This window comes from Rothia sp. HSID18067, from assembly GCF_003989445.1.
In the GTDB taxonomy this organism is placed as follows: Bacteria; Actinomycetota; Actinomycetes; order Actinomycetales; family Micrococcaceae; genus Rothia; species Rothia aeria.
This window is the reverse complement of record NZ_RBMF01000001.1, coordinates 862,878-920,133: the sequence shown is the minus strand read 5'-3', so window position 1 is coordinate 920,133 and position 57,256 is coordinate 862,878. Positions and strand designations below refer to the sequence as shown.

The window sequence follows — 57,256 nt, the reverse complement described above, 5'->3', positions numbered from 1 at the left end:
CCGGAGTTTCGGCTGCTAATGCTGCCGGTGCTAGGGCGGCACCGAGCGGCAGAGCGAGAGCCCCGGCGAGAGTCAGAGCGCATGCGCGCTTGGGCAGGTTGTGCGGTGAGAATGAATTACCCATCAGATTACTCCACTCGTAAAGTAATTTATTGATACCTTCACGGTAGCAAAACGCCTAGTGGGAGTCGAGGAAAACCGCAAAATTACCCCGAAAAGCATTAACTGTAAAGTAAAGGTGTAGAAAAACTATTCATAGATTAATATTCATTAAATGGCTTATTCGCACTTTAGTGTCATTAAAAATAGATATGTATGTTTATATGCTTTAATTCTCTGTATATATATGTTTCATGTGTAAAGTATCTGGTGTGGTCTTAGTATCGTGCAGCACAGTCAAAGACCTATGACCCCCTACACATGCCCCATGGGCCACATTATTGGTATACAAACAGGGGAGTGGGGCACAGAGGAGAAAATGTTGAATCCGCAGACGCCCCAGAAAACACGGCGCACAATCACAATGCATTAATACAGTGCAGAAAAGAACCCCCGCGCCGCACAATCAGAGGAGATGATGACTGTGCGTCACGGGGGAGACTCAAGAGCTTGAACCGTTGATTACTTCTTACCGTAAATACGGTGGTAACGGTACAGGAAGGCCGCCATTGCGTCACGGGTAATGGCCTGGCCCGGGCGGTAAGTACGGTCGTCCCAGCCACGGCTAATACCGCGATCGGCCAGCCAGCTGATCTCGGTGTAGAACAGGTTATCCCCGTTCACATCAACAAATGACGTGTGCCGCGGAGCGTAGAACCGGTAGTCCCTCGCCTGACGGTAGAAGAACGCCGCCATGGCCTCACGGCTGACCGAATCATTCGGGCGGAACGTACCGTCCGGGTAACCGGTGGTAATACCCTGCTGGTACATCCACACGATTTCCTTGTAGAACGGGTACGAGGCGTCCACATCCTTAAACGGAGACCGGTATGGCATCATCACACGGGGGCTGCCCGCCATGCGGTAGAAGAACGCCGCCATTGCACCGCGCTCAATATTATTCTGCGGGCGATAGGTATTATCAGGCCAACCGGTGGTGATCCCCGTGGAAGCAAGCCACTCAATCTCAGTGTAGAACTGATCCGTGGGGTACACATCCTTAAACCGCTGAGCTGGTTTGGGCGGCTCAGGCGCCGGAGGCTGCGGTTTTGGCTTCTCCGGTGTGGGCTTAGGGCTCGGCTTGGGCTGTTCCGGGGTAGGTGTCGGGTCCGGTGTGGGCTTTTCCGGCGTAGGCGTTGGACTCGGCTTAGGCTGTTCCGGAGTGGGAGTTGGCTGCGGAGTCGGCTTTTCCGGTGTGGGCGTTGGACTTGGCTTGGGCTGCTCCGGGGTAGGTGTCGGGTCCGGTGTGGGCTTTTCAGGCGTAGGCGTTGGACTCGGCTTAGGCTGCTCCGGAGTGGGAATAGGCTGCGGAGTCGGCTTTTCCGGTGAGGGTGTCGGACTCGGCGAAGGCTCAGGGGCCTTGGGAGACGGTTCCGGGGTAGGAGCCGGTGTCGGGCTTGGGCTCGGCTTAGGCTGCTCCGGAGTAGGTGTTGGGCTGGGCTCAGGCGTCGGACTTGGTTTAGGCGACTCGGGCACCTTGAGCGTAATCTCGGCTGTAGTGTCCAATGAACGGTCGCTCTTATTGAGCTCCGGCGACGCGAAAGAAACAATCAGGTACTTCTTCGAAGCATCCAATGTACCTGCGGCAATGTTGAGGGTCGCACGGAACTGCCCATCATGCACATCCTCAGCTGCAATACGAGTCATCGCAGCAACAGAATGCGTATCCGGGGTGTTGCCTTCCTGCCATTTCTCAGCCTCCACCACGGCAACGTACACGCCGTTCTGGGCGGCAGTACCCACATAGCCGGAACCCGAAACGGTCATAGCATTATCCTGAGTGGGGTCAAGCTCACTCTTATCAATGCTCAGCTTCGGATCAGCCACCGGCTGCGCGGGCTTGACAGTCACCGGGGAAAGCGCCACCAGTTTCACACCCTCATTCTCAGCTTTTGCGGCCACCACATACTTTTTCGACGCATCCAACAGTGAGCCGGGCACGGTGACAGAGGCGGCAAAGCCTCCATCGTGCAGATCGTTCGCGTGCACCAGGGCCTCATTACCAACCGGATTACCGGTAGGCTGGCCCTGCTCATCAGCCTCGTACACGCCAACGCTCACACCCTTAGCCGCACCTTGGCCGCGGAACCCGGTGCCGTTCACCAGCACCTCATTCGACTCTGCGTCCACCTTAAGCTCGGCGGTGGAGAGAGTGATCTTCGGGTCTGCCTGCTTCTGCGGCTCGGTTACCTTCACGGGGGCTGATGCCTGTAAAAGCCCCGCTTTCAGGGCGGCACCATCATCCTGTGCCGCACCCGTCGCACCGGTTGCTACCACGTACTCTGCGGCGGGGTCGAGTGTGTTCCCGGGGACATTAAGAACAGCGGTAAACGCACCATCCTGAATATCTGCACCCTTCACGAAGGCGACTGCAGCCACAGCGGGGTCACGCTCATCAGCACTGTGAGCGGGGAATGCATCCTTACGCACCAGGTATACGTACACACCGTGCTGCGCCTGCTCACCGTAGAAGCCGGTACCCGAAACGGTCACCGAGGCGCCCTCATCCGATTTAATCTCATCGGTGCTTAAAGTGATCTGAGGGTTCGCCTGTTTTTCAGGTTCGGGGGCGGGCTGCTGTTCCGGCTGAGCGCTCACCAGGCGGTTCATCTGTACCACGGTGGTGAACTCTTGCGGATCCTCAGCAGTGCTCGGGAAAACAATATCCCCATTGGGCAGTGCCACAGCATTAAGTGAGCCGCGGTTTGTGTTTTTAGCGCTCACACCGGTCAGACTAATGCTTCGCTCAACGTTCATATCCTTATCGAGGATAACGATGCGGTTATTCACGGAATCCAGAACGCCAAGCTTATCGCCCACCGTAAATAGCTCACCAATGCTCTCCAGGCCCTTCGCTTGAATCGAGGTTTTGCCATTGAGCACAGTAAACTGCCCGTCGGCGTATGAGAGAACCTGGTATGAGGAATTATGCAGGTAGCTCCAACGGTATACGCGACCGTCGTCGGTGGTGGTTACGCGGCCGTATGAGACGCGCTCAGCAATAGCTGTGCCATCGTCAAAAACCTTCACCGCATCTTTGCTGAAATGGAGCAGATAACCGCGCTGTACCTCCCCCTGCTCATTTGAGATAGTCGTTCCCGAGTCATACACAAATGACCCGTCGGGCAGCGGGGCAAGCATGTTCGCCGTATGCGTGTATTGGGCGCCGTAATACTCCGAGGTATCGGCATCGGGCGCATTGGCCAAAGCCGGATCTAGGTTTTTCGGGTCGGGCAGCGGCATGCTGCTGAGCAGCCCTGAGGAATCAACCGTAATGTAGTTTTTAGAGGTAAGCACACCCCAGGAGTGGGTGAACTTGTTGTACCCCATCGCCAGGGTTTCCTCTGCGGGGTCAAAGTTGAAACCAGAAACCGGTTGGGCGGGGCTCAGCTGCCCGTCCTCAGTAACGGTGTACCGTTCCAGCTGGTTGGTGTCTGTGGCAGCGATTAGGATTTCACCCGTCTCGGAATTAGCAGCAAAATGCGCGCCGCCCCCAGCCTGCAGCTGCCCGGTTGATACCGTCTGCATGGTTTCGGGATTAATAATGGTGTAGGTTGAAGCCTCTTTGCCCAAAGCAGAGGCGGCAGCGAGGTGAATAATATATTTACCAACTCGCGCACTCTGTGCAGGTGAGCTATCAATGGTCTTAGTAATAACGTTCTTATTAAAAAGATTGTAATCTGCGGCGGTCTTAGTGTTTTGATCAGTGGGTGCTAACCGGGCAGCTGGCTGAACGGGGGTTGCAAGGACGGGTGTGAGAGGCATAGCGACAGAGCTTACAAGAGCGATTGCGCAGATACCCTTCTTCAACCCCTTGCGGGAGTAAAAGGTAGACATGTGTGTATCCAATGCTAACGGTACATTGTTGCTAGAACATATTTAAGGTACCAAAATGCGGGGATGTTAAAAGACAAAAACAGCTAATATTTATGAATATTATGCACATCACTTATAGTGCGCTTGAAATAAAATTCAACTATTACTCTAGTGAAGTTAGGGATATATTCCTGGATATTGCAGATTCAATTTAATATTTATGTTTTCTGCATGTAATAGTTACCCGCTGCGGGGTGGCGTGGGCGCAAAAGTCAGGTTGTTGACACACCCGCCGGTATTTACACACCAGCCACCCCGTGAGGCAGCCCCATCCTTGCGCCGCTGCGGGCAGTACTGGCACGGGGCCACCTCGGGTTATCACTCATTGGACGCTACAGCCTGTCGGCGGTATCACCCCTGATGCCTGTACCGGTAAATAAACGCGGCCATTGCATCACGGTGAATAGGCTCACCCGGGCGGTAAGTGCCATCACTCCACCCCTTCGTAACACCCTTCGTTGCCAGCCAGGCAATCTCCCGGTAGAACATCGTGCCGGGGCGCACATCGTTAAACGGTGAGTTCACCGGAGCCGTGTACACCGGAGCACCAGCATAACGGTAGAAGAACGCTGCCATCGCATCACGATTCACCGGATCATGCGGACGGAACGTACCATCCCAATAACCAGTAGTAATACCCCGCTGATGCATCCACACAATCTCCTGATAGAACGGGAACGACGGATCCACATCCTTAAACGGAGACTCCTTCGGTAAAGTTACCTCGGGTGAGCCAGCCATACGGTAGAAATACGCAGCCATCGCAGCACGCTCAACATTCTGACCAGGACGGAACGTACCATCCGGGTAACCGGTAGTGATGTTCTGAGAACCCAACCACTGCACTTCGGAGTAGAACTGGTCGGTCGCAGATACATCACTAAAACGCTGCGGTTGAGGCTGAGGCTCCTGCGGTTTCTGAGGATCCTCAGATCGGGGCTGATTGGGGGTGCTCTTCACCAGGCGGTTAAGCCACAGGTTTGTGGATAACCCGTCATTTTTCTCAAGCATCGTGGGGTAAATAATATCCCCGTTCGGCAGCTCCAGGGCATTGGCGGAACCGGTCTTATCGGTCTTCTTCAGGCCCGTGAGCGGAAGTTCTTTTTCAACGGACAGATCTTTAGACAGCCACACGAGGCGGCCATTTGCCGCATCAACGGCCACAATTTTATCGCCTGCCGACAGGAGTGAGGCAAGCTCACCTATACCCTGCGGGGCCTTCGCGGTAGCACGCACTGTTCTGAACGACGAACCATCATATGCGAGCACCTGAACGGCACTCACCGCAGGAGCATAGTTATTCCACCGGTACACGTACCCGTCAGGGGTAGTCATTAGCCCGTTCATATACGCCTTAGCGGTGGCATCGTCCGTTGAACCTGCCGCCACCGAGAAGCCCTTGGTGCTCAGGTGCACCAGCTGTCCGCCCTGAACCTGCTTGTCCGCCGCATCGCGTATCACCTTATTGGGGGCGTACACGAACGAACCATCCGGTAAAGCAGCTAGGGTGCGGGTGTCACCGGTGAAAGTATCCCCGTAGTACTCGCTCACATCGTTCACTGCGGATATGGCGGTATCGTAGTCCTTGGGCGAGTCTGCCTTCTGGACAGTGACCGCACCGTTGGAATCAACACTTATAAAACGAGCCTGGGCGGAGCCGGTGACAGCAAGAACACCCCACGTTTTGGATGCCCCGTTATAGCCCAGCGCCATCACATTCTCACCCTTGGCGAGACTCAGACCCGCAACGGCACCGCGAGATACAAGCTCACCCTGCTCATTCACGGCATACCGTTCTACCGTCCCTGCGCTCTCATGAGCGAAGATAATCTCACCGCTATCCGGGTTTGCGGCGAATCGGGCACTTTTACCCATCGGCAGGGTACCTGAGCTGACCTCACGCAGAGTATCGGCCTCCAGTACCGAGTAGCGGGCCTGCTCATCAGAACCGAAGCGGGCACCCGAAGCGTGGAACAGATACGAACCTACCCGCACAGTGTTCTGCGGGTCGGCAATATCGGCCCCAGAATCCCAGCTTTGCCCCAGGCGGTAGCCGCTTCCTGTAAACCCCTGGGCGCTTTTACCTGCATAGGAGAAAGTGAGTGCGTCAAGGCCCTCACCGTCACTATAGAAATTCGAGAAAGCATGGTTTCCCTCGGGGGTGAGGTTAGCTGCCACATTTGTCCAGGTGACCACGCCGTTATTTTCCTGCTGCTGCGCCGTCAACAGTGAGAGAGCGGCCACCGGGATCTCATGCGGGCCTTCCCACTGCCCGGAGGCGTAGTTTTTGGTGCGCACCGTCATATACAGGGTGCCGCTGCCTTTAACCGCATCAAACTCAATGCGCGGGTTCGATAGGGTAAGGTTCAGGGCGCACCCAGTTTCGGGGTTATTGCGGTCGGTACAGTGCGAAATGTAGTGGACTTTACCGGAGCCCTGCAGCGATACCTGATTACCATCATTGGAAACGACGGCATGATGTGCTGGGAACGAGAAAAGGTCTTTGGTGTTGTACGATGCGCCTTCACCCACCGCATAAGGTTCACCAATATAACTGCGGAATGATGCTTTGATCCCCCAGTTAATGGTGCCAGAAACGGCGGCTGGGGTGTCATTTTGCGCGGGTGCCTGCCCGGCGGCGGGTAATGCGGCGGCCTGCGTATTGGGGGAGGGTGCAGAGAATGCAGGGGCTGAAGTAAACATGAGTGAGCCAACTAGCGCCACCGCGCATACGCTCTTCTTTACACCTTTGCTAGAAGAAAAAGTAGACATGGGGTCCGTCCGATGTTAGTAGTGTGTTAGGACGTGCTTAGCTTACCAAAAAGCAACCCTATTCATGAAGGGAAGTATGTAATAGTTATGAGTATTACGGTGGGCTCTACAGGTATAGTGAGTGAATTTTTTAGAGGAGTATTTTGGGGTAAAGTGCCTTATCGAACCGCATTTTATTGTTTTTATACTGCTATACAAGGGGAGCAGGTAATAAGAGGTGTGAGCGGGGCTTGTTGGGTGGGACTGCGCCAAAAAAGTATTTAACGACACACTGTCTGCATATACTGCCTTGAGTGGGAGTAATTATGAATAAACACGTGAGGCCATGAGCGCACACGCCAAAAGCGAAGCACTGTCGAGAAACAGCGCAGCGTCACTGCCGTATCAGTACGGTGAGCGTGCCAGCCTTCCGCTCGGTTCCGGCCACCCACTCAACATCCCAGTCTGCCTCCAAAGCCTCCACCAGCGCAGCGGCCCCGTCGGCATCGGCCGTAAAATCACGCTCGGCCAGACCACTGCGCACCAGGTACCGGGCCAGCTCACCCCGGTAATGCTTCGCCATATGCGACACCACCTTACGGGTGCCATCGGCGCTCACCCTCTCAACGCGCACCGCTAAAGTCTGCGTGCCAGGGGTCACCCACGACTTCGCGTAAGCTGCCGAACGGCAGTCCAGCACCAGCTCACCTGCCACCACAGGCGCCAAAGCCGAGCTAAGCGCGCCACGCCAAAAATTGGCCAGCTGCCCCAACTCACCCAGCTTCACACCCATGGAAAGGCGGTACGCAGGAATCGCATCCTCAGGGCGCACCACACCCCATAGCGCAGACGAAATCAGAATAGTACGCTGCGCTAACTGCCGCTCGGCGGGGGAGAAACTGCCGTAGTCCAGCGCCTCAAACAGCACACCCGTGTATGTTTGAATTGCCGCGTGCGCAGGTTCATGAAGCAGACGCGTATTGCGCCGCACCTCAGCCTCTAGAGAAGCCCCCACCTTCAGCTGCTCCAACGCCGTTTCCTGCGCCGAAACAGCAGCCAGCTGCTCCAGTACGGTCTCCCGCTCGCCCGTGAGTTCGGGAAACGACAGATCCGCAAACTGCACGGGAGCGTTCGTCGCCTCAGCGGCGGTTTTACCTTCAGACGGCGGCAAAAGAATCAGCATAATACCCAGTGTAAACCGTGCCGCCGCCGGTTTCGGTAGAATACTCTATGAGGCAGGATGCCCAGGCAATCGCGCGGCACGCACCGTTAGCCGGTGTGCGCTTCGAGGAAAGTCCGGGCTCCACAGCACAGGATGGTGGATAACGTCCACTCGGGGTAACCCGCAGGCCAGTGCCACAGAAAACAGACCGCCGTCCCAGCTTGGGGCGGTAAGGGTGAAACGGTGGTGTAAGAGACCACCAGTGGGTGCGGTGACGTGCCCAGCTTGGTAAACCCCATCCGGAGCAAGGTCAAACAGAACACGCCATGATAGGGTAGTGCGCCCGAACCACTGCGCCAGCTGCGCGCGGGGGTGCGTGTTCGGGTAGACTGCTTGAGGCTCACGGCAACGCGAGTCCTAGATAGATGATTGCCCCGGGCACCCGGTAGAACCAGGCGCCTATGACAGAACCCGGCTCATAGGGCATCCTGCCTCACCTCTAAACCCCGTTGGCAGCACCACGCCCTAGTGACCGAAAGGATCGGGGTCTACACCCGGCATCCAGCTATTGCCCTCCACGGTCCACCCCTCCTTTTTCACCACTTTTTTCATGCGGGAGGTCCACTTCTTATTCAGACGGTTCACGTACAGTTTGCCGTCCAAGTGGTCGGTCTCATGCTGCATGCACCGGGCAAACCAGCCGGTCGCCTCAAAACGCAGGGGATTACCCTCGCCGTCGAACCCGGTGACCGTCACCCACTCGGCGCGTTTGAGCGGGAACCCGTACCCGGGGAATGAGAGGCACCCTTCTTCTTCAGTATCCGGGTCAGGATCTGCCCCAGAGATTTTCCCGAGAGTTAACACCGGGTTCACGACCACCCCGCGCGGCGGCACCCCATCCTCATTCTCCATCTGGTAGGTGAATAAACGCAGACCCACACCAATCTGCGGTGCGGCGAGCCCTACCCCGTGGGAGGCGTCCATTGTCTCGTACATGTCGGCGATGAGCTCTTTGAGCTGCTCATCGAACGCGGTGACAGGAGCAGCCGGGCGGTGAAGTACAGGGTTGCCGTGAATAACGATGGGGCGAACAGTCATACGGTGACACCTTTCGTAGTGTGGTGGTTGGGCGGGTTAATCCAGCAGATCGAAACCAATAGTATCGCGCAGCACCTCGTTCGTACCCCCAAAAATTGGGAGCAGACGTGCGGCAAGAAAAGCCTGCGCCACGGGATGCTCAGTAATATAGGCGTAGCCGCCAAAAAGCTGCAGGCACGTATCGGTGATACGGCAGGCGTTCTCTGAGGCGAAAACCTTCACCTTTGCGGCTTCGGCAGCGCTTAAAGCGCCCGCATTAAACGCGTCAATGGCACGGCTCACGTACAGCTCGGTGGTCTCGGCGGCCATGAGCGCATCCACCAGTTTGAACCGGGTGTTCTGAAAATCAGCCACACGGGAGCCAAAAACCTGCCGTTCCTTCACATAAGAAACGGTTGCCTCAACAGTGGTTCGGGCAATCACGGCGGATGCGGCGGCAATTGCCAGGCGAGCCTGCGGCAGCTGCTCTTTCACATACCGCAGCCCTTCCCCGAGCTCACCCACAAGGTTCTGGGCGGGGACCCGAACATTATCAAAAAATAATTCGGCAGTATCGGAGGCACGCAGCCCCAGCTTATCGAGCTGGTTGCCTGCCGTGTACCCCGAAGATTTCTCCACCATAAACAGCGAGAACGAGCCCGACCCGCCGCGGGTGCTGCCGGTCTCGGTACGGGCCAGCACAAGCGCCGCATCTGCCGAGATACCCGAACCAATAAATGTCTTCTGCCCATTAAGAATGAACTCGTCGCCCTCACGCACGGCGGTGGTGCGGCAGGCGCGCAGATCCGACCCGGCCCCCGGCTCCGTAAAAGCACACGAAGTGACCAGCTCACCGGTGACCATCGCCGGAAGCCACTGCTGCTTCTGCTCCTTGGTACCGTATGCCAGAAGGTAAGGCAGTACCAAGTCCTGCTGCAGGTGCACGGCAAGAGCGAACCCGTGGCACCCTTTGGCCGCAAGTTCTTGGGTAAGCACCAGCTGGTAGCGGTAATCAGGCATACCCGCCCCGCCGTACTCTTCGGGCACTGCAAGGCCCAGCAGCCCGGCCTCCCCGGCGGCAGTCCAGACAGTACGCGGCATCATGTGCTCACGCTCCCACTGCGGGTAGTGGGCGGCCACTTCGTGAGTAATAAACTCGCGTGCCGCCTCACGGAAAAGCTCGTGGTCTTCGGTGAATTCGATCGTGGGTCGCATGGGGTCCTCGGGTGCTAGATGTAGGCTCGGGAGGGGATAGGATATAGCGAAGGGCCGTTACGGCTACTGCCATAACGACCCTTTCATTCGGGGTGATCGACGGGGGTTGAACCCGCGACCTCCTGGACCACAACCAGGCGCTCTGCCAACTGAGCTACGACCACCATGCTTGCTCGCAAGGGATACCTCGCGTTTGCAGCGAGTTCCACTTTACAGGAGTTTGAAACTCTTGTCCAAATTTATTCTCAGTGATACGCAGCACAGGTTTTGAGGCTAATTTGATGCGTTCAGCTCAGCCCTTTCCCTCTCAATATCACTCGCAACACGGGCCGCTGCTGTCGCATCCGGGCCATCCTGCACAAAAATTGTGCGGCGATAGTATTTCAACTCGTCAATAGAATCTACAATATCGCCCAACGCCCGGTGGTTACCGGTCTTCGCCGGAGCGCTGTAACGGGCAGCCGGGAACCATCGTGCGGCCAACTCTTTAATAGTGGAAACATCAATTACGCGGTAGTGCAGGTGCGCCATAAGCTCGGGCATATAACGCTCTAAAAAGCGCTTATCCATACCTACTGAGTTGCCGCCCAGCTGAGCCTTACCCGCCACCGGCACATACTTTTTCACGTATTTCAGTACCGCCTCCTGCGCGTGATCCATGCTCACCCCGTGCTCAATATCAGCTAACAGGCCCGAAGACTCGTGCATGGTGCGCACATAACTATTCATGTTTTCCAGAGCGCCCGCTGGTGCCTCAGGGCCGGGTTTAATAACCAGCTCAACCCCTTGCCCCAGAACATTCAGATCAGAATCTGTGACCAACACCCCCACCTCAATGAGCGCGTCATTGGCCACATCAAGGCCGGTCATTTCGCAGTCAATCCACACAATACGTTCACTTGAAATACTCACCCCTTAACTCTACCCCTTGCACTCCAGAACAGGGCGTATGCCCCGACGCAGAACACTAAATACCAGGCGGGAACAGTGCGCTGTACAGGGGAGTGCACGCCCGAAGAAGTATGCCTCATTTGGGTATCATGGAAACAGGTATGCCCACAACAGGAACGCGGAGGTGATTCATGTCGCGCACTAAGCGCACGCAGCGGGGTCGTCGCACCGAGTTAAGCGAGCACCAAACGCTCGAAACCCGGTTAGAGCACTACCGGCGCGAAGGCAAAGAACACCGGATGCGCACCCTCATTTGGGGTACCGTCGGGTCCATTATGATCATGCTCGGCTCCTATGGGTCCGGGTGGCTCGCCGATAGTTCAGACTTCTGGCGAAGCTCCATTATTAGGACCATCCGCTATGACCCTTCGTGGATTATTGCATGCGTGGTACTGGTGGCGGCAGGCGGCATGATTATGTGTCGCGAATGGCTGCGCATCTATCAGAAAGTTGGGACCGACGCCTCATCAAGACGATGGATCTACGCCGTCATCGCCTGCTGGAGCACCCCGCAGCTTTTTGCCTTCACGCTTTTTAGCCGTGATATGTTCTCCTACTACGGTCAGGGACAGGTGATCGCCAATGGCCTCGACCCGTATAAGCACGGCGTATCTGAGATCACCAACTTCTTCCAAAACGGAGCCGACCCCCTGTGGGCGCAGTCGCCCCCGCCGTATGGGCCCGTCTTCATTAAGATCGAACAGTTTATTGTTTGGGTGGCCGACGGTAATATTGACGCCGCCCTGTTTATGTTCCGTTTAGTCAGTGCACTGAGCTTTTTGGGCATTATGTACTATGCTGTGGGCCTTGCCGGCGAACATGGTTACAGCCGCACCCGCACGCTGTGGCAGGTGGGCGCGAACCCCCTGTTTATTGCTTCGTTCGTCTCAAGTGGGCACAACGACTCAATGATGACTCTTTTCATGGTCGCCAGCCTGTACATTGCTAAACGGCACCGAACTTTTTGGGGCGGTATGGCCGCTGTGACCGTGTTGGCATTAGGGGTTGCCGTGAAACCCCTCGCTCTTGTGGTGCTTCCTTTTGTTGGTTTGCTATGGGCTGGGGAATATGCCAGCTGGCCGCGCCGGTTTGTGTACTGGGCGTTATCGCTGGTAGTGCTATTTACCGAGATGTGGCTCATGGGTGCGGTAACCGGGCTAGGCTTTGGGTGGGTGAGTGCGCTGTCAACCACCGCCGGGCAGTTTATCTGGTTTACCCCGCTGGGGCTCGTTATTGGGGCTGTCGTAACCGCGCCCGGTGTTTCGCCCGAGACCGCCGATCATTACAAGCATATTATTGAGTACATCGGTAAAGGGCTCGGTATGGCAGGGGCGATACTTTTTGCCTTCTTCGGGCGTGACCGCGAGATTGTGCGCCGTGCCGGCCTGGCTATTATTGTGATGCTGGTGCTGAGTCCCATGATCCAGCCCTGGTACCTGCTGTGGGCCTTACCAATGATTGCCGCCACCGGTATTCGCACGAATTTTCAGCTCATGTGGTACTTCGCAACCACGGTGTTCTTTATGGCATTATCAGTGAGCGATCAGCTGGCAATATCCCCGTACCTGCTCGACTTTGATAAACACATGGCACAGCTGATTGCTGGGCTGGTATGCCTCGGGTACGTGCTGTACCTGCTGCTGCTTGATCCCGGCACCCACGCCCTCACCCGTAACACCCTCATGCCTAAGATGCTTCTGGCTCATATTCCGCGATGGAGCATGCGCACCCGCATGAACCTCAAACGGGCAAAAGCCGAATACGCAGCGGCCAAACTATTACGGTCTGAACAGAAAAAGCAGCGTGCTGCCAAGACCTCCTCGGCACCGCAGCAGGCGCACAAAGCTGACGCTTCCGGAAAGCAGCAGGAAGGCCAAGCCGATACCTCCGTGCACAATAACGATTCGGGGGAGTAGCCCTCCGTAGGGTACGGCAGCTCAAAAGCCCGCAGAGTATTCCTTGAGGAATACGTGCCGGGCTTTTGCTGTAGTGAGCAGGATGCCGGTGTGACCGGGTGCGGTGTCACATAGTTCCCATTTCGGTGCTGTAACTGCTGATGCGTGTCTTAAAAAATGTAGGGTTGCTCACGACAGGCGCCGTTTGGGGTGTAGTGTTCCTAACGTTTTCGTGTTTTATGCTGTGTTCTGAAAATTTAGGTGTAATCTATAAATATCACTTGGCACGATCGCCGTGTACAAGTGAACTAGGCTAAGTATCACTTGCCATGCGCCTCAGTAGCTCAGAGGATAGAGCAGGAGCCTTCTAATCTCTTGGTCGGGGGTTCGATTCCCTCCTGGGGTACACAACAGCGCCCGCTTGGTTCCACATATTTGTGCGGAACCAAGCGGGCTTTATTATTGCACAGGCACCAGCGTGCGGGTCACAAGCTGGGGCAGATCAGGGACGTGACCTGCCCCCGTCGGTTGGCAGGAGCATCACCCGATCACTTACCTGCGGCTTTTTGCTTGCCGGGGTTAGTGCTCTTGCATGAGTTGAGCACGTTCTCCATTGCCCTTTTCTCATCGGGGGTTACCCATAGCTTGTATTTAGCTTTCACATGCACCTGCCGCGCAACATAGGTGCACCGATACGTTGTGTTGCCCGGCAGCCATTCTGAGGCGTCAGAATCAGACTTCTGCATATTTGCGGGGCCATCTGAGGCCACCAGGTTCTCGGGGTCATTAGCGAGCTCGCGGCGTTTTTGCTCATCAATATCCTGCGCCCCGGTCTGCCACGCATCAGACAGTGCCACCACATGGTCAATTTGTACGGCGCTGGAGGTTTTCTTGCCGCGCTTAAAATCAATAGTTTTACCGGTGTACGGGTCAGCCAGTTTTCCGGTGATCACGGTGCAGGCGCGTGTTCCAGCCTTAAAACGAACATCCGTCAGGTCTCGGCGTAAAATATCGTCGCGCGTGTTGCACCCGTTTTTGTCTACGTCTTCCCAAGCGGCACCAAACTGCTCCCGGGAATACCCGTTCTTTGAGGCCCGTTCTTTAACGGGCAGGGAGGAGAGTTCCTTCTTAACGGTCGCTAAATCGGGGGCGAGTGCAGTGGCGGGATCGACCGCGTCGTAGGGGTTCTTGACCTCTTGCAGGGTTTCTGTTTTGACGTCCGGCTCGTCCTCTTCACCGGTGTTCGGTGATGAGGAAGCACTGGGGTTCGCCTCAAACAACCCGCCCGTACCGTGCCTGCCCACATAGATGACCGCAATAATCAGAAGAATAACCACGGCGATAGCGATCAGTGTATACAGCAGACGCCGCTTTTTGGGGTCCATGGTGGAGGGATGTAGTCCTTTGGGAAGGGTGGGTAGGCTCAACGGGGTTCTCCAGGGTGGGTGGTGGCGGGATAAATTGTGGGCGGTGCTATAGCGCTCACGGCGTCGTCGGGTGCGTGCTTTTAACACGTGCACACGACGTTGCCGTATATAGCATAGGGGCTGGAGCATCGTAGCGGAAACCGGGCGGTTGTCTGGTGAGTGCTTGGGCTTTATAGGGGATATGTCATAAAACTAAATATTATGCACGTAATGCGAATATTTTTTAAATATTATGGATAGTATTTCAAGAGATTGTCCACATATTCTAATTTTTCTGCAATCCTTCAGGAAAAAGATAGGAATATCCACACTATTTGCGGTGCGCATTAGTTTTAGCGGTTTTTCTTTGCAACTCTAAGGGGACTTCTTACCCCACTATATTTAGGAGTTGCACTATGAGTGACATTGTGACAATCCGCGGGTTTGCGGCCACTCGCCCCGAGCTGCGGGCTCTACCCAGCGGGGTTCCGGTGGCAAGTTTCCGGGTGGCAAGTACGCCCCGCTGGTTCGACACGGCTTCTGGGACATGGCAGCAGGGGCGTACAAACTGGTACACGGTGACAGCATTCCGCAGGCTGGCGAAGAATATCGCGGCCTCAATCGATAAAGGGCACCCGGTGCTGCTAACCGGCCGGTTGCAGATCAAACAGTTCACCCATAAAGACGGCAGCAGCGGTTCCTCCGCTGAAATCGACGCACAGTCGATTGGGGTGGATCTGGGATATGGCACATGCATATTCGAACGCGGTGTGGAACGGCGGGATCTTGCACCACAGAATCAGAATGAGCAGCATCCTGAACACGCCGAGCCCATTACGAGGAACAGTATTGTGCGGATGCACCCTGAAACCGCACCTGAAACCGAGGGTGACGGCCCCGCCCGCAATAACGCGGCATACGATAACAACGGGGTGCACTGTGACAATGATGGGACCTTCGAACATGCAGATACGCGGACCCGTCCTGCTGCAGCCGGTACCGATTCTAAGGCACAGGCTGCCGCGTAGAGGCCGGAACTGCTGAGACTATCGAGCGTGCCCCTTGTGTTGTAGGTGCCTTATCTTGCGTGTTGCCGGGGAATCTGCGATAATTCACAACTGTGTTCACGCTGGGCACGCCCCTGCCGCAGGGGGAAGAGCGACCGTAACAGCGTGAACCGTGGGGCACCAATCCTGCCCCACGCAGTGAGTACCCCTCCATGCATCTTATGGGTGGGCAACCGAGCCTATTTGACCTGCGGCAGGTGGCTCAGGAGATCTAATCAATGCAGACTCTCGACTTTATCGACAAGAAGTCCCTTCGTGACGACATTCCCGAGTTCGCCCCCGGCGACACCCTCAACGTTCATGTGAACATTGTTGAAGGTAAGAACCGCCGTGTGCAGGTTTTCAAGGGCTTCGTTGTTGGCCGCCAGGGCGCGGGCGTGCGCGAGACCTTCACCGTTCGCAAGATTTCGTTCGGTATTGGTGTTGAGCGTACCTTCCCGGTTCACTCTCCGGTGATCGAGAAGATTGAGGTTGTCAGCCGCGGCGATGTGCGCCGTGCAAAGCTGTACTACATGCGCAACCGTCACGGTAAAGCTGCTCGCATTCGCGAGAAGCGCGAGTTCTAATTCTTCTCTAGGGTTTAGAACCTGTGGATTCGGCCGAGAACTCGGCGGTTCCCAGCACCAGGCGTCACCTCAAACGGGGGTGGCGCCTGGTTGCTGTAGCCCTGGGCATAGCGGTGGTGACGTTATTGTGCGTTCGCACGTTTTTAGTGGACGTGTACTATATCCCGTCGGAATCAATGGAGCCCACATACACCCCAGGCGACCGGGTGCTTGTCTCCAAGCTGGAGGGAGCAGGTACGGTGCAACGCGGCGATGTGGTGGTTTTCGACGGTACGGGCTCGTTTGCACCGTATGAATCGGGCAGTAGCTTCTGGAAAGACCCGGCTAAAAGTATTGGGCAGTGGCTGGGGTTTGTCCCCACGGATACGGTGTACATTAAGCGCGTCATTGCGGTAGCAGGGGATCGTCTTTCATGCTGCTCCGATAACGGTAAACTAGTGTTGAACGGGCAGGAACTGGATGAGCCATACCTGTACCCGCAGGATAGCCCTTCCGAGACGCGGTTTGATGTTGTTATACCGCACTCCAGGGTTTGGGTGATGGGGGATCATCGTTCGGCATCGGTCGATTCTCGCTCCCTGCTGGGAGCACCCGGTGGTGGCATGATTCACACCAATAAAATTATTGGTCGAACCGCCTGGCGTATTCATTTTTAGGTTTTATATATACACTATGGTTTCTTTGTAAACCATTTATTTTGTCTACCCGGTGGTTAACACCCTTTACAATGGCATGTGAACCATATGTCCTCTCAGAAAGGTCTTTGGCATGGCTGAACAGAATGAGCCTCAGGGAACGGACGCGGAGTACCAGCCGCGCACGCGCCGTGAGCGTCGTGAACTTGAGAAGCGGTCCCGCAAAGCCGTTCGCGCCCAGAACAGCGAGAACGCTGCTGACGCTACGGGTGCGCCCTCCGGCAGGCGTTTCGGCCGCCACGCCAAGTACTCCAGCGACGCTTCGGGAACTGAGTCTCAGTCAGCCAACGTAACGGGGGCATCAGGCAGCGCGCGTACCCAAGAGACGGAAACATCGCAAGCGGCACAGTCAGGCTCGTCGCGGCGGTTCAGGTTCGGCCGCCATGCTGCCCCTGAACAGCCCGTTGAAGCGGACACCCCGCAGCCCCAGCCGGATCCAGAACCTCAGCAGCAGACCCCTGAAACTCAGGAAAAACCGCAAGAACCCGTAGCGAACTTTTGGGATAACGTCAGCGCGCCCACTAAATCAAATGTTTTTACTGAGCGCAGCACCCACGCCTCAGAAAGTGATGACGACTCCGCTAACACCGCTGAGCAGTCCGATGGTTCAACCCATGTAGCCACCTCCAAATGGCTCAATAGCCTCAAAAAGGCACAGGGTGCAGACTCTGCGCCGCAGACCGGCATTATTGAGACACAGCCCCTTAAACTCAAAAAAAGCTTCCTCAAAAACGGCTACCTGGGGTACAGCACTATGGGCGAAAATGCGCCCCAGCAGAGCTCAGAAGCTCTTGACGCAGGCTACAGCGCCCCCAACGAGCCGCAGCAGGGTAACAACAGCAACGGGTCCGTCACCGAGCCCGCAGCAGATACAGACCCGGACCGCACTGTCAGCATTAACCGCGTGAAACGTAGCAGGCCCTCACGGAAACCTGTCTCCCGCGATACACGTTCTATTTCGCGCACCACGCGTCCCGCATCCCGCAATACGGCCCCGCAACAGACCCTCTACGAAAACCCCGTGCGGCCTAAGCACCTGGGGACGGGGGCATACTCCTCAGACGATTACGACTATGAGTATGAGGACGAGCGCAGCACCAAGAAGTCCAAGAAGAAAGACAAAAAGCCTGAACTAACCCTCAAACAGGCTCGCGAAGAAGGCCGGATGGGTGAGTGGGCATGGACCACATTCCGTGAATCGGCCATGGTGGTGGTGTACGCGCTAGTGATTGCGTTCATCATTAAAACGTTCCTGGTGCGCGGCTACTACATTCCCTCCGGGTCGATGGAGAACACCCTGCAGGTGAACGACCGGGTCTTTATCAACGCCGCCGGGTCATATTTCGGTAGCCCGAACCGTGGCGACGTGGTGGTGTTCAAAGACTCCCAAGGGTGGATCGACTCAGCCCAGAAGAAGAGCAACCCCATTAATGACGCCCTCACATTCGTGGGCATATTACCGGACACCTCCTCAAATTACCTCGTTAAACGCGTCATCGGTAAGCCCGGTGACCGTGTTGAAGGTGACGGGAAAGGCAAAATCAAGGTGAACGGTGTAGAAATCAGCGAGCCCTACCTGCACCCGGGCTCCAACCCGTCCGATGTGCCGTTCTCGGTCACTGTTCCCAACGACTCATACTTCGTGCTGGGTGATCACCGTGACCACTCCGCTGACTCGCGCTACCACATTGGGGATGGGCACGCATTCGTCAAACGCGGCGATATTCAGGGCAACGTGTTCGTTATCGCCTGGCCGATCAACCGCGTTGGCCTAATGACGAACCAGTCCGATGTTTTCAAATCAGTGCCCGAACCCTCCAAGTAGGGCAGCGGCATGACTGGCTCACAGGTACCGGCCGCTACTTTAGAGCACGAACATGACCTGTTCGCGGCCGGCTACCAGCTTGTGGCTGGGGTGGACGAAGTAGGCCGCGGCTCTCTTGCCGGTGTCCTCAGCGTTGGGGTAGCCGTTATTGGGGCCCAGGCGCAGCTGCAGGTGGCGGGGCTGATCGACTCCAAAGCCCTCTCACCTGCGCGCCGAGAAAAAATGGTGCCCGAGATCCGACGGTGGTGCCTCAGCGCCGTGGGGCACGTGAGTCCCGCAGAGATTGACGAACTGGGCATGACCCTTTCCCTGCGTTTAGCGGCACAGCGGGCACTCGCGCGCTTAGGGCGTGAGGGGACAACACCTGAAGTGGTGCTCCTGGACGGTAAACACGACTGGCTCAGTGCCCCCGCCCCCGACCTTTTCGGGCATCAGGATCCCGCGCACCAGCGGTACGAAGAGCTTCTGCAGCAGGCGTGGGGGCACAGAAATACGCCCTGGCAGGGGCCGGTTCACACCATTATTAAGGGAGATTACCGGTGCGCCTCCATTGCGGCCGCATCTGTATTAGCTAAAGTGGAACGAGACGGGCTGATGCGCGACCTTGCCGCCCGCTACCCGGAATACGGGTGGGAGAATAATAAAGGCTACGGGTCTGCGGCACACCGCTCCGCTATTAGCGAGCACGGACCCAGCCCGCTGCACAGGCTCACGTGGGCGCTACCGGCAGACGAACAACAGGTACGGATGGCTTATCAACGGCGTCACGCCGAGAACGGGGTAAACGAGAATGAGCGCTGAAGAACTTGAAAACTACGAGACCGATGCGCAACTGGCGCTATACCGGGAATACCGCGACGTCATGTCGCTTTTCACCCACGCGGTTGATACTGACCGCCGTTTCTACCTGGCAAACCATGTTGAGGTCATTCCCCGGGTGAGCGATGGAACCGTCTACTTTGAGGTACTCATGAGCGACGTGTGGGTGTGGGATGTGTTCCGCACCAACCGGTTTGTGAAGACCGTACGGGTTCTCTCAACGCACGACGTGAACGTGGAAGAACGCCTGCCGAACCAGGAATTTTCAATCCCCGATATGGGGGTGCGCACACTCTTTGACGCGGCAGAAAACACCGGTATGGTGAGCGAGGCTGAGAGCCAGCCAGAAAGTAACGCGCAGCCGCAGGACGCCTCCGATGCCCGGCGGCGCGGCCCCGAAACTGACGGGTAATATCACGACTCCAACGGGTACTAGGGGCACTCGAAAGCCCGCAGCATCTGCTGGCTTAAAAACATACTTTGAAAGTTTCGGGCAGACCGGGTGTCTGCCCGAAACTTTTTATGCCCGTGTGAGGTGCCTGCAATGGGCCGCTCATGAAAACGTCACATTTCTTCACAATAAGAGTCTTAAACCACATTTTGAAGCATGAAATAGCATAAAACGCCTGTGGATACGACATCTGGCCCCGCACCGGGTGAGTTATCCACAGACCCCGCTGTCTCTCTAGCGAATATCCGCGTACTTCAGGCACAGTACACGTACCCGCACGGTGCACAACACCGAACGGGCCTGCCCCAGTACGCCAACGAAAAGAGAGACCATGACACCCCCGAAGAAACCCACCCGCGCCGCTACCTGCGCGCGCAGCCAGCCTAAGGCACACGCCGTAGGCCGCTGGGGCGAAGACCTTGCCGCGCGCATCCTCGAAACCAACGGGTACCGACTGCTCGACCGGAATTGGCGTCTTCCCGCGGGCTACGAAGGGGAACGCGCCCACGGCGAGATCGACGCCATCGCTATCGACCCCGACGATGAACTGGTCTTCATAGAAATCAAAACCCGCACCGACAGCGGCTTCGGGCACCCCCTGGAAGCCATCGGTAAAGACAAGACACGCCGCACCCGTGAGCTTGCCATCCTCTGGTGCCGCCAGCGCGAGACCCTGGACTTCGGGCACTTCCGCATTGACGCAGTCAGCATACTAGGAACCCCCGAACAGTTCACTTTCGAACACCTCAAGGGGGTGGCATGATGGGGTTCGCCCGTACCTACTCCGTGGCGCTTGTGGGGCTGCGGGGGCACATCGTCGAAGTAGAGGCGGACGTCTCCTCAGCCCTGCCGTCTTTCGTACTCCTTGGGCTGCCGGATACCGCGCTGAACGAGTCAAAAGAGCGGGTGCGCTCAGCCGCCAAAAACTCCGGGATTGGGCTCACCCAACACCGACTCACCATTAACCTCACCCCCGCAACCTTGCCTAAGAAAGGCTCCGGGTTTGATGTGGCGATGGTGGTAGCGGCCCTGCAAGCCGAGAAAAAACTCAAACCCAGCGGTGACTGCGTTTTCCTTGGCGAAGTCGGGCTAGACGGGTCGATCCGGCCCATACCCGGCATACTGCCCGCTGTTAAAGCCGCCGCCGATGCCGGGCACTCTCGGGTAGTGGTACCCGCCCAGAACATGCACGAGGCAGCACTCATCCCCGGGATACAGGTCAGCGGGTTCAGGTGCCTCGCCGAAATATTTGTGGCCCTGGGCGCCTCAGCTGAGAACCTCAAATACCCGCCCGAGAGCGTGCGGGAGCAACCCACCGCCGAAATCCCCGAACACGGTATCCCCTCAGATATGTCGGACGTTGCCGGGCAAGCCCAAGGGAGATTCGCCCTCGAAATCGCCGCCGCTGGAGGGCACCACCTGCTCTTTACAGGGCCACCCGGGTCTGGAAAGACCATGCTCGCAGAACGGCTGCCGAGCATCCTGCCGCCACTTGATGATGACGCAGCCATGGAAGTAACCGCCATCCGTTCTCTCACCGCAGGCGGCACACCACTGCGCGAACTGGTACGCACCCCACCGTTTGAGGCACCACACCACAGCGCCTCCGCCCCGGCGATCCTTGGGGGAGGCAGCGGCATTCCCCGCCCCGGATGCGTCTCAAAAGCCCACCGCGGCGTGCTGTTTTTGGATGAGGCGCCGGAATTTAAACGCACCGTACTCGACTCGCTACGCCAGCCGCTAGAGAACGGTGAGATCGTGCTCGACCGTTCAGCAGCCTCAGCCACCTACCCGGCACGGTTTCAGCTGATACTTGCCGCGAACCCCTGCCCATGCGGTATGAACGTAGGAACCGGAACCGAGTGCACCTGCACCCCGCGTGAACGGCGAGGCTACTTCGGGAAACTCTCAGGCCCGCTGCTGGACCGCATTGACCTGAACCTGTCAGTACCCAAAGTCTCTTCAGCGGAACTGGCCAGCGGCGAGCGCGGTGAGGCGTCGGCCCTCATCAGGGAGCGAGTGATGACCGCCCGAGCCGCCCAACGCGAACGCCTGGGCCGTTTCGGGCTGCGGGTGAACGCTGAAGCAAACGGGAAGATTCTGCGCGGTCCTCTGCGACTGGATGCCCCACTCACCCGAGAGCTTAACCGGGCAGTTGATCGGGGTGTGCTCACGGCCAGGGGGTACGACCGGGTGCTGCGTACCGCATGGACACTGAGCGACCTTGACGGAACCGTCAGCCCCCAGCGTGAGCATATGGAGCTTGCACTGTTCCTGCGGCAGCAGGGCAGCGGGACAATCTAGGGGCCCAGCAGGGCATAACGCAGGTCAGCAGTCAGATAGTTATTCTTCGGAAAGGACGAAAAATGCATAAAAATAACCGTGTGGTTCAGCAGAAAAACCGTGACCACAGTACTGAGACGCAACCCTCCACCGGTGTACCAGCACCGCAAGAACCAGCCCTGAACATTTCCGGTCTTGATACCACCGCCCTCACGCGCCTCCGTGCGCACCGGCGGAGGCTGCTCCAAGAACTGGGCGGGCGGCGCATCCCCGACGGGGCACAGGAGGCCCCCTGGCGCTGGGCGCTCAACCCGCAGGCTGAGGCCGAACCCCCGCAGCTCTTCGACCCGCACCTTCCCGCCGAAGCCCTTGAAACACAGGGGATTGAGTACCTGCGCCTGTGCAGGGCGCTCATGATGCGTCTAGCGGAACCAGCCGATAACATTGTGGCGCAGGCGCTTACCGCCTTCGGCCCAGCCTTTACCGCCCATGTGCTCGCCAGCGGAGGCCGCATTCCGCATAGTGTGTGGGAAAACGGTGAACCCGACCCGGTACTGCACGCCATTCTGATGCAGCGTTCACCCGGGTACCGCCCGGGAGAACACGAAACAACCCGCGAAGAGCTTGAGAAAGCGCTCGCGGCCCGCAGCAAACGTTGGGCTCGGCGTGCTTTGAACCCGGTTCGCGAATACGAACTGGCGCTTGCGTGCGGTGCGTGGCTGGCGATCCCTGAAGACGATGACTACCCTCGTTCTCTTGACGATTTGGGGCCTGCGGCCCCTTACGGCCTGTGGGGCAAGGGGGAACGCAGTAAGCTGCGGGTGCTGGCGGATCATCATCACAGCAGTGTCGCCCTGGTGGGTTCACGGGACGCCACCCAGTATGGGCAGGCGGTTACCGCGCATCTGAGCTCTGAACTTGCCGAGCACGGGTGCATTATTATTTCGGGAGGCGCATACGGCGTTGATATTGCCGCGCACCGTGCAGCTTTGGGGGCTGGCACGGGGAAGCTGCCCACTGTTGCTCTCATGGCTGGTGGACTTGATCATTTTTATCCGGCGCAGAACACAGCCACCCTGCAAGTGATTGCCCGCGACGCCCTGGTACTTAGCGAGGTTTCGATTGGCAACACCCCCACACGGTGGCGGTTTTTGGAACGTAACCGGCTGATCGCGGCGTTAGCGGCGCACACTGTGGTTGCTGAGGCCCGGTGGCGTTCGGGTGCGCTCAACACGGCGCATCACGCCCTGGAAATAGGGCGGCAGGTGTGGGCTGTGCCGGGGCAGATTGACGCCCCGAACTCGGTGGGGTGTAACCGGCTCATAAGAGATGCCCACGCGCAGATCCTCACCGAAGCGCAAGACCTGCTTGAGGCCGGGGCCGGGTTCGACGCTGAACGTGAAGAGGCTGCCCAAGACGCTGGCGTGCAGTATCCGACAGATTCTCTCACTGAGGCACAGAACAGGCTGTGGGATTCGCTGGCGGTCACCGCCTACCGTACTGTGGACGATATTGCGGTGCGGGTTGGGTTGGATGCCCGCACGGTCATGCTGCAGTTGGGGGCACTCGACCGTTTGGGTCTTGCCCAGAGTAACGGGCAGGGGTGGCGGAAGGTACGCCTTAAAACCGCCGCATAACCTCCCTCTGGTGTGCGGCGGCTACAATGGGGAAAGCAGTGGGGCCAGCCGTTTTAGCCCCCTTCATACCGCACCATTGGGGGCGTTGTGTGGGTGAGAAGAAGTAAGGCCCCGCATCTAGTCGGCTAAACCATGAGGGGAGCATATGGACGGTAACCAGGGTTCACCAACCGGTTCCGGCGCGCTTCGGGACAGCACCACCTTGCTTCTGACCACCAGGCGCCTTCCTCACCTGCTCCAAACCCCCGGTGTTGCGCCCGGTTCGCCGGTGCCGGGTGCATCCGCCCCCACCCTTGAGGTGTACCGCCCCCATCTGCAACAGTTTGAACGCTACCTGCGCTATGAGAAGCACCGCTCTGAGCAGACCGTGCGCTCCTACATTTCCGATCTTGAAGGGTTTTTAGGGTTCGCTGCGCGGCGGGGCGTGAGCACGCTCGAAGCTATTGACATTACGCTGATCCGCGAATGGCTGGGAGCGATGCACCTGAGGCAGAACTCCAAAGCCACGGTGGCCCGGCGCGGCTCAACCCTGCGCACCTTCTTCACCTGGGCGCAGGATGAAGAACTGATTATTGATAACCCCACCCGCGGGATGAGCACCCCAAAACGTGACCGTCACCTGCCGTCCGTGCTGTCTCAGGCACAAATGAACCAGCTGCTGGACGAGCTGCAGCAGCGGCACCGCCAAAACCCCACTGATGCCCGTCTGCTGCGCCTGTGGGCTGTGGTTGAGGTGCTGTACGCCTCTGGGATGCGTATCTCGGAGCTGACGGGGCTTGACCTGCACAGTGTGGATCGAGCCAATAGGACGGTGCGGGTGCTTGGCAAAGGCAATAAGGAACGCATCGTGCCGCTGGGTGTTCCGGCGATGAAAGCACTCAATAGGTGGGTGGCGCACGGGCGGCCCCAGTGGATTCCTGAAGGGTCCCGTAATGTAACCGCCCTCTTCATTGGCCCGCGGGGGCGGCGCGCCAACCCCCGGCAGGTGCGTGAAGACCTCAGCCGGTTATTGCGCACCCTTGAGAATTCTGAAGCTTCCGGTGCGCACGTGCTGCGTCATTCCGCGGCAACGCACCTGGTTGATGGCGGCGCCGATATCCGCACCGTGCAGGAACTATTGGGGCATTCCTCACTTGCCACCACACAGATCTACACTCACGTCTCCATGAAACGGCTGGCCGAAACCTACGCCCGGGCGCACCCCCGCGCCTGAGCTGCCTCGCATCACAAACCAGTCCCGTCCTTTAGACCCGGAGTCTAAAAATATGTGCTGCGGGTAAAATATTCTGCCGGAAAACCCTGTAAAACCATCCCGGAAGTTTATGCGCAGGCTGAACGCGCGGTAGCATAGTATGCGAACACTTACCCAGGCGTACCATTACAAGGCGCCGCAGACTGATATGACACAAAGACAGAGAGGCGAGCGATGCGTGCACTCGTATGCCCCGGTCAGGGCTCCCAGAAGAAGAGCTTTTTGAGCCCCTGGCTCGAAATAGACGGGGTGCGTGAGCATCTGCAGCGGCTCTCTGATGCGGCGGGTATTGACCTGATCCACTACGGCACTGAAGCCGAAGAAGAAACCATTAAAGACACCGCCATCGCGCAGCCGCTCATTGTTGCTGCAGGTATTGTTACCGGGCGCAAAGTTCTGCAGAAGCTGGGCGAGTCCAAGCTCATTCTCGCCGGGCATTCCGTAGGTGAAATTACCGCCGCCGCGCTGGCGGGCGTGCTCACCGAAGAAGACGCCATGCGTTTTGTGCGGGTGCGAGCCACCGGCATGGCGCAGGCCGCCGCCGCATCACCCACCGGTATGGCTGCGGTGCTTGGCGGTGTTGAGCAGGATGTGCGGCAAGCTATTGATGAGGCTGCGCTGGTAGCCGCCAACTCTAACGGGGCGGGGCAGATCGTCGCTGCAGGCCCCCTTGAAGCTATTGAGGTATTCGCCGCCAACCCGCCCGCCCGAACCCGTGTGATCCCGCTGAAAGTAGCAGGCGCATTCCACACCCAGGCGATGGCCCCCGCCGTGGAGCCGCTAGCCGCTTTCGCCGCAGAGCTGACCGTGAACGATCCCGCCTACGAGCTGCTGAGCAACCGTGACGGCGAGCGCATTAGCACGGGCCGGGAATTTGTAGATAGCCTTGTTTCGCAGGTCACCAGTCCCGTGCGCTGGGACCGGTGCATGAGCACGCTCATGGCCGCCGAGGTAGACAGTATTATTGAGGTGGCTCCCGCTGGCACCCTGGTGGGTCTTGCTAAACGAGCCATGCGCGGGGTACCGTCGGCAGCGGTGAACACCCCTGAAGATCTTGAAGCCGTTACCGCTTAGATGCCGGTTGCTACCACATAGGACGTGAAGGAAAACCTCTTTTGACTACTCTCAAACAGAACGAGATGAACCGCTACTCCCGCATCCTCGGCTACGGTGCCGCCCGCGGCGAGGTGCTGGTACACAATAACGACATTGTTGAGGCCATTAACTCTTCGGACGAGTGGATTACCCAGCGCACCGGTATCTCAACCCGTCACCGTGCGAGCGAGAACCAGTCTGTGGCGGATTTGGCGTTCGGCTCCGCACACGATGCGCTCGCCGCTGCGGGGGTTGACGGCGCGGATATTGGTGCGGTGATTGTCTCAACCATCTCGCACCCCTACGCGACTCCTTCTTTGGCGACTTTGGTTGCGGAGGAGATCGGGTCAAAATGCCCCGCCTACGATATTTCGGCGGCGTGCGCCGGTTTCTGCTACGGGATCGCGCAGGCGGACGCGTTGGTGCGTTCGGGCGCGGCGCAGTATGTGATGGTGATTGGCGTGGAGAAGCTGTCCGATTTTATTGATAATACCGAGCGCTCCATTTCGTTCCTGCTGGGTGACGGCGCGGGCGCAGCGGTTGTGGGCGTTTCGGATGAGCCGGGGATCGCCCCGACCGTGTGGGGCTCTGACGGCTCCCGGTGGGGAACCGTGGGGATGACACACTCTTTGCTGGATATCCGTAACCGTGATTTTGTGCAGAACCCCGTGGGTGAGGATGAGAAGATTTGGCCCACGCTGCGCCAGGATGGGCCGTCGGTGTTCCGCTGGGCGGTGTGGGAGATGGCGAAGGTTGCCCAGCAGGCCCTTGAGGCTGCGGGTATTACCGCCGACGAGCTGGGGGCGCTTATCCCGCATCAGGCGAATGCGCGTATTATCGACCAGATGGCGAAGACGCTGAAGCTTCCCGAGAGCGTGGCTATTGCCCGAGATATTGCGGATGCGGGGAATACCTCTGCGGCGTCTGTGCCGTTGGCGGCGCACCGTCTGCTGCGGGAAAACCCTGAGCTGTCGGGTAAATTTGCTTTGCAGATCGGCTTTGGTGCCGGTTTGGCGTTTGCTGCTCAGGTGGTTGTCTTACCGTAGACTGTGCCGCTGTGAGGCTGGGCCGGAAACGGTGCGGTGAGGGCGGTGAACCTAAAACTTTCCGTGTTCTGGACGCCCCGTGTGCGGCGGCCAGGATTTTCGGGAAAACACCGGGTTTATCGTGTGCATTGAGCGCACAGACACGATAAACTCATGTAGTATGTGTGCGCCTGTTGGGCGTGCCAGGGAAAAGCGGTCTTGCGGCCGTGTTGAACAATAAAGGAGCCCCTCAATGGCTAACAAAGAAGAGATCCTTGCTGGTCTGGCAGAAATCGTGAACGAAGAGACCGGCGTTGAGGTTGAGGACGTTCAGCTGGATAAGTCCTTTACCGAGGACTTGGACATCGACTCCATCTCAATGATGACTATCGTTGTGAACGCCGAGGAGAAGTTCGAGGTGACCATCCCGGACGAAGAGGTGAAGAACCTTAAGACCGTTGGTGACGCTGTCGAGTTTATCGAGAACGCCTCCTAAAACAGAAACTGCAGGCGATGGGCGCGGGCCGCACACGCACCGCGCCCATACGTTTATTTCTCTCACCCACCGATATACATGAAGAAAGTGTGAAGATGTCTCGAAAAGTGCTGGTGACCGGCCTCGGCGCGACCACCCCCATTGGCGGCGACGTCCCCACCACTTGGGCGAACGCCCTTAAAGGTGTTTCGGGTATTACGACGATCGACGAGCCCTGGGTTGAAGAATATGATCTTCCGGTCTACATTGCAGGCCGTGTGGCTGTTCCCGCGCAGGAGTCCGAGAGGCTGAGTAAGGTTGAGGCGAAACGCCTTGACCCTTCGGGGCAGCTCGCCCTCATTGCTGCACGTGAGGCGTGGGAAGACGCCGGGTTCTCCGGCCCTGACGCCGAATCTGCTAAGGAAACAGATCCTGTGCGCACCGGTGTTGCTTTCGGCACCGGTATCGGTGGCGTGTGGACTCTGCTGGATGCATGGGATACCCTGCGGGAGAAAGGGCCGCGTCGTGTGCTGCCGATGACCGTGCCGATGCTCATGCCCAACGGGAATGCCGCAGCGGTTTCCATGAGTTTGAAGGCTCGCGCGGCGGCGCAGACCGTGGTGTCGGCGTGTGCGTCGTCGACGGAGGCCATGGAGCTGGGCGTTGAGATGATCCGCACCGGTAAGGCCGACGTTGTGGTGGTGGGCGGCTCTGAGGCCGCTATTCACCCGCTGCCGATGGCAGCATTCGCTAAAATGCAGGCGCTTTCTTCCCGCAATGATGAGCCGCAGAAGGCATCCCGTCCTTACGATACAGACCGTGACGGGTTCGTCATGGGTGAGGGCGCGGCGGCAATGGTGCTGGAGTCACAGGAGCACGCTCAGGCGCGTGGCGCTCGGGTATATGCGGAATTGGCAGGTACCGGCGTCTCAGCTGACTCGTACCATATTACCGCCCCGGACCCGGATGCTTTGGGGGCTACTCGTGCCCTGCGGGAGGCTCTTGAGGATGGGCAGATCGACCCGCAGTCTGTGGTGCATATTAATGCGCACGCGACCTCAACACCGGCCGGTGACCTTCCCGAAGCCACGGCAATGCACGCGGCGTTTGGGGAACATACGAAGAACATTGCGGTCTCGGCCACGAAGTCAATGACCGGGCATCTGCTGGGCGGAGCGGGCGCGCTGGAGGCAGTGCTGACTGTGCTGGCCCTGCACCACCGCAAGGCGCCCTGCACGATTAACCTGGAGAATAAGGATCCGCAGATCGACCTGGATGTGGTGACCGACGCCAGGGATCTTCCCGCAGGTGAGATCGTGGGCCTGTCGAATTCTTTCGGGTTTGGCGGACATAACGCTGTGGTGGCGTTCCGTTCGGTCGAAAACTAACCGGGGATAGTCCTGGTGCGGACCGGTAAACGCGGGCAGCCGTGTGCACCCGCCGAGAAGTTCTAGCGCCAGTGTGCCTCTGGTACGCGGAGATATTCTTACACTACGAATGTAATGGTGCGCGGTTTCCCTGCCGTTTGGCGGGGCAGCCGCGCACCTTGTTCTGTTGTTTGCGGCCTGTTGCCGCACTATACGGGGTAATAATCTTCGGGGAATGTCTGGTGCCGGGCGGGTGCGTGCTGGTAGGGTGAAGAACTACCATTGCACTGAAAAATTATCACCGCACTGAGAAATCACCATTGCGCTGAGAAGGTCACAGCGCTGAGGAACCCCGACTGTAGTCGAGGGCACCCACCGGTGATAGTGCCCGAATACGCTGAGGATAAACACCATGCCGCTGCCCACTGCCTCCTCCGAAGCATCCGCCCCCGCTGAATATTCGAGCGGGTTTGAGACTCCCGATGAGCACTTCGCTGCCGCAGCATGCTCGTACCGTTCGGTGCGGGTGCACGCCCAGCAGACCCAGGGGCTGCCCGGGCAGTATTTGGCCGCATACTCGGCAAAGACTCATAAGCTGTATGTGAGCAGCATCTTTAATTTCACCCCCGCCCACGGTTCGACCGTGGCCACTATCGCCCGCGTAAACCCGCAGACGCTGCAGATTGAGGCGACCGCTAAAATGCCGGTCACCGAAGAGATCCGCGCCGAACTTGCGGGGCAGTACCAGTTCCGGGGTGCCTTCGGTATTGATATTGATGATGAGCACGGCACCATCTGGGTGAGCGACGCCAGCTCCTATGCCGTGACCGTGTACCGCCAGGACGCCTTAGAGCAGGGCACCCTGCAACCGGTATGGACTAGCTACGACCCCGCGAAGGGGCTGTTTGAGCAGGATATTAAGCACCCCCGTGAGGTGTATGTGGATGCGGCTAACGGCAAAGCGTTCGTGACCGGGATGGGCGGTTTCTGGGTGATTGACACCGCCACCTTTGAGGTTCAGAAAGTAGACCCGGCACCCGGTGTGCTCTCGCACCCGATGACAATCGATCGGGATACTCACAGCGGGAATCTCTACATGGGGGACTACTACCTGGATCAGGTGTATGAGGTAGACCCCACCAGCCATACGGTGGTGCGCACCCTACCCGTACCGGCGGGGGACGTTACGCATTTTGGGCGGGTAAAAGTGCACGGTGTGGTGACAGACCACGCCCTGAACGAAATATATGTGTCAACGCAGGGGTATGAGGGGAAGAACACCGGGGTGCACGTGCTGGATAAGACCACCGGCGAGCTGAAGCATTTTATCCGGTACGGGGTGACCCCCACCGATATGGTGATTGATGAGAAGCGGCACCTGATCTACCTGGGGGATTTCGGTGCGGCCCACGCCACAGAGCCCAGTGGTGGGACGGTTGCGGTGATTGATGCGTGCGCCGGTATCGTGGTCGGGCAGGTGCGGGTGGCCTCGGCAAAAATTAACCACCTGACCCTGCTGCCGGATGGCTCTGTGGTGGTGCTCGATAAGGCGGGTGATCATAGGGGCGTCACGGTCGATTTTCATATTGATGCGCTCACTGGCGAGTTCGTGCCCTCGTCCGTTGATACCCATTCGGGGGAACAGACCCGTATTGACGCCGATAGCCTCACAAAAATCTCGGTGCAGGATACCGGGACGAAACCCGGGACGGTGCGCTCTCACCGCGTGATACCCCTGGCGACGGGAACCAGCGGCGACGGCTCCACGGTGGGGATGCCCGCAGTGGTGGTACCCGGGCAGACCGTGGAAATTTCGGGGCTCGGCTGGGCTGCTGGCGAGAAACGCCACCCGGATCTGCCGCCTACCTTCCCGGCCCTTAAAATCCCCGCCCAGCTGAGGGTGAAGGCTGACGGTGACATAGTGCGCGAGTTCCAAGCAAAACAGCTGGCCCTTGATACGTACTTCATCACCGATTTTCGGGTTCCTATGGCCTGGAAGCCCGGTCAGGAACACACCATCACCATCGAATCCGCCACCGAGCCGGGGCGGTCCGTGTCCGTCACGGTGCGCGTAGCCGAATATCCTCAGGAGCAGACGGTTCGCGAATGCGTTGCCTGCGAGCAGCCGGATACGCACCCCACCGTGACCCCGTTCGCAGGGTACCCGGCTGCGGGCGGGCACCGTGAGAATCCTCGCGTTCAGGTGTGCGATAATTGAGGCGTTCAATCGTGCTCCGGGGTCGGTGAAATTCCGAACCGGCGGTGATAGTCCGCGAACCGCACCTGCTGTGAGAAGGCATGGTGCGGCCGAACCGGTGAAATTCCGGTGCCGACAGTACAGTCTGGATGGTAGGCAGCACGAGCAAAAATAGTGGAGGACGCGCCCACACTCGCCGCCCGGCTCGGCGGCAGTGCTGTGCGTATCCGGTACCGTCGAGCAGTAAAGGCTCGGTCGGGGCATGTTTTTGTTCTCCCCGGGGCCGCCGCGATCTGCAGCTCGAAAGGGAGAAAATGGAATTTCTGCGGTGGCTCTTCGACGCACAGTTCCATGTGGGGAACCAGTCCCTGCTGGTGCGCGAAGTTCTCGGTAACGCGTTTGGCCTGGCATCGGCGCTGGGCGGGATGCGGCGTAAAGTGTGGGCGTGGCCGGTGGGTATTATCGGTAACCTGCTGCTATTCACCGTTTTTATGGGGGCGTTTTTTGGCAGCCCTAACCCCGTGAACATGCTGGGCCAGGCGGGACGGCAGCTCATGTTCATCACCGTATCGGTGTGGGGCTGGTACCGGTGGCGGCAAACCCGCGTAACAGAAGGTGCACACGCTCAAGGTACGGCGGTCATACCGCAGTGGGCCTCCGGGTGGGAACGGGCGGGACTAATCACTGTGATGGCCGCAGGGACTGTGGGTCTCACCCCGGTATTTCGGGCAATGGGCTCGTATGAGCCGGTGTGGTCTGACGCCTGGATTTTTACCGGTTCGCTGCTGGCAACCTACGGTATGGCACGCGGCTGGGTTGAATTCTGGCTCATCTGGGTGGCTGTAGACCTGGTGGGTGTGCCGCTGTTGTGGGGCGCCGGGTATTACGCCACCTCGCTCATGTACGTGTTTTATGGGTGTTTCACCCTTGTCGGGTTTTTTGTGTGGTGGCGCACCCGCAACCGGGAAACGCAGCGTACTCGTGTGCAAACGCAGTTCCCGGATATTACGGTCAAGGTGGAGGCGAGTAAATAATGGTTTCGGTAACGCACACTCCGGTGAATGATCTTGACTATTCCGCTGCGGAGTACGGGCATGTGGACGGCGTACCCTCCCCGTACACGTTCAGCATCCCGGATGGGCCCCTCACCGATGAGCAGGCGATGCGTTTGGCGTTAGACGCTGCATGGTGCGGTATTCGCGGGGCGAACCCGTTGGTGGGTGCGGTTATTACGGGCACGGACGGGCGGGTGCTGTATGTGGGCTGGCACCGCGGGGCAGGTACCCCTCACGCTGAAGCGGATGCACTGGCGCAGGCACGGGCGGCAGGTACCGATCTGAGGGGTGCAAGTATGTATGTGAGCCTTGAGCCGTGCAACCACACCGGGCGCACCGGGCCCTGTTCACACGCGATTGTGGCCGCAGGGGTGCGGCGTGTGCGCTACGCTTACCCCGATACTACCTTCGCCGCCGGGGGAGCGGCGCATCTGCGCAATAATGGTGTGGATGCGCAGCTGATGGAAGGGTTTTCAGCTGACTCGTACCTGCTGAATGAGCGCTGGTTTATTGCCGCCGCCGAGCGCCGCCCGTTTATTACGGCTAAATCGGCTTCCACCCTGGATGGGTTTATTGCTGCCGCTGATGGCACCAGCAAATGGATTACCGGCCCCGCCGCCCGCATTGATGGGCACCTGGTGCGCCACCGTGCCGATGCGGTCATGATCGGGACCCGCACCGCCCTTATGGACGACCCTTCCTTGGATGCCCGCCGCAGCGACGGGAGCCGTTTTACGAAGCAGCCTCTGCGGGTGGTGATGGGCCGACGCGAAATCCCTGAATCCTACCGTATTCGCGGACTTGCAGCAGAAGGCCCGTACGACCCGGACCCTGACCGGTTTTTGCAGGTGTTCACCCACGACCCGTTTGAACTGCTGAGCACCCTGTACGATCGCGGGGTGCGGCACCTTATGATTGAAGGCGGCCCCGGCATGGTGGGGTTATTCGCGGGTGAAGACCTGGTTGATGAGATGATCTGGTACCGCGCGCCCCTGCTGCTGGGGCACGGCAAAAGCGCCGTGTACCGTCTTAGCACCGGCACCCTGGCCAACGCCCCACGGCTGCACCTGGACGATCTGGGGATGTTCCCGGCTGTGCGGGTGCTGGGGGCAGATACCGCAACTCACCTGGTTCCGGTTCCGCGCGGCGACTACCAGAACCCCGGGGCCAGGCGGGTACTGGAACGGTGCACAGAGTGCTACGCCCCCGAGCCCCGCGAGGACGGGTGAGGGCTGCATCATAAGAGGGCGCATCCGCAGAGTGAAAAGTTAGCCGGAACGGGAATAAACCGGCGCGTGTGCGCCGTTAGAATGGATTGGGTGCCACTAGCTGGCGTGACGAGGAGAGAAATGTTTACAGGAATTATTGGTGCTTTAGGCACTGTAGAGTCGGTGACGCCGGTTCTGGACGCTCAAGGTAGAGATACTGGTGCCGCGCACATCACCATTAACGCTGGTGATATTGTTGCCGATCTGGGGCACGGCGGTTCGCTGGCCGTTAACGGTGTGTGCCTGACCGCCATTGACCTTCCCCACCTGAGCGAAGGGCAGTTTAGGGCCTACGCCATGGGTGAGACTCTGGCCCGCACCAACCTGGGGGCTCTCGTACCCGGTTCGCACGTGAACCTTGAACGGTGCATGCCTGCAGACGGCCGTTTTGACGGGCACGTGGTACAGGGGCACGTTGATGGAACCGCAACCGTCGTCTCGGTGACGGATCATGATGCGTGGCGTACTGTCCGCTTCGCCGTGCCCGCCGAGTTCGCCCCATATTTGGTGCAGAAGGGGTCAATTACAGTCTCGGGTGTTTCGCTGACCGTCACCGCCGTCTCCGATCCTGCCCAGAAGCAGCACTGGTTCGAAGTTGGGCTGATCCCCGAAACCCTCGCCGCCACTAACCTGGGGGAGCTCACCGTGGGGGACACCGTGAACCTGGAAACTGATGCACTAGCCAAGTATGTGGGACGCCTGCTGGCATTCGACACCCCGCCGGTTCGGGAGCACACCACCGCGAACAGGCCCGGCCGGACACTCGATACGGTTCAGAGCGCGGTCGATGCGATTGCCGCTGGGGGCGCAGTGGTCGTGGTAGATGATGAGAGCCGCGAGAATGAGGGCGATATTATTTTTGCGGCCGAACACGCCACCGAGCAGCTGATGGGTTTCACGGTGCGGCACACCTCTGGGGTGATATGCGCCCCGATGAGCGCCTCCCGCGCCGATAAGCTGAACCTGCCCCCGATGCTCGCCCATAATGAGGACCCGAAAGGTACCGCCTACACTGTCTCATGTGACGCGCGTATGGGGGTCAGCACTGGTATTAGCGCCGCCGACCGTGCCCGTACCGTCCGGGTACTGGCCGACCCGTCTGCAACCCCAACCGATATTACCCGTCCAGGACATATTTTCCCGCTCCGCGCGGTAGCAGGCGGTGTGGCCCAGCGCCCCGGGCATACCGAAGCAGCCGTGGAACTGTGCCGTGCCGCGGGGCTTTCGGGGGTGGGCGTTATCGCCGAGCTGGTGCACGATGACGGCTCAATGATGCGTTTCGACGCGCTGCGGGCTTTCGCCACCGAACACAGCCTGCCGATGGTCTCCATCGAAGATCTCATCGCCTACCTGAAGGAGGGCGCATGAGTCCAGAACCGAAACCTGCCGCCTCCACGGGGCAGGGCTGGGAGGGCCTGAACCTTCCCCCGGAGCAGGAGCAGGCCGTCGCGGACGCCGCCGCATCCTACATCGCCTCACCCCTGGATACGGTACCGATGCCCAGCCCGCAGCTGATCGAAACCACCTATGAGGTGCCGGTTCCCACCCCGCACGGTGTATTTGGTGTGCGCGCCTGGCTTTTCGCCGACGGCGCCGAACATATTACCGCCCGCGCCCTCAACGATGACGGAGTCCCCACCCCGTTCACCGGCACAGGCACGGAGTCGCCAGCACCCGCAGTGCGCATCCACTCGGAGTGCGCCACCGGCGACATTTTTGGTTCGTACCGGTGCGATTGCGGTCCGCAGCTTGAAAACGGTCTGCGCATTATCGCCCAGCAGGGCGGCTGGCTCGTGTACACCCGCAACCATGAGGGGCGCGGCATTGGGCTGGTCAATAAACTGCGGGCCTACCGGCTGCAGGACGCTGGCCTTGATACGGTAGACGCAAACCTGGCGCTCGGCCTGGACGCCGACATGCGCGACTATACGCAGGCGTCAGTGATTTTGCAGGAGTTGGGCGCCGAACGCATCCGGCTGGTGTCAAATAACCCGGCGAAGGTGCAGGCGCTCGCCGAACTGGGGGTTGAGGTTCTTGAGATGATACCCGATGAGGTGCCCGCCCGCGCCGAGAACACCCGGTATTTAGCGACTAAACGCGACCGGATGCGGCACCAACTGGGCGCCCAGGAACGCACACCCCAACCACCCCACAACCACTAATACCCTGAAAACACCAGAACTACACGTAGGCTCTGAAACAACCCGAAGGAGAACACCATGAGCGGCGCAGGCGCGGCAGATACCACCCTTACCCCCGAAGACTACCGGGGTTTTAAACTCGCTATTGTGGCAGCCAGTTGGCACACCCAGGTTATGGACGGGCTGCTGGACGGTGCCCGGCGGGCCGCAGCGGATGCCGGTGTAGAACCCACTATTGTGCGTGTTCCGGGCACATTCGAACTACCTGTGGCGGCCACCCGCCTGGCTGAGAAGTACGACGCGATTGTGGCGTTGGGGGTTGTGATCCGCGGCGGCACCCCGCACTTTGACTACGTGTGCCAGGGCGCTACCAGCGGCCTGACCGATGTGTCTGTGCTCACTGGCCGCCCCGTGGGGTTTGGTGTTCTCACCTGCGATAATGAGCAGCAGGCACTGGACCGCGCGGGCCTGCCCGGCTCCTCCGAGGACAAAGGGTATGAGGCCACAGCGGCGGCGCTGCAGACCGCCGCCACCCTGAAAAACCTCCCGTAAAGCTGCCCGCCCCGGCGGAGCAGCTTTGGGGCGGGACTACACTGGATGTGTACACCACCGAATCAAAGAACTGAAGGAACACCCCATGCAGGATTTGGGTATTATTTCCCCCTCGCTTGACGAATTCCGTGCGTTAGCGGCGCAGCGGCGCGTCATCCCGGTGCGTCTTAAAGTGCTGGCGGATGCGCTCACCCCCATCGGTATTTACCGCTCACTTGCCCTTCAGGACGATGGCACAGCAGCCCCGGGCACGTTCCTGCTGGAATCGGCGAAGGTCACCGCCGAAGGGGAGTCCGCCGCCTGGGACAGGTACTCGTTTATTGGTGCCTCATCCCGCTCGACCCTCACCACCGTGGACGGGAAAGTGTACTGGCAGGGTGAAACCCCGGCCGGGGCGCCCACCGAAGGAGACCCGGTGGAGGCCATCGCCAAAACCCTGCATATGCTGCACACCGAGCCGCTGCCGGGGCTTCCTCCGCTGACATCGGGGCTGGTGGGGTACCTGGGGTGGGACGTGGTGCGCCGCTGGGAGCACCTGCCATTCCCTCCCGCCGATGATGTGCACCTGCCGGAGTTCGCGCTGAACATGGTCTCTGATATGGCGATCCACGATAACACCGACGGAACGGTTCTGCTGGTAGCTAACGCCATTAATTTCAACGGCACTGACGAGAACGTAGATGCCGCCTACGCCGATGCCCGCGCCCGGCTAAACCGCATGGTAGAGCGTCTTGCCCGCGGCGCATCCGATATGGTCTCAGTGCTTTCGGACGTTTCGCGGGTGGATGAGCGTGTCCGTCATGAGGTCAACGAAACCTGGTCTGAACAGGGGTACATGGACGCCATCGACAAGGCGAAGAAAAACATTGTTGACGGTGATGTCTTCCAGATCGTACCCTCACGCCGGTTCGAGGTCGCCACCAAAGCTAACCCCTTGGACGTGTACCGGATGCTGCGCCAGTCAAACCCGTCCCCGTACATGTACCTGTTTAATTTTGTGGATCCGGCAGGAACTCCGTTCCATATTGTAGGGTCCTCACCGGAGGCACTGGTGACCCTCAAGGACGGGAAAGCAACCACCCACCCGATCGCTGGTTCCCGACCGCGCGGGGCCACCCGGGAGCAGGATATTGCGCTCGCTCAGGAGCTGCTGGCGGATCAGAAGGAGCTTTCGGAGCACTTGATGCTGGTGGATTTGGCCCGTAATGACCTTTCCCGCATTGCTAAGCCTGGTACTGTGTCGGTGGATGAGTTTATGATCATTGAACGGTTCAGCCACATTATGCATATTTCTTCGACGGTGAGCGCTGACCTTGACCCGCAGTTCGGTGCCTATGATGTGCTGCGGGCGGCTTTCCCGGCGGGCACTTTATCGGGGGCACCTAAGCCGCGTGCGTTGCAGCTGATTGATGAGTATGAGCCTACCCGGCGTGGCGTGTACGGTGGTGTGTGCGGGTATTTTGATTTTGCCGGGGATATGGATATGGCGATTGCGATCCGCACCGCTGTTCTTAAGGACGGTAAAGCCTATGTGCAGGCTGGCGCTGGTATTGTCATGGATTCTGTGCCCACCTCCGAAACGCAGGAGACCGTAAATAAGGCGGCGGCCCCGTTACGGGCTGTGCTGAGCGCCTCTGGTTTGGCGCCTTTGAACTCGCAGAACGCAACCTCTTAGGAGGCCCCAATGAGTGATGAACCCGACAGCGGGCGGGCAGACGGGCAAAACCCCCTCGAAAACACCGGTGCCCAAGAGTCGAGCATGGAACGTGAACCTGCCACACCGGATGCCATCGCCTCCGAACAGCAGGCTAAGGAGCGCAGCACCCGCCCGGGACTGGTGATGCTCTCCGGGCTGCTGGTGGCGGCCGCAGCGTTCGGCACCACTCTTCTCACATGGGTGGATGCGCGAATCACCGGTGCTTTCGGTGAGCAGTCTTTAGCGGTATCCGGCTCAAAAGCCGCTCCGGCGGTGAGCGCGCTTGCGTTGGTGGCGTTGGCGGCCCCGCTTGCTGGGCGTATCGCCCCGCGTCTGTTGCGGTATGTGGTGTACGGTGTTGCCGCAGCTGCGGGGGTTGGTATCGTCTTGAGCGTTATTGCGGTGACAAGCAACCCTGCTGCGGCTGTGGTGACAGAAACCAGCCGCCTAACAGGTACAATTTCTCCGGCAGGCGAGTATGCGCTGAGCCCGTGGCCGTGGGTGTCGGCGGCGTGCGGTGCGCTGATTATCGTGGTCGCGCTGTGGGCTGCGTTCACCTCCCGCACCTGGGATGCTGGGCGCAGGTATGAGCGTTCAGCCGCGCGTAGTGTCCATACGGAGGACGGGCACATGGATGAGATGGACGCTTGGGATTCGCTCAGCAGGGGAGAGGACCCCACCACCCGGTGACCCGGTGTGCCCCCTGTTTTTCGTGTTTGGTGTCTTAAATTCAGCCTTAGCCCGCGATATGTCATAGAATCGTGTTAACAAGTGGCGGATTGCTCGGTGAGCATCCGCTGGCACACACTGAGGAGTTTTAGTGGCTGAAGAGAAAATTGTTATTGTTCCTGAACGCCCGTACGCTAACCACGGCAACACGGTTGCCGCGTGGGTTATGGTCGCCATTATGACAGTTGGTGTTCTGGTGGGTTCCATTGCTTACGACTTGGGCAGTCAACCGGTGGTTTTCGTCGGCGCGGGCATTATTGTGATTGGCCTGTTGGTTGGGTTTTTCCTGAAGCAGGCTGGCTATGGCCAGGGCGGGGCGAAGACGAAGAACACCGCACGCCACTAGGGCTTGCTGGTAGAGGCGTTCCGCGAATGTGCGGGGCGCCTTTTCTCTACCTGCCACGAAGGGCACCTTTGCGGGCGAGTGAACTGAAGGAGTGAACCATGAGTACCAGTACCGTACTGGATGAGATTATTGTTGGCGTGCGTGAGGATTTAACGCAGCGTATGGAGCAGGTTCCGTTGGAGCGCGTGAAGGAGCTGGCTCTTGCAGCTGAGCCTGCCCGGGACGCGCTTGCGGCGTTACACGGTGATGGTGCGAAGGTACGTATTATTTCTGAGGTGAAGCGTTCTTCCCCGTCGAAGGGTGCCTTGGGGGACATCCCGGATCCTGCGGTGCTTGCGGCTAAATATCAGGCTGGTGGTGCGGCGGCTATTTCTGTGTTGACTGAGCAGCGTCGTTTTGGCGGCTCGTTGGCTGATCTGGATGCTGTGCGTGCTGCCGTGGATATCCCGGTGCTTCGTAAAGATTTTACGGTTGATGAGTACCAGATTTGGGAGGCCCGGGCACATGGGGCGGATATGGTGCTGCTCATTGTGGCGGCTTTACCGGAGAAGACTTTGCGGTATTTTTTGGAGTTAACGGAGCTGCTGGGGATGAACGCTCTTGTTGAGACGCACACACCGGATGAGATTGAGACAGCCCAGCGGGTTGGCGCGAAGATTATGGGTATTAATGTGCGTAATCTAAAGACTCTTGAGGTGAATAATGAGCATTATGCGTCCTTGGCGGCTAATCTGCCGCAGAGCGTCATTAAGGTGGCGGAGTCTGGGGTGTCCGGTATTGAGGATGTGACAGGCTACGCTAATGCCGGGGCGGATGCGGTGCTCATCGGTGAGGCTTTGGTAAAGTCAGGCGACCCTGAGGCGGCGGTACGTGCGTTTTCGGCGGTGCCTCGTGCGCAGTAGCTTTATTGTGCGTTGAGTATGCTCAGCGGGTGGCACCGGTTGTGCGGGCCGCCCCGTAGAATATTAAGGATGCGGGTGTTTTGTCTGCCCGCACCCCAGTAGAATCACCCCCAGGAAGGACAACAATGAGCGAAAACCTGGCAGAGACATTCCTTAAGGGCCGCACTCTTAAGGACGCACCCGGCCCTTATTTCGGACAATACGGTGGCCGGTGGATGCCTGAGTCTCTCATTGCTGCCATGGATGAGCTGGAGCAGACTTTTAACGAGGCGAAAAATGACCCCGAGTTTATTGCGCAGTTTCAGCGTCTTTCTCGCGAGTATTCAAACCGGCCTTCACTGCTGACTGAGGTGCCGCGGTTTTCGGAGCACGCGGGGGCCCGAGTCTTCCTCAAGCGTGAGGATCTTAACCATACCGGGAGCCACAAGATCAACAATGTGATCGGGCAGGCGTTACTGGCTCAGCGGATGGGCAAAACCCGTTTGATCGCTGAGACCGGTGCGGGCCAGCACGGTGTAGCTACCGCAACTGCCGCTGCCTTGTTCGGCATGGAGTGCGTTGTGTACATGGGGGAGGAGGACACCGAGCGGCAGGCCTTGAATGTGGCTCGTATGCAGCTGCTGGGGGCGAAAGTTATTGCCGTACAGAACGGTTCTCGAACTCTTAAAGACGCTATTAATGAGGCGTTGCGTGACTGGGTCGCTAACGTTGAGAACACCCACTACCTGTTGGGTACGGCTGCGGGTGCGCATCCGTTCCCGGCGATGGTTCGGTTTTTCCATGACGCTATTGGCTCAGAGACGCGGGAGCAGGTTCAGGCTCTTACGGGGTGCCTGCCTGATGGGGTGGCTGCCTGTGTGGGTGGCGGGTCGAACGCTATTGGTATTTTCCATGCCTTCCTTGACGATAGGGACGTTGAAATATACGGGTTTGAGGCTGGTGGTGATGGCGTCGAGACTGGGCGCCATGCGGCGACTATTACCTTGGGCCGCCCTGGTATGCTTCACGGCGCGGTAACGTATCTGATGCAGGATGAGGACGGGCAGACTATCGAATCTCATTCCATTTCGGCGGGGTTGGACTATCCGGGGGTCGGCCCGGAACATTCGTACCTTTCGGATATTGGCCGCGTGAGCTACCAGCCGGTGACCGATACTGAGGCCATGGAGGCGTTCCGCCTCCTGTGCCGCACTGAAGGAATTATCCCCGCTATCGAGTCTGCTCACGCGCTTGCTGGTGCGCTGCGTGTTTGCCAGCAGTGGGCGGCACAGGATCCTGCGGCCGCTCGGGAGAAGATTATGGTGGTGTGCCTGTCTGGCCGTGGCGACAAGGACATGGAGACTGCCCTGAAATGGTTCGACCTGGGGAAGGCCATCCCGTCTTCTACGTTAATGACTGGTAATAAAGAGGCCGCCGCGCAGGGGGCAGCTGAGAACCTCAAGCAGGCAGAAAGCGAGAAAAACTAACTTATGAGCTACCAGGATGCACAGCCGCATGCCGCCACGTACTCCGTGCTTGACGGCGCTTTCCCGCCCGCTAACCCGGGGTCGGCATTAGCCGCCCGCCTGCGTGAATGCCAGCAGGCCGGTCGCGCCGCCCTGATCGGTTATTTGCCAGCCGGGTTCCCCACTGTGGATGAGTCGGTTGCTGCCGCCATTGAGCTGGGTAATAATGGGGCGGATATTATTGAGCTTGGTGTGCCGTACTCTGACCCTGTCATGGACGGCCCGGTGATTCAGCAGGCTACAGGCACTGCTTTGGATAACGGGTTTAAGCTCACTCAGTTGTTTGATGCGGTGCGCCGTATTACTGAGGCAACTAACGCCGTTGTGGTGGTGATGACGTACTGGAACCCGGTGCTCGCGTACGGGGTAGATCGGTTTGCCAGTGATCTTGCCGCTGCCGGGGGTGCAGGGATTATTACCCCCGATCTGGTGCCGGATGAGGCTTCTGAGTGGTTTGAAGCGTCCGAGAAACACGGGCTGGATCGTATTTTCTTGGCGGCGCTGTCGTCGTCCCAGGATCGTCTTAAGACTATTGCGAAGGCGTCTAGTGGTTTTGTGTATGCGGTGTCGGTGATGGGTGTTACGGGTGCCCGTGCCTCGGTCTCTGAGGCTGCTCGGTTGCTGGTGGATGATATTCGTGCCGCCGGTGCCAAGCATGCGTGTGTTGGGTTGGGGGTGTCTACCCGCGCCCATGTGGAGGAGATTGGCGCCTACGCGGATGGGGTGATTGTTGGTACCGCACTGGTGAAGGCGCTGCAGCAGGGCGGGCCTGAGGCTGTGGGGGCTTTGACCCGTGAATTGGCAGGTCGTGCATAATGTTGAGTTTGGTGTCTTCAGCTGCCGTGTCGGCTGTTTCTAGTGTCCCTTTGGCGTCTATACCTTCTCCTGATGTTTCGTATATTCAGGTTGGGCCGCTGCGGATCCATTTTTATGCGCTGTGTATCCTCGCCGGGATTGCGGTGTGTCTGTGGCTTAGCGGCAGGCGGTGGGCGCAGATGGGGGGTACCCGTGAGCGTGTGTATGATGTGGCGATGTGGGCTATCCCTGCCGGTATTGTGGGTGCCCGAGCCTATCATGTGCTCATTACCGACCCGGGCAGCTATTTTGGCCCGAAGGCAAGTGGCGATCCGCTGGCCTTTTTAAAGATCTGGGAGGGCGGTATCGGTATTATGGGCGCGGTTTCTGTGGGCGCTCTTGGTGCCTGGTATGCGTGCCGCCGTTACCGCATGAATTTCGCGGCGTTTGCGGATGCTGTGGCGCCGGGTATTATTTTGGCGCAGGCGTTTGGTCGTTGGGGTAACTGGTTTAATCAGGAGCTTTTCGGTAAGCCTACGACTCTTCCGTGGGGTCTGCAGATTGATGCGAATAGTCCAAATTTCCCGAGCCAGTACCCGGCGGGTACGCTGTTCCACCCCACCTTCTTGTATGAGTCGCTATGGAATCTGCTGGGCGCGTTCTTGCTGATTTACCTGGGTAAGAAGGGCGTTTTGAAGCTGGGGCAGACCCTGTGGCTGTATGTTTTGTATTACGGTGTGGGCCGCTTGTTCATTGAGGCTTTCTTGCGTATTGATACTTCCGAGATGCTGCTGGGGCTGCGTATTCACGTGTGGACCGCCGGGTTGCTGGTGGTGCTGGGGTTGACCGGCTTTATTGTTGCGGGTGTGCGCGCCTCGGCGAAGGCTGCTGCTGGTGTGACGGATGGCCCTGTTGAGGAACGCGGGACAGCTGAGAACCCGTCGGATGTACTCGAGACGGGTTCAAAGGATGCTGCGGAGGACGATGCAGCCTCGACAGGGGAGAAAGCTGACGATAAGAAGAAGGCTGCGAAGAAAACCGAGAACACCAGTAATGTTTCTTCGGCGAAGGGTATGTCGAAGGCTAAAGCTGTAAATAATTCTGCGGCTGAAACATCTGGCGAAGCTCAGGACCGCCCCTCTCAACCGAAAGAAGAGACAACAGACGATTCTGACGGATCGTAGCCTCACCACCAGTATGGAAAGGTGGGTACCCTGTGTGCTGCCGATAGTTTGAGATCTTCCCGAGGGATTGCGCTGTGCTTGCAGTAGGTGGCAGCGTATAGTCTTCGGGGTTGTATGTTTCAGCTGTGGCGATGCAGGAGTGGCGGTGAAGTGTGGGTGAAGAGCTCAAAAGGGTAGTAGCTTATAAGCTTTTATCTGCTGACCGGGATACGGTGATTGATGGGCTTATGGAAATGGTCTTTGCCGTGGGTGATGTTACCTGGGTGTCTGAGCGGCTTTGCGAACAGGCTGACAGCGCCAACACAGAAGTGAGCTCACTGGCTATTACCTGCTTTGGGCATTTGGCGCGACTACATCAACAGGTGGGGGATACGTCCCGTATTTTCCAGCTGTTGAGAGATAAACATCGTTCCCCTGTGCCAGATATCCGTGGGGCCGCCGAGGATGCAATGGACGATATTAGCGTCTTTATGGGTATTGATCTTAGGAAGAAAAAGTCCACAGGCTACTCCGGGTCATCAAAAGAGCCTATAAATGTGAGGTCATTGTAGAGAATCCCGGGGTTTTCTTCGGTAAATTTTGCGTTCACATAATAGTAGAGGGCGTTGCCGTGGGTTATCCCTTTGTTCTTTGCCGCTGCCACAATGCTGTTCAGTGTTTCCAGGGAATTTGTATCGATCTCATCTGCTAGCTCTTCCACGGGCAGAACTTCACCGTTGGTGGTTCTGTAGGCGACGAAAAAGTCAGTATCGATAAATGAGACCCCAAAATCTTTGAAAGCTGGGCATCCAGAATGTGAGTCTTCCAGGCCGTGGGTGTATGCACTAAATTCTTCTATCGTTTGATGGGATATCCCCAGCCACACAGATATTATTCCCCGAACGGTTGTATCAATCATTCTTGTGCCCTCCCTGTTAACGAGTAGCCATCAGAGCTTTCTAAAAAAGATATAAAGTACCGGATGAATAATCGAAAGATTTCACATGTGTTTTTAAATTTTCTTTCGAAGAATTATCGAGATGCACCACTAAATTATTGGGGTGATTTTTCCATATGGGTGAGTATTTCCAGCCGCAGGGTAAATAACCAAGATTTAGCAGAGATATTAGATTTCTATTAAAATTAATAAGCATATTTGTGTGGAGTTTTGATACATAGAATTCTTGAAATCCTCTCACGAAAGCGGGCATTAAAATATAATCAGCAACATTTTCATGTATTTTGTAGGATATTAACCTATGGGTTAGATAAGTTTTGTTTTCGTCAAATATATTCTTACCTTCTGCCGCTAGATCATTGATGATACTTCCATCTATAGAATGCATTTCAAGAAATTCAAGAATTTCATTAAAAACATCAATATCAATATTCGTCCAAGCATCAGCTTTCATGCACCTGTATACTCGGTCTTTCTCTGTAATGAACTGGATATTAAAAGGTGATGATATGCTGCCACCATAATTTTGATGGTTTCCAATATTGTTCAACCAGTTATTAATCTGGAGTGTTTGTCTAAACTCTTGGGACACGATTTGTATGTCTAAATTCATGATTTTCCTATAGTTATTAGTGCATCCTGTTTGACAGCACCTTCTGATTTATCTCATCCGGGAGTGTACTCTCAGAAGAAAATTATACTCTGTCGGAGCGCCTGGATTCGGGCAGGGCGCCAACCTATGCTCGCTTGCTAATGTAGTTGATTGTCTGTATGAGGAGCTTTCAGACGATCAATATCGAGGAGTAAAATATTTTATGTAAGTAAAAGCTCATTCTAAAAAGATTAATTTACTTAAGTTATTAATTTCTAACAAATTGAAGAGAATCCCTCAAATATTTTTGGCCAAGGATTTGTGTTAAAACATTTTTGCAAGATTTCGGTAGTATTGGTTAGATTATAAAAAACTTCGAAGAGGTCTTTTCCTAGAAGATATATATCTCCCACAAAATCAGTTGCGTATATATCAAATTCATCAGCTAGATTTTCGCTATATATATCCCAAAATAAATAATATCCTGATTCGCTTCTGGCAAATGGCTCCATACGTTCCATTAAACTTAATAAATCATTTGGATAATAGCCGATGTATTCATCAATATTATTTATATATGTCGACCTAATGTCTTCACGTGCTTGTTGCCAGGAGTCATGAAACTTAGGGTTTGAAGGGATATAGATTAAGTAATTGTTCAATGCTCTGCCCCAACCGAACTGATCCACAAAAATTTGGTAAGAATAAGGAAAAGGTTTTCCATTTGCGAATCTAAATTCTTTCAAGTATTTTGAATCGGCAAATACTTGAGAATAACTGATTATTTCTAGATTATAATTCATAATTCTATTTTCCTATTTTATTAATTAAACTGAATATATTTTAGCATTAGTATTTAATATTTTGATGCATTCTATTTTCTATATCATTATTAATATAATACCTTTTTTATCCTAAGCGAGCATTTTACCTTGGAAGGCACTAAACTGTTGCCTTCATAAAGGGCTGCTACTATTATATAAAAACAGTACTCCTTCGTGATAACAAGCTGACCCGAGAAGGTATGAACCTCTGGCACAGGTTTAAAGCCACATTGACGCTGAAGGTGAAAGTCAACAACAGATCTATGTCATGTGACAAAATCAGTATCCAAGGGCGTTGCGCATAGTTTGTACATTATATGGTGGGACACGAATAAAATAAAAGGAGCAGCATCAGTTGCGATACAGGTAAGAAATGGAAAGCTGGTATCAGCATGTAAATCGTGTGGTAAATTTTTAGATAAGCTAGACATCATTGATGGTGTAGCAGCCCAGGATTATTAAAAATATTTTAAATATTGAGGTGAAAATGAAACAACCATATGAAATAAATTCTGATTTTTTTAAAAAGATGATTTCTTCCGGTTGGTATCCGGAAAGGGACATTGTACTTGAAAAGCTGCCATCTCATATAGAGGACTTACCCAGTGTGGTTAAGAAATTTTTACGAGAAATATGGTATATTTCAGTAACTAAAGATTTTTACATGCAAGATAATTATAAAAAATATATATTTAGTAATGATGTTTATACTTTTGGGGAAACAACCCAAAAATTAATAGATTATTCATCAGAAGAAGAAAGTTCATGTTTTTGTACATATTTGACAAATAAGAAAATAAGAAATTTTGGTTTTAAGAGCGGTCGAGAAATTTTGATTGATGAATCAGGGGGAATTTATGAAATACCTGACTCGGGGGATATCTATTATGTTGGAGGGAAATTTTATGAAGGACTTTATAATTTAATATTTACAAGAGGAACCTCTTATCTTATAAACGATACTGGCTCGTTGTTTATAGAGAGTAAGGAAGGACTAATTTCAGCAAATATTAATATTGAAGATATTATATAAGGTTCAAAAAAATAAATAATTATGAGCTATAAAAAAGTGTCTAAATCAAAAATTATTAATGCATATGATAAAATTAGAGAATTAAAATTAATTGAATCAATTCCGTACACAGAGTTAATTAAATTTTTGATTCTATTTACTGAGATAGAAATAGCTCCTCTTAGCAATGGAAATGACCCCAAAATAGATTTAGATTACGCTAAGAGATTTTTATCTGGAAAAATTACTGCCAAAAAATTACATACTCGTGAAAAGTATGCTTGGACTAATTATGAAATATTGGAAGGTAAAGAAAAAAGTATTCAACGTATAACGGTAAACTTTTTGTATCCAAGGGTAGCAGAGAAAATTCGTTTATTAGGAGATATATATGAGGAATTGTTTCTTTACCTTGAGCTGCTATATGAAATTGAGGATGTTTTGTGTGATAGGTTCATTGCCGCACTGGAAAACTTTATATCAAGTTCTTAATTAGACAAAATATTGGATGAAGGTAAAACAATTGAGTGGATTATCTCCTCGTGATAGGTATGAAATCGGCATGGAAAATTTTGCTAAAAAATGAAGTGACCATAGAATTTTCATGGGCAGATAGAAATTCTGGCAATCTCATGAAAAGAACAGAGGGACCAAGCGGTGAAATATTATAGTGAGGAAAAATGTTAGATAAAATTAAAGTAAAAATCAAAAAAATTCAGAGTGGTAATTATGTCATTACTAAAAGATTTGAAAAGCTAACTTTCAATCCAATTATAGATAAAGAAGCTATTCAACATTTTGAAGATGTTAATAATGTTGTCCTCCCTGAGGATTATAAAGAATTTATACAAATCATTGGAAATGGAGGAGTCGGCCCTGGTATAGGAATATTACCATTGGATAATGATAAAAGTATTATAGATCCAAGAATCTTGTCAGAAGAAGGAGAAGACAAAATTTTATTGTCTGAAAATTTTCCTTACTGTAAAGCTTGGAACGATGATTCCTTTTATGCTGCGTTAGAAATTAATGCTAATAGTTTAGATGTGCTAAGTAGAAATTATTTTTCAACGAAACATATTAGTGGTTCAATTTGTTTCTGTGACTTAGGATGTGGTGAACTATTTTTGCTCGTCTTAACAGGACCAGAAGCTGGTAATGTTTGGTATGATGGGCGAGGTAATTATGGTGGAATTTTTCCATATTCATATAAAGAAAAGGAAAGAGTTAGTTTTTTAGAGTGGTATGATATTTGGCTTACCGAAATTCTAGATAAAGTTCCTATTGTAGAAAGAGATTTTTGATAACAAACATGAACCTGTGCTGTATAGCGACTGCATCTTTCGTTAAAAATTTTTGATACCACAAAAAGCAAATAAAATACAGCTTAAAGTTTTGGCGAATATTTTTTACGCAACATGCGTTCAGAATGACCAGCAAGCTGTGGAGATATATAATGTATTTATTTAACGTGTGGTGTAGCGTCGTGTATGCTAACTGCACGCGCGCTTCTGTCTAATTACCTGCAAAAAAATAATAGACAACTATATGGAATTGCAGACCAGATTATTATTGAAGTTAATTTAAGTCAAATTCAGGGAGATATTTATTGATTTACCTAGTAGTTGTTCCCGGTTAAAAGGTAATACAGTTAAAAATAGGGCATCTAAAGCACAAGAAATATTAGTAACAGGTAGTATTCCCACAAGTGCAATTAAAAAAGTAGATTAAGGGCATAATATGGAAGAAAATAAAATTCAAATATTTACTAAAAATTTTTTGGATGTTTCATATCAAGCAGAAACGCGAAAAGGTATAACAGACTATGATTGTGAGAATTTAATTAACTCACTACTTGAATTAAAAAAAGAATATTCTGGCGCGGATGCTTTACCTATTAGTTTAGTAAATATATTTATTGATATGACTTCTGTTCTTTTGACATGTGGAAATAGGCAACATGAAGTATATACCAATGAAGAACAAGCAAATAAAATTTTTCATTTAATGGATGCGCTACATGAAATTGCAATGGAAATGACTAGCTAAAACCTTCCTGGCCGATGATGCATTCTTCTTCGGTTAAAATCCGCAAGCGCCACATCATACGCGTTGGCGATATGTTCTATATGAACAACAAGTTCAAAGGAAAGCTGTTGCCTAAACCCCTGTATTTCCTGTAAGGCCGCTGCTGCTGCCGGCCGTCCGGTCAATCCGATATACGGGCTGAAGTTTTTGGAGAGTGAAACCGACTTTGCTTTTGAAGGCATCCTGCCGCCCTGACGGGTAGTAGCGGACGGTTCGGGCGAAGACTGTACCATCTTCCTGCTGGTGGCGGTGGAAGATACCAACGGCACCTGACCCACAGTACCGACCAGCGGACGGGAACAACGCATTTCGAGTATGACAAACTGGGAAGGATCACCAAAGCGGGCAGCGAACTGTTTGTCTTTGACCTGCGCACAATATCTTTTCAGAGGAACCTCGAGGATAAAACCGGATTCGTTCGGGACGGCAGCCACCTACTGCAGGAAATTCACTCGGACGGCAGATATACCTACCTGAACAGCTATAAACCGCTTGCGCAAGTCCGCGATGGGCAACCGACGAAGGAGAAAGCTGATACCAAATCCACTACTTCCACTGTGAGCATATCGGCATCCCGCGTGAGATGACCGATAAGGATGGCAATCTCTTGTGGTTTGGGGATTATTACGGTTGGGGCAAACTAAAGAGCGAAACCAAAGTAACGGATACCGTTTATCAGCCATCCCGGTTACAGAACCAGTATGCCGACCGCGAGGCAGGACTGCATTCCAACTTCTTCAGGTATTATGAACCTGATGCGGGTCGGTTTGTGCGTCAGGATCCGATTGGGTTGATAGGTGGAGGTAACTTATATCTATTGGCACTAAATGTTCATGGTTGGGATGATTCTTTGGGATGGAAAACTTGGGTCAAGTATAAAGAAAAATCTGAAATGTTTTGATCAAGTCGTATATCATACAAATAGCAAGGAATTTGTGATCATTACTCACAAGTTTTGCCCAAGAAAGTCTAACAAATATTATTTTATAATTACGAAAGTATAAGAATTATTAAATGAAAAAAGCTAACCATAAAATTAATGTCATAAAGCAAATAGAAGATGCTGTAAATATCGTTGGTAATCATCCCCACCAAAATCCTGATAGGGTGTTTTTATATATTAACTATGATATGCATAGCTTTGAAGATTCATTTGATGAAATTTTCAGTATTTCTGAACTGGAATCGGAGGATTTTTGTTTGATTTCGTCCAATTGTGAGATTACTTTACCTAACGGGGAAAAATTTTGTGGGATATCTTTCAAAAGTAACTCAAATAAGACATTAATTCTGCAAAAGATTAAAAATCATTTTGAGAGAAAAGGATATCAGTATGGGGTTATTAGAAACAATAATTTAATATTAAGCACAAATAATGTGATTAACTTAGATGACTGCTCTGCTATCCTTTATGACTATGATTAACATTTGAGGGATTTAACAACTGTAACAAAAGTTACATCGGTTGATGATGGAAAATCCTTGCCTTCTTGTGAATCTTATTCTGTTGTCTTAAATTTCTTAGGAACGAAAATCTAATTTAACAGTTTTAGGAGCATGATAACGGCGAAACCTACCGCCTCGATTACGGTCCGACCGACAACCTGATTCAAGAAACCGGTTGGGACGGCAACCTGCTGTGGCTCGACAACTATACCGGTTAAAGGAACGTTAGATGGATTTAATCCAGCTGATGCTGGTAAACTTGCACCTAGTGGATGTTCTATTGTTGGTGAATATTGCACATATGAAGATCAGTCAACAGCCTCTGGCAAGAGAACTACAAAGAGCAAAGACACATTCAATAGTGACAATTTTTCTAGCCCAGATATTGAGGAGATTACTGCTGATGCTAAAGGAAAATTAGGATACTCAGGAACTCCTTCAGGGGCTTTTTAAAATGCAGGCCCTTTGCTGGAATTTAATTATTGAAATAAGGGGTTCATTCAAAATAAATATGAGAATATGCAAAATCATGACACTGTTTATATTTTCCCAGGAGAAAATATAATGGCCAATTCTATTGATATTTATAAATATTCAGATCGAGAACTATTTATAGAGAAGGAATATTCAAAATCTTTATTCATTTCAATGAAAGAAATGGAGAATAAAGGATTTGATGTAGCAGAATACAACATATCTTGCAAGGTCGCTATTGATAACACAGAAAATAAATATTTTGTTTTTATCTATTATCCTAAAATATTATCTTCTAATCAAAGAGGAGGAAAAGGAATTATTCAAATCTATGTAAACTCTAAAACCAATGCTACAAAACTATTTTTCGCAAGATAGTAACCGTAAATTGGGTCGGGATCCAACAACTCCGCAAGGTTCTCTGAAACAAATTTCAGATGATTTCTCCTTTCAGACGCCCTCGTCCCGATAGGAGTTCCCATGTCGTCAATAAAATCGCCTGTAAAAACAGCGACTTCAATGTTGTCTGTACCCTTCCCGATTTCTGCAGGGCGCCTCCTCCTGCTCCTTCCACAGTGCAAGCCCATACCCTTCTTTGCCAATCTGGGCGGTACAAAACCGTTGCTAAAGATGTACGTCTCAACCGCATGCCCGCCTTCATCTTCAAAGCCAGCAAGACCAACCGTATCACTGGTGACGAACCCGCCCTGCCCGGCCGCATGGGCGTATTTTCCCACACCGCCACCAAACTGGCTTGGCCGAGGGCATTCTTCTTCAGTTAAAGTCCGCAAGCGCCACATCGTGTGTATCGGCGACATGTTCCACATGAGCAACAAGCTCAAAGAAACAGAAAGTATACATCAGAAGCATACTCGCAAACTTCATTCGTTTATTTCAGAATCATTTAGGCGAGACCATGAACTAAATAAATTTTATAACAGGTTCAGAAAAGCTCATTGGAAACAAAAAGCAATAGAATATCTACAATCGCAAGGAAGGCGCAAAAACTCCAAGGAAATTTCAAAATATCGCAAAGGTTGCAAGGACAGGTAAATAAATTCTGATTATTTGATTGATTATATCAACTAAATTAAAAATTCAAAGTGATATCAATTTTATACATGGATTGATTTTTTATTTCTTAAAAGGATTGATAATATGGATGTATTAAATTTAGATCTGCCAGATTCATATAAACAATTTATGAATTCAAGAGATGAAATAGTTGATTTATATTATGAATTTAGCAGGAAAAAACCTAAAACTTTAAAAAAAGAATATGGTATTTGGTGTTCATTCATGCTAGAACAATATTCTTTCTCAGATAAAGTACCTAATTATAAAATTCTTTCCGATAACGAGCGTTATTTTAAAGATATTGAAGGATTTACAACAGGAATAAATATTGAGCTGGTCAAAAAATCATTTGCATTTGGATTAGCATCAAGTGAAGGTGGTATATTATTTTTTCATCCTGAAAATTTTAGTATTTGGGAAATCTATCCTGATTTATATATAAATTTTTTAGCAGACACATTTGATGAATTCATAACAAATGCTAAATTTTGCCGGAAATGGGATCATAAAAAATTGTAGTCTACACAGTGTAGAATACTTACTGCAGTTTTAGAATACCCACCTGTGAAAGGCTTGCAAGAAGCATGTATTTTCTTCATGCCATTGACTTAAGCCGTCTGAAAGATATTTTCAGACGGCTTAAAAGTCTAGAGCCTATACAATCCAACTCTTCTAGTAGCAATCATCTAACCTGTTTCCGCTACTAGGGATGAATGAAGATGATGAGGAGCCTGTATTGTTCGAGAGTGAACAGATTTGGTTCAGCAAAGAGCCCGGCGGGTGCTTCTCTGATTAGTTCGATAGTTCTGCGTTTTGCGCCTTTGGTGGTCGCAGAAGACGGAGAAAGCCGACAACAAACCCGCTACTTCCACTGCGATCACATTGGCATCCCGCGTAAGATGACCGATAAGGACGGCAATCTCTTGTGGTTTGGGGATTATTACGGCTGGGGTCGTCTGAAAGAGGAAACCAAGGTAACGGATAGCGCATACCAACCCTTCCGCCTGCAAAACCAGTACGCCGACCGTGAGACGGGTCTGCATTACAATTTCTTCAGGTATTATGAGCCTGATGCTGGGCGGTTTGTGAATCAGGATCCGATTGGGTTAGAAGGTGGAAAAAATTTCTATTCTTATTCTAGTAATACTACTAAATGGATTGATATACTAGGATTATGTGTTAAAGAGGCTGAAAAAAATTAAATGAAACTATGGCTCCTCATAAAGGAAAGCGTAATGCCCCTTCTATTATGGTGGCTGCCTATACAGCGACAGGCCTCATTGAAGTCGCATCTAACGGAGATATACCAGGTAAAATTGCGCCAGAATTACAAGAGCTTGCAGATAGACATGGTGGGGTAGGAGCAAAAACTGAGTGTGGTAATACTATAGGTAGATGTGCAGAATTTAGAGCTGCTAATAAGCTACTTTTAGATAATCCTGATTTAAAATTAAAAGACATTAAATTTACTAAAGCTAAGCGCCCTAGAACTGGCCAAGCAAGACCATATTGTGATAACTGCGTCAATATATTTGGTGTAACAAATTAAACACTATTAACTATTAATTAGTATGATCAAAAAGGATTAAATCAATGATTATGTCAGAATTATTTATCGAGTCTCACGATTTAGATTGGTTCGCAATTAATGATAAAAATTTTATTGCTCATTTTGCAACTGGAGGCACTGATAAATTACCAAGCAAATTAAAGACATCTAAGTCATTATGGGAACAGCAATTTAACTTTTTTAATAATCTACCTGATATTACGGAACCTGTATTTTGTGAGAATAATTTACCAATATTTGATAGCTTAAAAGAGAAAGAAGAATATTTAGAATCCTTTGCAGGTTACGCAAAAAAAGGGATTTTTAGTTATGATATAGATTTTGATAGTTTAGTGTATAAACTAATAGCATTTCCTAAAAACCCCACCAAGCTAAATGAATTGCCCATAGCGCATTATGGCAGAAATGATTTAACATTAATTAATCATAATTATGATTGTTCTTCAATAATTACTATCTAAAACAGCAAGTATAGATTGGTGCGAGCCCCAACCAAACCAAAAGGCCGTCTGAAACACAAATCCTTTCAGACGGCCTACTATGCTCTTTAACAATCTAATTTCTACCGACCGCTGCCGGCCGTCCGGTGAATCCGATACACGGGCTGAAGTTTTTGGAGGGTGAAACCGACTTTGCTTTTGAAGGCATCCTGCCGCTGGTCTGGAGCCGCAGCTATTATTCCGACCAAGACGGTACCGGTTGGCTCGGCGAGGGCTGGAGCGTGCCGGGTTGCCAACGCATTTATCCGTGATGCGGCGGGATTGGCCTATATCGACGATCAGGGCCGTTTGTTCCCGCTGCTGGAAGTCGATGAAGATGATGAGGAGCCGGTATTGTTCGAGAGTGAACAGATTTGGTTCAGCAAGAATCCGGACGGGCATTATGTCATTGTTTCGCTGGACGGTTCGATAGCGTTGCGTTTTGCGCCTTTGATGGTTGCTGAAGACGGTTCGGACGAAGATTCTACCCTCTTCCCGCTGGTGGTGGAAGACGCCAACGGCAACCATCAGCGTTTCGTTTATCACGCTGGCCGGTCTGCCGCAATATGTCATCGACGGTAACGGCTGGGTGTTCTCGCTGAACTTCGGCAATGTGGCGGACGAGCAATATCATTACGACGACAACAAACGAGTTGACCAAACGGGTGTTTGCTGACGACAACACCAATCTGATGGAACGCGATGGTTTGGGTCGTCTGCTCGGCCACACCGATGCGCTGGGGCAGCACACCGATACCACTACGAGGCCAAATAGAGTTAGAGTATATGATGCTGGAAAAATTATTGGTGCATCAGACGGTGTAGATACACCATACATACGAGCTGAATGTTCTCAGGGGGGGGGGGGTAATACATAGACATCCAATTACAAAAAGAAGAACACTTGATGAGATTAGGGGCAAATTGAAATGGAACATGACATTGATTTTAAAGATGGCATTATTACTTATGAAAATTTATTCTGGCTATTTAATAACACTAATGAATTAATCTACAAACTTGAATTTGAGGAAGATTTATTACAAGTACAGTTCTTTAATGAAAAATATATTTTAGATGTTGGATGGTATTCCACTACCGGTAAAAATGGAAAATTCAAAGTTTATGTAATTAAAAATTATGATTGGGAAAATCCATTATTTACTAAATCTAATAAAAAAATTAGTGGTTTAATTGCCACTATAAAACAAGGAATCAAATGCATATATTCTCATGAGCATCTTCTCATTAACCGTAGCAAGCCGTAGCCCGCATGAAACCTCCAATTCCGACGTAGCGTGGGTGCGGTAATCATGCTGTTTCTGCTTCTCAGACGATCTCAATGCCGTCACCGACAACCGCCTGAAAACCTACAACGGCACGACCTATTACTACGACGGCCTCGGCAACCTGATCCACCGCGAACTGGCCGACGGCGAAGTGCAGAACTATTTCTACGACCTGCACGACCAACTGGTTAAAGCCAAAATCTTCAAAAAAGACGGCACGAAAGAAACTTGGTCCTACACCTACGATGCGTTGGGCAGAAGGGGCGCCAAATACCGAGTGGGGGAAGACAGTGCAAAAGCGGATGAAACCTGCTTCGTTTGGGACGGCAGCCACCTCTTGCAGGAAATCCACTCGGACGGAAGGTATACCTATATCTACACCGAGCCCGACGGCTACGAACCGTTGGCACAGGTACATAACTGGACCAACGAAGAAGGCGAAACATATCAGGAAACCTGCTATTTCCACTGCGACCACATCGGCATCCCAAGAGAGATGACCGATAAGGACGGCAATTTACTGTGGTTCGGCAACTATACCGGTTGGGGTCGTCTGGAAGAGGAAACCAAGGTAACGGATAGCGCTTACCAACCCTTCCGCCTGCAGAACCAGTATGCCGACCGTGAGACGGGGCTGCATGACATCTTCTTCAGGTATTATGAGCCAAACGTCGGGCGGTTTATGAGTCAAGACCTGATTGGGTTATGGGGAGGAGACAATCTTTATACGCTTGCTCTAATATCTATAAATGGTTAGACGTATACGGTTTAAAAAAAGTAGAGGAGTAAAGGCTACTATTACCTGTGTTAAAAATGGTAACGCTGTTTCATACGAAGGGTTAAGTCCAAGAGCTGCGGCGAGGGCTGGGCGAGAGCAAGTAATAAATGAAAAAATTACAAACTATACGACGAAAAGCTGGCACTGGTTCTCAACCCGCCAATGAGCTGATCAGAGGACGATGTGCAGAAGCAGAGGCACTGAGTGAAATAATGCGAAGAGAAAAATGAATATATTGAAGGTTTAAGAAAATTCTACCACAATAATAATTGTGAATCATCTGCATTTATGATAACAGCAATTGGCAAGCCTGATAAACTTATTCCTCCATGTATAAAGGTAATTGCGAGCCTGTATTAATCTTCTTAAAAGGTTTGTTAAATTAATTAAGTAGAATTTATAAATTTTTATAAGGAAATCAGATATGAGCGAAAAAGATAATGCAAAAGACTATGAAAGAATTATTAAACTAGAGGATGATATATATGATTCTGATGTTTTAGAAAATTATAATGTATTTATTTTAAATTGCATAAAATTTGCTGAGGAAAATATTATTCCTTTAAGTAAATATAGTAATGAATTGGATGATATACTTAAAAAATGTGTAGCCTTTTTGGAAAATAAAATTAGCAAAGCTGAATTGGAAAAATATTATTGTGAGTTAGGTAAAAAAATCGTTTGTCAGGTATTTTAGATAATAAAGAAAAAGAAATACACACTTTTATGTCTATTTTTCTTGATTATAATTTTTTACAAAATACACCCCCCTGAGGATCAACAAGATAGTGATATCTGCTATTTATTATGTATTTTATATGAAATAAAAAATAATCTTGAATTATGTAATAAATTCTATAATTTCATTAGCAAGCAAGCGTAACTAGATCGGGACACAACAAATCTGAAAGGCCGGCTGAAAACCGTATCCAACAGTAGCTATAGGTTGGGTCGAGCCCCAACAGCAAGCCGCAGCCCGCATGAAATCTCCAATCCCGACGTAGGGTGTCGCGGTTTCTGCTTTTCAGACGACCTCAATCCTTTTTTCGAGGTCGTCTGAAATATTTCTTTCATAACAATCTAAGCCAAAACCGCCTACGAATACGGCCAAGACGGTCTGCCGACCCGACGCACCAATGCCTTGGGCCATACCTTCGGCTACCATTACGACAAAGCCCGCTGCCTGATCGGCCTTACCAATGAAAACGGTGCACGTTACCGCTTTTGCCTATGACGTCCTCGACCGCCTGATTGCCGAAAGCGGTTTCAAT

General features: G+C 53.7%; 60 protein-coding genes, 2 tRNA genes, 1 other RNA gene, 1 pseudogene and 1 riboswitch (2 of these 65 only partly in view). Of the genes and pseudogenes, 49 read left to right on the top strand and 15 right to left on the bottom strand.

What is annotated here, in order from left to right; genetic code table 11:
- From D8M23_RS04090 to D8M23_RS04075, 4 genes are all read right to left on the bottom strand, one after another.
- Positions 1–124 carry the 5' end (the start) of an S-layer homology domain-containing protein gene (locus tag D8M23_RS04090; protein WP_126853786.1) on the bottom strand. 1,655 nt of this gene lie to the left of the window's left edge, so only the first 124 of its 1,779 coding nucleotides appear in the window; its start codon is at positions 122–124; the stop codon falls past the left edge of the window.
- Positions 125–621: 497 nt separating this feature from the next.
- Positions 622–3,996 (bottom strand): S-layer homology domain-containing protein, encoded by a 3,375-nt coding sequence (locus D8M23_RS12100; protein WP_238693753.1) that lies wholly within the window; start codon positions 3,994–3,996, stop codon positions 622–624.
- Between the two features lie 390 nt (positions 3,997–4,386).
- Positions 4,387–6,738 (bottom strand): HtaA domain-containing protein, encoded by a 2,352-nt coding sequence (locus D8M23_RS04080; RefSeq protein ID WP_238693752.1) that lies wholly within the window; start codon positions 6,736–6,738, stop codon positions 4,387–4,389.
- Between the two features lie 442 nt (positions 6,739–7,180).
- The gene (locus D8M23_RS04075) at positions 7,181–7,969 is read right to left on the bottom strand and encodes a YaaA family protein (protein WP_126853784.1); all 789 of its coding nucleotides are present in this window, start codon (positions 7,967–7,969) and stop codon (positions 7,181–7,183) included.
- Between the two features lie 53 nt (positions 7,970–8,022).
- Here D8M23_RS04075 and rnpB point away from each other — a divergent pair.
- An RNA gene (rnpB, locus tag D8M23_RS04070) (RNase P RNA component class A) lies at positions 8,023–8,443 on the top strand.
- A 30-nt stretch (positions 8,444–8,473) separates the two neighbouring features.
- Here the strand turns inward: rnpB and def are convergent.
- From def to orn, 4 genes are all read right to left on the bottom strand, one after another.
- A complete protein-coding gene (gene def / locus D8M23_RS04065; RefSeq protein ID WP_006887902.1) occupies positions 8,474–9,046 on the bottom strand; it encodes a peptide deformylase in 573 nt (190 codons plus the stop codon).
- Positions 9,047–9,082: 36 nt separating this feature from the next.
- A complete protein-coding gene (locus tag D8M23_RS04060) occupies positions 9,083–10,240 on the bottom strand; it encodes an acyl-CoA dehydrogenase family protein (protein WP_126853783.1) in 1,158 nt (385 codons plus the stop codon).
- A gap of 91 nt (positions 10,241–10,331) precedes the next feature.
- Positions 10,332–10,404 (bottom strand) — tRNA-His (locus D8M23_RS04055).
- Positions 10,405–10,513: 109 nt separating this feature from the next.
- A complete protein-coding gene (gene orn / locus D8M23_RS04050; RefSeq protein ID WP_126853782.1) occupies positions 10,514–11,152 on the bottom strand; it encodes an oligoribonuclease in 639 nt (212 codons plus the stop codon).
- 170 nt (positions 11,153–11,322) lie between these two features.
- On the opposite strand from orn, the gene mptB reads away from it, so the two are divergent.
- On the top strand, positions 11,323–13,107 hold the full coding sequence (gene mptB, locus D8M23_RS04045; protein ID WP_126853781.1) for a polyprenol phosphomannose-dependent alpha 1,6 mannosyltransferase MptB: 1,785 nt from the start codon (positions 11,323–11,325) through the stop codon (positions 13,105–13,107).
- A gap of 312 nt (positions 13,108–13,419) precedes the next feature.
- Positions 13,420–13,492 (top strand) — tRNA-Arg (locus D8M23_RS04040).
- A 142-nt stretch (positions 13,493–13,634) separates the two neighbouring features.
- On the opposite strand, the gene D8M23_RS04035 is transcribed toward D8M23_RS04040, so the two are convergent.
- On the bottom strand, positions 13,635–14,471 hold the full coding sequence (locus D8M23_RS04035; RefSeq protein WP_126853945.1) for an HNH endonuclease family protein: 837 nt from the start codon (positions 14,469–14,471) through the stop codon (positions 13,635–13,637).
- 437 nt (positions 14,472–14,908) lie between these two features.
- On the opposite strand from D8M23_RS04035, the gene D8M23_RS04030 reads away from it, so the two are divergent.
- The 29 genes and pseudogenes from D8M23_RS04030 (at position 14,909) to D8M23_RS03895 (ending at position 43,970) form a co-directional block, all read left to right on the top strand.
- Positions 14,909–15,520 carry a single-stranded DNA-binding protein gene (locus D8M23_RS04030; protein ID WP_126853780.1) on the top strand — a complete coding sequence of 204 codons (612 nt, stop codon included), beginning with the start codon at positions 14,909–14,911 and terminating at the stop codon, positions 15,518–15,520.
- A gap of 257 nt (positions 15,521–15,777) precedes the next feature.
- Positions 15,778–16,125, top strand: a complete 348-nt coding sequence (gene rplS / locus D8M23_RS04025) for a 50S ribosomal protein L19 (RefSeq protein WP_006887925.1) — start codon at positions 15,778–15,780, stop codon at positions 16,123–16,125.
- A 23-nt stretch (positions 16,126–16,148) separates the two neighbouring features.
- Positions 16,149–16,781 (top strand): signal peptidase I, encoded by a 633-nt coding sequence (lepB, locus tag D8M23_RS04020; protein WP_037237422.1) that lies wholly within the window; start codon positions 16,149–16,151, stop codon positions 16,779–16,781.
- 112 nt (positions 16,782–16,893) lie between these two features.
- Complete coding sequence (lepB, locus tag D8M23_RS12095; protein WP_238693751.1) at positions 16,894–18,645, top strand: signal peptidase I; 1,752 nt, start codon at positions 16,894–16,896, stop codon at positions 18,643–18,645.
- Between the two features lie 9 nt (positions 18,646–18,654).
- Positions 18,655–19,446 (top strand): ribonuclease HII, encoded by a 792-nt coding sequence (locus D8M23_RS04010; protein WP_126853779.1) that lies wholly within the window; start codon positions 18,655–18,657, stop codon positions 19,444–19,446.
- A pseudogene (locus D8M23_RS04005) lies at positions 19,436–19,738 on the top strand (DUF2469 domain-containing protein); the annotation flags it as partial. The gene D8M23_RS04010 and the pseudogene D8M23_RS04005, both read left to right, overlap by 11 nt.
- Positions 19,739–20,092: 354 nt before the next feature.
- The gene (locus tag D8M23_RS11815; protein WP_174234604.1) at positions 20,093–20,302 is read left to right on the top strand and encodes a hypothetical protein; all 210 of its coding nucleotides are present in this window, start codon (positions 20,093–20,095) and stop codon (positions 20,300–20,302) included.
- Positions 20,247–20,678, top strand: coding sequence for a YraN family protein (locus D8M23_RS04000; RefSeq protein ID WP_174234603.1), 432 nt, complete (start codon positions 20,247–20,249; stop codon positions 20,676–20,678). Before D8M23_RS11815 ends, D8M23_RS04000 begins: the two co-directional genes overlap by 56 nt.
- Positions 20,678–22,219, top strand: coding sequence for a YifB family Mg chelatase-like AAA ATPase (locus D8M23_RS03995; RefSeq protein WP_037286518.1), 1,542 nt, complete (start codon positions 20,678–20,680; stop codon positions 22,217–22,219). Before D8M23_RS04000 ends, D8M23_RS03995 begins: the two co-directional genes overlap by 1 nt.
- A gap of 62 nt (positions 22,220–22,281) precedes the next feature.
- Complete coding sequence (dprA, locus tag D8M23_RS03990; protein ID WP_126853777.1) at positions 22,282–23,835, top strand: DNA-processing protein DprA; 1,554 nt, start codon at positions 22,282–22,284, stop codon at positions 23,833–23,835.
- A gap of 145 nt (positions 23,836–23,980) precedes the next feature.
- Complete coding sequence (locus D8M23_RS03985; protein WP_126853776.1) at positions 23,981–25,048, top strand: tyrosine recombinase XerC; 1,068 nt, start codon at positions 23,981–23,983, stop codon at positions 25,046–25,048.
- Positions 25,049–25,261: 213 nt separating this feature from the next.
- A complete protein-coding gene (locus D8M23_RS03980; protein WP_126853775.1) occupies positions 25,262–26,161 on the top strand; it encodes an ACP S-malonyltransferase in 900 nt (299 codons plus the stop codon).
- A gap of 41 nt (positions 26,162–26,202) precedes the next feature.
- The gene (locus tag D8M23_RS03975) at positions 26,203–27,228 is read left to right on the top strand and encodes a beta-ketoacyl-ACP synthase III (RefSeq protein WP_126853774.1); all 1,026 of its coding nucleotides are present in this window, start codon (positions 26,203–26,205) and stop codon (positions 27,226–27,228) included.
- 232 nt (positions 27,229–27,460) lie between these two features.
- Positions 27,461–27,703: an acyl carrier protein gene (locus D8M23_RS03970; protein ID WP_006887911.1), complete on the top strand. Its 243-nt coding sequence runs from the start codon at positions 27,461–27,463 to the stop codon at positions 27,701–27,703.
- A 95-nt stretch (positions 27,704–27,798) separates the two neighbouring features.
- Positions 27,799–29,070: a beta-ketoacyl-ACP synthase II gene (gene fabF / locus D8M23_RS03965; protein WP_126853773.1), complete on the top strand. Its 1,272-nt coding sequence runs from the start codon at positions 27,799–27,801 to the stop codon at positions 29,068–29,070.
- A gap of 391 nt (positions 29,071–29,461) precedes the next feature.
- A complete protein-coding gene (locus tag D8M23_RS03960) occupies positions 29,462–31,267 on the top strand; it encodes a YncE family protein (protein WP_126853772.1) in 1,806 nt (601 codons plus the stop codon).
- A 7-nt stretch (positions 31,268–31,274) separates the two neighbouring features.
- Positions 31,275–31,413: riboswitch (FMN riboswitch) on the top strand.
- A gap of 147 nt (positions 31,414–31,560) precedes the next feature.
- Positions 31,561–32,280: a nicotinamide riboside transporter PnuC gene (gene pnuC, locus D8M23_RS03955; protein ID WP_126853771.1), complete on the top strand. Its 720-nt coding sequence runs from the start codon at positions 31,561–31,563 to the stop codon at positions 32,278–32,280.
- Positions 32,280–33,530 (top strand): bifunctional diaminohydroxyphosphoribosylaminopyrimidine deaminase/5-amino-6-(5-phosphoribosylamino)uracil reductase RibD, encoded by a 1,251-nt coding sequence (gene ribD / locus D8M23_RS03950; protein WP_126853770.1) that lies wholly within the window; start codon positions 32,280–32,282, stop codon positions 33,528–33,530. The genes pnuC and ribD overlap by 1 nt, the downstream gene beginning before the upstream one ends.
- A gap of 120 nt (positions 33,531–33,650) precedes the next feature.
- Positions 33,651–34,937 (top strand): 3,4-dihydroxy-2-butanone-4-phosphate synthase, encoded by a 1,287-nt coding sequence (gene ribB / locus D8M23_RS03945; protein ID WP_126853769.1) that lies wholly within the window; start codon positions 33,651–33,653, stop codon positions 34,935–34,937.
- Positions 34,934–35,731, top strand: coding sequence for a GTP cyclohydrolase II (locus tag D8M23_RS03940; RefSeq protein ID WP_126853768.1), 798 nt, complete (start codon positions 34,934–34,936; stop codon positions 35,729–35,731). The genes ribB and D8M23_RS03940 overlap by 4 nt, the downstream gene beginning before the upstream one ends.
- 57 nt (positions 35,732–35,788) lie before the next feature.
- On the top strand, positions 35,789–36,262 hold the full coding sequence (gene ribH / locus D8M23_RS03935) for a 6,7-dimethyl-8-ribityllumazine synthase (RefSeq protein ID WP_037237396.1): 474 nt from the start codon (positions 35,789–35,791) through the stop codon (positions 36,260–36,262).
- An 85-nt stretch (positions 36,263–36,347) separates the two neighbouring features.
- Positions 36,348–37,937: an anthranilate synthase component I gene (locus D8M23_RS03930; protein WP_126853767.1), complete on the top strand. Its 1,590-nt coding sequence runs from the start codon at positions 36,348–36,350 to the stop codon at positions 37,935–37,937.
- Positions 37,938–37,946: 9 nt separating this feature from the next.
- Positions 37,947–38,648 (top strand): Trp biosynthesis-associated membrane protein, encoded by a 702-nt coding sequence (locus D8M23_RS03925; RefSeq protein ID WP_037237390.1) that lies wholly within the window; start codon positions 37,947–37,949, stop codon positions 38,646–38,648.
- 130 nt (positions 38,649–38,778) lie between these two features.
- Positions 38,779–39,033 (top strand): HGxxPAAW family protein, encoded by a 255-nt coding sequence (locus D8M23_RS03920; protein ID WP_037237388.1) that lies wholly within the window; start codon positions 38,779–38,781, stop codon positions 39,031–39,033.
- Positions 39,034–39,131: 98 nt separating this feature from the next.
- Positions 39,132–39,935, top strand: a complete 804-nt coding sequence (gene trpC / locus D8M23_RS03915; RefSeq protein WP_006887915.1) for an indole-3-glycerol phosphate synthase TrpC — start codon at positions 39,132–39,134, stop codon at positions 39,933–39,935.
- Positions 39,936–40,060: 125 nt separating this feature from the next.
- Positions 40,061–41,401: a tryptophan synthase subunit beta gene (trpB, locus tag D8M23_RS03910; RefSeq protein ID WP_126853766.1), complete on the top strand. Its 1,341-nt coding sequence runs from the start codon at positions 40,061–40,063 to the stop codon at positions 41,399–41,401.
- A gap of 3 nt (positions 41,402–41,404) precedes the next feature.
- Positions 41,405–42,256, top strand: coding sequence for a tryptophan synthase subunit alpha (gene trpA / locus D8M23_RS03905; RefSeq protein ID WP_126853765.1), 852 nt, complete (start codon positions 41,405–41,407; stop codon positions 42,254–42,256).
- A complete protein-coding gene (gene lgt / locus D8M23_RS03900; RefSeq protein ID WP_126853764.1) occupies positions 42,256–43,419 on the top strand; it encodes a prolipoprotein diacylglyceryl transferase in 1,164 nt (387 codons plus the stop codon). The genes trpA and lgt overlap by 1 nt, the downstream gene beginning before the upstream one ends.
- 152 nt (positions 43,420–43,571) lie before the next feature.
- Positions 43,572–43,970, top strand: coding sequence for a hypothetical protein (locus D8M23_RS03895; RefSeq protein WP_126499944.1), 399 nt, complete (start codon positions 43,572–43,574; stop codon positions 43,968–43,970).
- Here the strand turns inward: D8M23_RS03895 and D8M23_RS03890 are convergent.
- The 3 genes from D8M23_RS03890 to D8M23_RS03880 form a co-directional block, all read right to left on the bottom strand.
- Positions 43,925–44,317: an immunity 22 family protein gene (locus D8M23_RS03890; RefSeq protein WP_126853763.1), complete on the bottom strand. Its 393-nt coding sequence runs from the start codon at positions 44,315–44,317 to the stop codon at positions 43,925–43,927. The genes D8M23_RS03895 and D8M23_RS03890 overlap by 46 nt on opposite strands.
- Positions 44,318–44,357: 40 nt before the next feature.
- On the bottom strand, positions 44,358–44,969 hold the full coding sequence (locus tag D8M23_RS03885) for a hypothetical protein (RefSeq protein WP_126853762.1): 612 nt from the start codon (positions 44,967–44,969) through the stop codon (positions 44,358–44,360).
- 254 nt (positions 44,970–45,223) lie between these two features.
- Positions 45,224–45,751, bottom strand: a complete 528-nt coding sequence (locus D8M23_RS03880; protein WP_126853761.1) for a hypothetical protein — start codon at positions 45,749–45,751, stop codon at positions 45,224–45,226.
- Positions 45,752–46,259: 508 nt separating this feature from the next.
- Here D8M23_RS03880 and D8M23_RS03875 point away from each other — a divergent pair.
- From D8M23_RS03875 to D8M23_RS03860, 4 genes are all read left to right on the top strand, one after another.
- On the top strand, positions 46,260–46,805 hold the full coding sequence (locus D8M23_RS03875) for a hypothetical protein (protein ID WP_238693768.1): 546 nt from the start codon (positions 46,260–46,262) through the stop codon (positions 46,803–46,805).
- Between the two features lie 21 nt (positions 46,806–46,826).
- On the top strand, positions 46,827–47,276 hold the full coding sequence (locus D8M23_RS03870) for a hypothetical protein (RefSeq protein ID WP_126853760.1): 450 nt from the start codon (positions 46,827–46,829) through the stop codon (positions 47,274–47,276).
- Between the two features lie 188 nt (positions 47,277–47,464).
- On the top strand, positions 47,465–48,088 hold the full coding sequence (locus D8M23_RS03865) for an SMI1/KNR4 family protein (RefSeq protein ID WP_126853759.1): 624 nt from the start codon (positions 47,465–47,467) through the stop codon (positions 48,086–48,088).
- Between the two features lie 436 nt (positions 48,089–48,524).
- A complete protein-coding gene (locus D8M23_RS03860) occupies positions 48,525–48,833 on the top strand; it encodes a hypothetical protein (protein WP_126499949.1) in 309 nt (102 codons plus the stop codon).
- Here the strand turns inward: D8M23_RS03860 and D8M23_RS11695 are convergent.
- The gene (locus D8M23_RS11695; RefSeq protein WP_153274071.1) at positions 48,830–49,306 is read right to left on the bottom strand and encodes a hypothetical protein; all 477 of its coding nucleotides are present in this window, start codon (positions 49,304–49,306) and stop codon (positions 48,830–48,832) included. The genes D8M23_RS03860 and D8M23_RS11695 overlap by 4 nt on opposite strands.
- A gap of 149 nt (positions 49,307–49,455) precedes the next feature.
- Between D8M23_RS11695 and D8M23_RS03850 the strand changes: the two genes are divergently transcribed.
- From D8M23_RS03850 to D8M23_RS03840, 3 genes are all read left to right on the top strand, one after another.
- Complete coding sequence (locus tag D8M23_RS03850) at positions 49,456–49,773, top strand: RHS repeat-associated core domain-containing protein (RefSeq protein ID WP_126853758.1); 318 nt, start codon at positions 49,456–49,458, stop codon at positions 49,771–49,773.
- A 113-nt stretch (positions 49,774–49,886) separates the two neighbouring features.
- Positions 49,887–50,297 (top strand): hypothetical protein, encoded by a 411-nt coding sequence (locus D8M23_RS03845; protein WP_094758094.1) that lies wholly within the window; start codon positions 49,887–49,889, stop codon positions 50,295–50,297.
- A 585-nt stretch (positions 50,298–50,882) separates the two neighbouring features.
- The gene (locus tag D8M23_RS03840; RefSeq protein ID WP_006887931.1) at positions 50,883–51,170 is read left to right on the top strand and encodes a hypothetical protein; all 288 of its coding nucleotides are present in this window, start codon (positions 50,883–50,885) and stop codon (positions 51,168–51,170) included.
- Here D8M23_RS03840 and D8M23_RS12090 read toward each other — a convergent pair.
- On the bottom strand, positions 51,122–51,529 hold the full coding sequence (locus D8M23_RS12090) for a hypothetical protein (protein ID WP_238693749.1): 408 nt from the start codon (positions 51,527–51,529) through the stop codon (positions 51,122–51,124). The genes D8M23_RS03840 and D8M23_RS12090 overlap by 49 nt on opposite strands.
- 421 nt (positions 51,530–51,950) lie before the next feature.
- Here D8M23_RS12090 and D8M23_RS03830 point away from each other — a divergent pair, with 421 nt between their 5' ends.
- The 7 genes from D8M23_RS03830 to D8M23_RS03805 all read left to right on the top strand — a co-directional run bounded on the left by D8M23_RS03830 (position 51,951) and on the right by D8M23_RS03805 (position 55,186).
- Complete coding sequence (locus D8M23_RS03830; RefSeq protein WP_006887930.1) at positions 51,951–52,388, top strand: hypothetical protein; 438 nt, start codon at positions 51,951–51,953, stop codon at positions 52,386–52,388.
- Positions 52,389–52,615: 227 nt separating this feature from the next.
- Entirely contained in the window at positions 52,616–53,071 is a 456-nt protein-coding gene (locus D8M23_RS12270) for an RHS repeat domain-containing protein (protein WP_274543017.1), read from the top strand.
- Between the two features lie 8 nt (positions 53,072–53,079).
- A complete protein-coding gene (locus D8M23_RS03820) occupies positions 53,080–53,418 on the top strand; it encodes a hypothetical protein (protein ID WP_126853757.1) in 339 nt (112 codons plus the stop codon).
- Positions 53,419–53,462: 44 nt separating this feature from the next.
- The gene (locus D8M23_RS03815) at positions 53,463–53,900 is read left to right on the top strand and encodes a hypothetical protein (RefSeq protein WP_051344439.1); all 438 of its coding nucleotides are present in this window, start codon (positions 53,463–53,465) and stop codon (positions 53,898–53,900) included.
- 125 nt (positions 53,901–54,025) lie between these two features.
- Positions 54,026–54,190 (top strand): DUF6531 domain-containing protein, encoded by a 165-nt coding sequence (locus D8M23_RS12360; RefSeq protein WP_425342749.1) that lies wholly within the window; start codon positions 54,026–54,028, stop codon positions 54,188–54,190.
- A gap of 10 nt (positions 54,191–54,200) precedes the next feature.
- A complete protein-coding gene (locus D8M23_RS03810; RefSeq protein ID WP_425342748.1) occupies positions 54,201–54,500 on the top strand; it encodes a hypothetical protein in 300 nt (99 codons plus the stop codon).
- Positions 54,501–54,847: 347 nt separating this feature from the next.
- Positions 54,848–55,186: a hypothetical protein gene (locus D8M23_RS03805; RefSeq protein ID WP_023134258.1), complete on the top strand. Its 339-nt coding sequence runs from the start codon at positions 54,848–54,850 to the stop codon at positions 55,184–55,186.
- A gap of 61 nt (positions 55,187–55,247) precedes the next feature.
- Here D8M23_RS03805 and D8M23_RS11945 read toward each other — a convergent pair whose 3' ends face one another.
- Entirely contained in the window at positions 55,248–55,385 is a 138-nt protein-coding gene (locus D8M23_RS11945; RefSeq protein WP_202976120.1) for a hypothetical protein, read from the bottom strand.
- Here D8M23_RS11945 and D8M23_RS03800 point away from each other — a divergent pair.
- From D8M23_RS03800 to D8M23_RS03785, 3 genes are all read left to right on the top strand, one after another.
- On the top strand, positions 55,359–55,964 hold the full coding sequence (locus tag D8M23_RS03800) for an RHS repeat domain-containing protein (protein WP_202976119.1): 606 nt from the start codon (positions 55,359–55,361) through the stop codon (positions 55,962–55,964). The two genes, D8M23_RS11945 and D8M23_RS03800, sit on opposite strands and share 27 nt — an antisense overlap.
- Before the next feature lie 445 nt (positions 55,965–56,409).
- Positions 56,410–56,682 carry a hypothetical protein gene (locus D8M23_RS03795; protein ID WP_126853756.1) on the top strand — a complete coding sequence of 91 codons (273 nt, stop codon included), beginning with the start codon at positions 56,410–56,412 and terminating at the stop codon, positions 56,680–56,682.
- Between the two features lie 511 nt (positions 56,683–57,193).
- Positions 57,194–57,256: the start of a hypothetical protein gene (locus D8M23_RS03785; RefSeq protein WP_202976118.1), read on the top strand. The gene runs 183 nt beyond the window's last position; only the first 63 of its 246 coding nucleotides appear in the window; the start codon lies at positions 57,194–57,196; the stop codon falls past the right edge of the window.

Coding starts and splice junctions, on each gene's coding strand:
- D8M23_RS12100 (WP_238693753.1), bottom strand. CDS start 3,996: ATGTCTACCTTTTACTCCCGCAAGGGGTTGAAGAAGGGTATCTGCGCA.
- D8M23_RS04080 (WP_238693752.1), bottom strand. CDS start 6,738: ATGTTTACTTCAGCCCCTGCATTCTCTGCACCCTCCCCCAATACGCAG.
- D8M23_RS04075 (WP_126853784.1), bottom strand. CDS start 7,969: ATGCTGATTCTTTTGCCGCCGTCTGAAGGTAAAACCGCCGCTGAGGCG.
- def (WP_006887902.1), bottom strand. CDS start 9,046: ATGACTGTTCGCCCCATCGTTATTCACGGCAACCCTGTACTTCACCGC.
- D8M23_RS04060 (WP_126853783.1), bottom strand. CDS start 10,240: ATGCGACCCACGATCGAATTCACCGAAGACCACGAGCTTTTCCGTGAG.
- mptB (WP_126853781.1), top strand. CDS start 11,323: ATGTCGCGCACTAAGCGCACGCAGCGGGGTCGTCGCACCGAGTTAAGC.
- D8M23_RS04035 (WP_126853945.1), bottom strand. CDS start 14,471: ATGGACCCCAAAAAGCGGCGTCTGCTGTATACACTGATCGCTATCGCC.
- D8M23_RS04030 (WP_126853780.1), top strand. CDS start 14,909: ATGAGTGACATTGTGACAATCCGCGGGTTTGCGGCCACTCGCCCCGAG.
- rplS (WP_006887925.1), top strand. CDS start 15,778: ATGCAGACTCTCGACTTTATCGACAAGAAGTCCCTTCGTGACGACATT.
- lepB (WP_238693751.1), top strand. CDS start 16,894: ATGGCTGAACAGAATGAGCCTCAGGGAACGGACGCGGAGTACCAGCCG.
- D8M23_RS04010 (WP_126853779.1), top strand. CDS start 18,655: ATGACTGGCTCACAGGTACCGGCCGCTACTTTAGAGCACGAACATGAC.
- D8M23_RS04000 (WP_174234603.1), top strand. CDS start 20,247: ATGACACCCCCGAAGAAACCCACCCGCGCCGCTACCTGCGCGCGCAGC.
- D8M23_RS03995 (WP_037286518.1), top strand. CDS start 20,678: ATGGGGTTCGCCCGTACCTACTCCGTGGCGCTTGTGGGGCTGCGGGGG.
- dprA (WP_126853777.1), top strand. CDS start 22,282: ATGCATAAAAATAACCGTGTGGTTCAGCAGAAAAACCGTGACCACAGT.
- D8M23_RS03985 (WP_126853776.1), top strand. CDS start 23,981: ATGGACGGTAACCAGGGTTCACCAACCGGTTCCGGCGCGCTTCGGGAC.
- D8M23_RS03980 (WP_126853775.1), top strand. CDS start 25,262: ATGCGTGCACTCGTATGCCCCGGTCAGGGCTCCCAGAAGAAGAGCTTT.
- D8M23_RS03970 (WP_006887911.1), top strand. CDS start 27,461: ATGGCTAACAAAGAAGAGATCCTTGCTGGTCTGGCAGAAATCGTGAAC.
- fabF (WP_126853773.1), top strand. CDS start 27,799: ATGTCTCGAAAAGTGCTGGTGACCGGCCTCGGCGCGACCACCCCCATT.
- D8M23_RS03960 (WP_126853772.1), top strand. CDS start 29,462: ATGCCGCTGCCCACTGCCTCCTCCGAAGCATCCGCCCCCGCTGAATAT.
- pnuC (WP_126853771.1), top strand. CDS start 31,561: ATGGAATTTCTGCGGTGGCTCTTCGACGCACAGTTCCATGTGGGGAAC.
- ribD (WP_126853770.1), top strand. CDS start 32,280: ATGGTTTCGGTAACGCACACTCCGGTGAATGATCTTGACTATTCCGCT.
- ribB (WP_126853769.1), top strand. CDS start 33,651: ATGTTTACAGGAATTATTGGTGCTTTAGGCACTGTAGAGTCGGTGACG.
- D8M23_RS03940 (WP_126853768.1), top strand. CDS start 34,934: ATGAGTCCAGAACCGAAACCTGCCGCCTCCACGGGGCAGGGCTGGGAG.
- ribH (WP_037237396.1), top strand. CDS start 35,789: ATGAGCGGCGCAGGCGCGGCAGATACCACCCTTACCCCCGAAGACTAC.
- D8M23_RS03930 (WP_126853767.1), top strand. CDS start 36,348: ATGCAGGATTTGGGTATTATTTCCCCCTCGCTTGACGAATTCCGTGCG.
- D8M23_RS03925 (WP_037237390.1), top strand. CDS start 37,947: ATGAGTGATGAACCCGACAGCGGGCGGGCAGACGGGCAAAACCCCCTC.
- trpC (WP_006887915.1), top strand. CDS start 39,132: ATGAGTACCAGTACCGTACTGGATGAGATTATTGTTGGCGTGCGTGAG.
- trpB (WP_126853766.1), top strand. CDS start 40,061: ATGAGCGAAAACCTGGCAGAGACATTCCTTAAGGGCCGCACTCTTAAG.
- trpA (WP_126853765.1), top strand. CDS start 41,405: ATGAGCTACCAGGATGCACAGCCGCATGCCGCCACGTACTCCGTGCTT.
- lgt (WP_126853764.1), top strand. CDS start 42,256: ATGTTGAGTTTGGTGTCTTCAGCTGCCGTGTCGGCTGTTTCTAGTGTC.
- D8M23_RS03890 (WP_126853763.1), bottom strand. CDS start 44,317: ATGATTGATACAACCGTTCGGGGAATAATATCTGTGTGGCTGGGGATA.
- D8M23_RS03885 (WP_126853762.1), bottom strand. CDS start 44,969: ATGAATTTAGACATACAAATCGTGTCCCAAGAGTTTAGACAAACACTC.
- D8M23_RS03880 (WP_126853761.1), bottom strand. CDS start 45,751: ATGAATTATAATCTAGAAATAATCAGTTATTCTCAAGTATTTGCCGAT.
- D8M23_RS03875 (WP_238693768.1), top strand. CDS start 46,260: ATGAAACAACCATATGAAATAAATTCTGATTTTTTTAAAAAGATGATT.
- D8M23_RS03870 (WP_126853760.1), top strand. CDS start 46,827: ATGAGCTATAAAAAAGTGTCTAAATCAAAAATTATTAATGCATATGAT.
- D8M23_RS03865 (WP_126853759.1), top strand. CDS start 47,465: ATGTTAGATAAAATTAAAGTAAAAATCAAAAAAATTCAGAGTGGTAAT.
- D8M23_RS03860 (WP_126499949.1), top strand. CDS start 48,525: ATGGAAGAAAATAAAATTCAAATATTTACTAAAAATTTTTTGGATGTT.
- D8M23_RS03850 (WP_126853758.1), top strand. CDS start 49,456: ATGACCGATAAGGATGGCAATCTCTTGTGGTTTGGGGATTATTACGGT.
- D8M23_RS03845 (WP_094758094.1), top strand. CDS start 49,887: ATGAAAAAAGCTAACCATAAAATTAATGTCATAAAGCAAATAGAAGAT.
- D8M23_RS03840 (WP_006887931.1), top strand. CDS start 50,883: ATGGCCAATTCTATTGATATTTATAAATATTCAGATCGAGAACTATTT.
- D8M23_RS03830 (WP_006887930.1), top strand. CDS start 51,951: ATGGATGTATTAAATTTAGATCTGCCAGATTCATATAAACAATTTATG.
- D8M23_RS03820 (WP_126853757.1), top strand. CDS start 53,080: ATGGCTCCTCATAAAGGAAAGCGTAATGCCCCTTCTATTATGGTGGCT.
- D8M23_RS03815 (WP_051344439.1), top strand. CDS start 53,463: ATGATTATGTCAGAATTATTTATCGAGTCTCACGATTTAGATTGGTTC.
- D8M23_RS03805 (WP_023134258.1), top strand. CDS start 54,848: ATGGAACATGACATTGATTTTAAAGATGGCATTATTACTTATGAAAAT.
- D8M23_RS03795 (WP_126853756.1), top strand. CDS start 56,410: ATGAGCGAAAAAGATAATGCAAAAGACTATGAAAGAATTATTAAACTA.